Origin of the sequence: Aeromonas sp. R7-5, assembly GCF_040908015.1 — a bacterium.
Taxonomy (GTDB): Bacteria; Pseudomonadota; Gammaproteobacteria; order Enterobacterales; family Aeromonadaceae; genus Aeromonas; species Aeromonas caviae.
The window spans coordinates 159,756-217,426 of record NZ_JBFOCZ010000026.1 but is presented as its reverse complement, the minus strand read 5'-3'; the positions used below and the strand labels follow the sequence as shown (position 1 = coordinate 217,426).

Below are 57,671 nucleotides of genomic sequence, written 5' to 3'. Positions count from 1 at the left end.
CCACCAACAGCCTGGCGCTGCAAGGCACCCTCGCCCCTGGGGCCAGTCTGGTGCTAGCCAACCCCTCTGCAAATGCCGAGATCCTGGCCAAGACGACCCAGACCAGCGGCAACCTGGTGTTCAACGGTGACGACGCCCTGGTGCTCTATCGCGGCAGCGAGGTAATCGACAGCTTCGGCCAGGTAGGGATGGATCCGGGTACGGCCTGGGTCTCCGGCAACGTCTCGACCCTGGACATGACCCTGCGCCGCAAGGCCACCGTCACCATCGGCCGCACTGATGCAACCGCCCCCTTCGATCCGGCGCTCGAATATGTGGCGGCCCCGAAAGATGACGCCAGTGGTCTGGGGTGCAGTGGCGATGGCCCCTGCGATGGCACCCAGCCGCCCGCCTTCGTCTGTCCGGTGGACAGCCTGGTACCGGTGCCCGCTATTCAGGGCCCGGGCAGCAGCAGCCCGCTGGTGCCGGCTGGCAAGTTTGAATCGGAACAGGCTTATACCACTCGCGGTGTGGTAACCCAGGTGGTGAGCGGCCTCTACAAGGGCTTCTTCATTCAAGATGAGCAGGGAGACGGTGATCCGGCGACCTCCGACGGCCTCTTCGTCTACAGCACCAAGGCCAACGCTGCCGTCGTGCCGGGTGCCGAGGTGTGCGTCTTTGGCAAGGTGAAGGAGTATTTCAACCAGACCCAGATCAACGCCGACGAGATGGTGGTGACCCGGCCGCAAGGGGCTGTGCCGGCTGCGGTGGATCTGCTACCGGTGGCGGGCGAGAGCCTGAGCCAGCTGCTGGAGCGTCACGAGGGGATGCAGGTACGGCTGGTGCCCGGCTCCAGTCTGGTGGTGACCCGCAACTTCAGCTTCGATTACGACGGCAAGCGTAACAACCTGGTGCTCTCTTATGGTTCGCCGCTCATCAAGTCGACCCAGAAATTTGCCGCCATGAGCCAGGAGGCGAGCGACTGGGCCCTTCGCAACCAGCAGAACCAGCTGGTGGTGGAGACGGACGCCAAGGCGCCGGACGGTGTGCTGCCCTGGTTCCCCGGCTTCAACGCCGAGGACGGTTACCTTCGCATCGGCGACAAGCTCAACGGGCTGGAGGGGGCCCTTGGTTACTCCTACAACCTGTTCAGGCTGGTGGCCAGCAACCGCATCGACGCGAGCCAGATTGATCACAGTGGCTGGGATCGGGTGGAAACCCCCGAGCTCGCCGAGGCGGGGGATCTGCGGGTCGCGAGCTTCAACGTGCTCAACTTCTTCACCACGGTGGTGGGGGGCGATGCCAACCCCACCGGCAGCAACCGGGGCGCCCTGACGGTGGCGGAGTTCGAGTTGCAGCGCACCAAGATAGTCAGCGCCATCACCCGCCTCAATGCCGACGTGGTGGGGCTGATGGAGATCGAGAACAACGGCTATGGCGACAACTCCGCCATCGCCAACCTGGTGACGGCCCTCAACGCCGTCCAGCCGGACGAGGCGGATCACTACCGCTGGATTGCCTCGCCGGATGGCAAGCCCATTGGCACCGACGCCATCACGGTGGGGCTCATCTACCGACCCGCCAGCGTGAGCCCGCAAGGGGCCGCCAGCCTTATCGCGCTGCCGGTGCAGCAGGCCGAGGCGGTGGACGCTAGCGGCAAGCCGGTGACCATCAATCAGGGGATGCGCGAGTCGCTGGTGCAGCGCTTCAGCTCGCCCAAGGGGGATGCGCCCCTGACCCTGGTGGTCAACCACCTCAAGTCCAAGGGCTCCGCCTGCTTCGAGGATTACCCCGACTACGCCAGCGCCGATCCGCTGGATGGCCAGGGTCACTGCAACGCGCTGCGGGTCTCCGCCGTCAAGGTGTTGGGGGAACAGCTCAAGGATCTGGCCGGGGATCTGCTGCTCATCGGCGACATGAACGCCTATGGCATGGAGGATCCCATCCGGGTGCTGACCGACTATGATCCGGCCGCCCAGGCGCGCCAGATCATGAGCGCCTCCTTCACCACTCTGGCGGGTCAGCCCTTCGAGGAGAGCGGCAGCGCCCTTGGCAAGGGGTATGGTCTTATCAACCTCAATACCCGCTTCCATGGCACCGACACCTACTCCTACAGCTACGAAGGGGAGCTCGGCAACCTGGATCACGCCCTGGCAAACCCGAGTCTCGCGGCCAAGGTGATCGGCATCGAGGATTGGCACATCAACTCCGCCGAGAGCAACTTCTTCGAGTACGGCACTAAGTACAGCGGCCAGCTGGCGAAATCCGAAGGGCCCTTCAGCGCCTCGGATCACGATCCCGTGCTGGTGGCCATCCAGTATCCGCAGCCACCCGCCGGGGTATTGAGTCTCGAGAGCGCCGCTGCGAACGTGGAGGAGGGCAACACCCTGGCCTTGAGCGTGGCGCGCCGCGATGGCACCTATGGGGAGGCGAGCGTGAGTTATCGCATCGTCTACGGCAGCGCGGACGCAGGCGATGTGGCGCCCCTCACCGGCACCCTGTACTGGGCGGACGGGCAGAGCGAGCCCCAGACCATCAGCATTCCGGTGAAGAGCGACACCCTGCACGAGGGGGATGAGACCTTCACCCTGGAGCTGTTTGATGCGAGCGGCGCGACCCTGGGGGATCAGCACCAGACCCTGGTGACCATCAAGGACAAGCTGGCACCGTCCACCATCTCGCTGGCTCAGGCCAGTATCACGGTGAACGAGGGGCAGTGGTTTGCCGAGATCCCCCTGGTGCGCAGCGGCGATCTGAGCAAGCCGGCCCGGGCCCGGGTGGCCCTTGACGGGGTCACGGCGCGCTGGGGGCTGGATTTCCTGCCCTGGTTCGGTCAGTCGGTGAGCTGGGCCGCGGGCGAGGGGGGCAGCAAGTCGGTCAAGGTGCTGATCATCGATGACTGGTTCGTCGAGCCCACCGAGCAGTTCAGGGTGAGCCTCGATCGGGTGGAAGGGGGCCAGCCCGGCGCCCTGCAGCAGACCCGGGTCGACATCCAGGACAACGACAAGTCCTGGTGGCCCTTCGGTCGCCACTGAGAATGACTTCTCAATATAAAAAGGGGCCTGCGGGCCCCTTTCTGTTGAGAAAACGTTTGTTGGGAAGACCTGTTGCAGACAGGTTGGGTTGCGAAGATGAAAAAGGCCCACCGTCATGGTGGGCCTTCCTCATGGCAGGGCGCTCCTAACGGAGTATCAACCCTGCGCGTTGCTCAGTACCAGCTTGCCATCCTTGACCGGAATGGTGGGGCCGGGTTGCTTCTCCATGCGTACCACCCCTTCCTGGCCGGCGAGGCGGTAGGTGACGTCATAGCCGATGGTGCGGGTGCTGCTCTCCTGCACCGTCTTGCAGCGCTGCTCCGTGGTGGTGTAGGTATCACCCGCCTGCATGTTGCCCTGCACCTGATTTCCGGCATAACCCCCTGCCACGGCACCGGCGGCGGTGGCCACCTTCTTGCCGCTGCCACCGCCAAACTGGTGGCCGACCACGCCGCCCAGGGCTGCGCCAACCACGGTACCCAGGATCTTGTGCTCGTCCTGCACCGGCTTGCGGTGGGTCAGGGTGACGTTGCGGCACTCCTGACGTGGCGTCTTGATGGTCTCGGTCACCGGCTTGCTGGCCAGCACCTCGGCAAACTGGGGCTCTGATGAAAACAGGGATCCGCTGGCGACCGCCGACAATGCCAGCGCAGAGGCCACACCGATCCCGACACCTGCCAACATGGATTTGTTCATCACTCTTCTCCTCGTACTCATACCCGTTGAGGGCTTGGGATCATTCTTGGCATTTTGCGCCGCAGGCTCAAGGCAAGGGCCACGGGATCGCGACAGAGGCTGACTGCGCAAAAAGTGACCGCGCAAAAATAGCGTCGGCGATTGGCGACAGGGAGAGCAGGGCCGAGGGCCCCTAAGACGTTTCGCTAATACCTGGGATCTGGCCCCCTTGATACCCTTTCATCCGGTTCCAGCCGGCGTCCTGGTCCCGCATCAGGGCGCAATGCCGGTCGTGGTGAACCGCGAGAGCCACCCCGTTTTGTGCCCCTGTGAGGAAGGATCCGATGACAGAGCAGAACATGTACGACGCCGGCCTTGGCAAGACGCCCGCCAATTTCGAGGCGCTGACCCCCTTGAGCTTTCTGGGGCGGGTCGCCCGGGTCTATCCCGACTATCCGGCGCTGATCCACGGGCCCCTGCGCCAGAGCTGGGCCCAGACCGAACGCCGTTGCCGCCAGCTCGCCTCGGCCCTGCGCCGTCGCGGCATTGGCGAGGGGGACACCGTCTCCATCGTCGCCCCCAATGTGCCGGCCATGTTCGAGGCGCACTTCGGGGTGCCCATGAGCGGCGCCGTGCTCAACACCATCAACACCCGGCTCGATGCGGACGCCATGGCCTTCATCTTCCAGCACGCCCAGAGCAAGGTGGTGCTGGTGGACCGGGAGTTCGGCGCCCTGGTGCGAAAGGCGCTCTCTCTCATTGACAGCCAGCCCCTGGTGATCGCCATCGACGATCCCCTCTACCGGGAAGGGGAGCTGGTCGGCGAGCTCGACTACGAGGGGTTCATCGCCCTGGGGGACGGGGACGAACCCGGCTGGCTGCCGGCGGACGAGTGGCAGGCCATTTCCCTCAACTACACCTCCGGCACCACGGGGAACCCCAAGGGGGTGGTCTATCACCATCGCGGTGCCCACCTCAATGCGGTCAACAATGCCCTCTCCTGGGAGCTGCCCAAGCACCCCGTCTACCTCTGGACCCTGCCGATGTTTCACTGCAACGGCTGGTGCTTCCCCTGGACCCTGGCGGCCACCGCCGGGGTGAGCGTCTGTCTGCGCCACGTGCAGGCGGCGGCCATCTACGGGGCGCTGCGCGAACACAAGGTGAGCCATTTCTGCGCCGCCCCCATCGTGCTCAATATGCTGAACAATGCCGATCCGGCCCTCAAGCAGGGACTCGACCACCCCGTCAAGGCGATGACGGCGGGGGCAGCGCCGCCCGCCACCGTGATCGCCGGCATGGAGGCCATGGGGATCGCCGTGACCCATGTCTATGGCCTCACCGAAACCTATGGCCCCTGCGTGGTGTGCGAGCCGCAAAGACGCTGGCAGGGGCAGGATGCCACCACGCTCTCCCGTCTCAAGGCGCGCCAGGGGGTGGCCTCCCCCCTGCAAGGGGAGATGCGGGTCATCAACCCCGTCAGCGGCGAGCCGGTCCCCATGGATGGCAAGACCCTGGGAGAGATAGTGCTGCGGGGCAACATTGTCATGAAGGGCTACCTCAAGAACCCGGCGGCGAGCGAGGAGGCGATGGCACAGGGATGGTTTCGAAGCGGGGATCTCGCGGTCTGGCACCCGGACGGCTATGTGGAGATCAAGGACAGATCCAAGGACATCATCATCTCCGGCGGGGAGAACATCTCCAGCCTGGAGGTGGAGGATGTGCTCTATCGCCACCCCGATGTGGAAGAAGCCGCGGTGATCGCCATGCCGGACGAGACCTGGGGGGAGGTACCCTGCGCCTTCGTGAAGCTCAAGGAGGGGCGCGAGCTCACCCAGGCCGAGCTCATCGCGTTCTGCCGCGAGCAGATGGCCCACTTCAAGGCCCCCAAGCGCATCATCTTCACCCCGCTGCCCAAGACCTCCACCGGCAAGGTGCAAAAATTCATGCTGCGCAAGCAGTTGGCGTGACGACAAAGGCACCGCGCCATCAACGGGCCTGCGGGCCCGTTTTGTGTTGCGCGATGCAAAGAAACAGGGCCTCGCCGGTAGCGGTCGCCAGCCAACAAGACGTGCCTTTCGAGCCCGTCCCGGCTTACCATGGCCGCCATGTCCTGCCAGCCTGAGGATGCCTGTGAGAAAATCGGACCGACTGTTTCAACTGACCAACCTGTTGCGGGCCCATCAACCCCTGACCGCCCGGGATCTGGCGACGCGCCTGTGCGTGTCGGAGCGCACCATCTACCGCTATATCGACGATCTCTCTTTGGCGGGCATTCCGGTTTACGGGGAAGCCGGGCTGGGCTATCGGCTGAGCGAGGGGTTCGAAATGGCCCCGTTGCAACTGAGTGCGGCCGAGCTGGAGGCCCTCATCACCGGGGTGAACCTGGTGGCGGTGCTGACGGGCAAGGGGATGGCCGATCCGGCCCGCGCCCTGCTCGCCAAGATTGAGGCGGCCCTGCCCGCCAAGGAGGCTCGGGCACCTCGCGTCCCCGTGGTGCGGGTGCCGGACTATTCCACGGCGCAGCCGGCATACGCTCGCTGGGACAGGTTGCACGACGCCATCACGGCCGGTCACTGGCTGCACATTGGCTACCGGGATGCCAGCGCCAGCAGGACGGAACGCCAGCTCTTTCCCCTCGGGCTCTTCTACTGGGGCGGATGCTGGACGCTCGGCGCCTGGTGTGCGCTGCGCCGGGCCTACCGGGATTTCAGGGTTGATCGCATCGACACCCTGGCGTCGTGCCGACCGGGAGAAGGGGCACCATCTGGCGCGACCCTGGCCGATTACCTTGCCCTGCGCCAGTCGGACGCGTTTCCCCCTGGGCGCAGTGGCGCCGAAAAGGTCATTCAGGACTGACACAAGGCTGTCAGTAGCCCTTCGTTATGCTGGGTTCTCCAGACCATCCACAACGGAGAAAAAAGATGATCATCAAGGGCGACATGCAAGGGGTAGGGGGCGTCGAGTTTGCCACTTTCAGGCTCAGGGAAGGGGTGACGGAGGCTGATTTGCTCGCCCTGTCACGGCGGGTCGAGTCCGAGTTTCTTGTCCAGCAATCCGGGCTCATCATGCACTGCCTGCTGCGCGGCGCCGACGGCCTCTATGCGGACGTGGTGATGGCCCCCAGCCAGTCGCTGGTGGAAGCCTACTGCCAGCAGTGGCTGCACAACGACGTGGCAGGGGAGTACCTGACCCTGCTTGACCATCATTCGGTCAACATGAGCTTCTGGACCCGTATCGGCTGAGGGCGGCGCGGGGCATACCATCCCCCGGCGAGGGGGCAATCATGAAATGAAACGGGCCCACAGGGCCCGTTTTGTTGAACAGAATTCAATAATTATTTGGTGTGGCGCTCATGCAGGCGCTGCACCACATCCTTCAAACCCAAGCCTTCGTTTTGCAGCAAGACGGTCAGGTGGTAGAGCAGGTCAGCGGATTCGTTGATGAGCTCTTCTCTGTCTTTCGCCATGGCGGCCAGGGCCACTTCCACCCCCTCTTCACCCACCTTCTGGGCGATGCGCTTGGTGCCTTTGCCATAGAGGCTGGCGGTGTAGCTGGTGGCGGGATCTGCCCCTTTGCGTGATGCCAGGATCTGTTCGAGCTCGGCCAGGAAGCCGAGCGGCGGCACGGGGTGGCCGTCGAAGCAGGAGGGGTTGCCCAGATGGCAGGTGGGGCCGACCGGGTCGGCGGCAATGAGCAGGGAGTCCTGATCACAGTCGGTGGTGATGGCGACGAGCTTGAGCACATGGCCCGAGCTCTCGCCCTTGGTCCACAGGCGCTGCTTGCTGCGGCTGAAGAAGGTGACCTGGCCGGTGGTCTGGGTCTTTTCCAGCGCCTCGCGGGTCATGAAGCCCTGCATCAGCACTTCGCCGCTGAGGGAATGCTGAACGATGGCGGGGATCATGCCCTCACACTTGGCCCAGTCCAGGCGCTCGGCCAGCGGCAATGCATTGTCTACTGCTTGATTATTCACGGATGGCGACTCCTTCGTTTTTCAGCCAGCGTTTCAATTCGGGAATGGGAATGAGGCCCTTGTGGAACACGGAGGCGGCCAGCGCCCCGTCCACGTCGGCCAGGGTAAAGGCATCGCGAAAGTGCTCCATGGCCCCGGCGCCGCCGGAGGCGATGAGGGGCACCTTGCACACGGCGCGCACCAGCTTGAGCTGCTCAAGGTCGTACCCCTGACGCATGCCGTCCTGGTTCATCACGTTGAGCACTATCTCCCCCGCGCCCCGGCGCTGCACTTCCTGTACCCACTCCAGGGTGGTCCAGGTGGTGGTGCGGGTGCGGCTCTCGTCGCCGGTAAACTGTTTGACCTGATATTGACCGAGGGCGGCATCGAAGTAGGAATCGATACCCACCACCACGCACTGCACGCCGAAGCGCTCGGCGAGCCGGGTGATCAGGGTGGGATCGGCCAGGGCGGGGGAGTTGATGGAGACCTTGTCGGCACCGAATTCCAGGATCTGGCGGGCATCCTCCACGCTTTTGATACCGCCGGCGACGCAGAAGGGGATGTCGATGACTTCCGCCACCCGGCTTACCCAGCTCTTGTCCACTACCCGTTCGTCGCTCGAGGCGGTGATGTCATAGAAGACCAGCTCATCGGCGCCCTCGGCGGCGTAGCGGCGGGCGAGGTCGACAATGCCGCCCATCACCTCGTGGTTGCGAAACTGCACGCCCTTGACCACCACGCCATCTTTGACGTCGAGACAGGGGATAATACGCTTTGACAACATGCTCATTGCTCCATGTAAAGCACGGTTAAAGAAACGTCGTTCTGCCGCCGGCGTTGGCCCGGGCGGCGGACGGGAACAGGGTTGGCATGCCTTGAACGGGGGCCCATGACGGGGGAAACGACAGGCCCGGCAGGCCGTCTCGTCGCCTCTGGGCACCCCACTATATGCATGACTTTATTCAGTGATTCAACCCTTTGTCGCCCTTCACCTGCCCCGGATGGCAGGCTGGCGCCTCGGGGAGGCGGGCCCGATCGTCCGGGTGGGTCTCGTCCGTTGCCATATGCTGGCGCAGGGTGAGCAGGGCGGCATCAAAATCAAACGCCTTCAGTTGCCTGGTCAGGGTGTCGCTGCGAGACCCCAGCATGAGGCGAAGGGGACCGGCATACTGCTCGTAGAGGGGGATCACGGCAGTGTCGCTTTGCACCAGCAGGGCTTCCATCTGGGCCAGCAGTTGCTGGCGCCACTGATCTCCCAGGGGCACCAGATCGGTGGTCGGTGCGGCGAGATCGTCCCCGAGCAGAGCGCAAAGGGTGGCAATCTCCTCATCGATGGATGACATGAGTCCGGTGGGCTCAGTGTCGCCGCCCGCGATGGCCTGCTCCAGGGCGAGGCAGTGGCGCGACAGCTCACGCGCCCCCAGGGTGCTCGCCACGCCGCGCAGGCTGTGGGCCATGCGGGTTGCATCGCTGTGCTCCCCGGCCTGCAAGTGGCGGTGCAGCCGCGCCATGTCCTGGCCATGCTCATGGATGAAGTAGCGAAGCAGGGCCAGGTATTTCTCCTGATTGCCGTTGAGGGTCGCCAGCCCCTGGTCGAGATCCAGGCCCGGGTGTGCCTGCAGGCGGGCAAGGGGGCCTGTCACGGGATGGCGAGTGCTGTCGTCCGGGGCAAGCTCGGGGACCTTGCCCTGGGGCAGCCAGCGCTGCAGGGCTTCAAACAGCTTGGCGGGGGTGACGGGCTTGGCAATGAAATCGTTCATGCCGGCCGATGCGCTCGCCTTTCTGTCCTCCTCGAAGGCGCTGGCGGTGAGCGCCAGGATGGGCAGCCTGTCCATGCCGGGCAGGGCCCGGATGGCGCGGGTGGCGCTGTAGCCATCCATCACCGGCATCTGTATGTCCATCAGGATGAGGTCGAAGGGGTGCTGGCTGACGAGGGCCAGGGCCTCCTGGCCGTTGACGGCCGTCTCGATGACGAGGCCGCTGTGGCACAGGAGCTCGAGCACCACTTCCCGGTTGATGGCGTTGTCTTCCACCAGCAGGATCCGGGCGTGGCGAGGGAAGCTCAAGGCCTGTTGGTTCCCCTGCTCGGACGGGGTCCGGGAAGGGGCGTCCTCCTTTGCCTTGAACAGCCTGGCGGTAAACCAGAAGCAGCTTCCCTGGCCTGGCTCGCTGGTGACTCCGACCTCGCCCCCCATCAGGGCGGCGATCCGGCTGGTGATTGCAAGGCCAAGGCCAGTGCCGCCATATCTGCGAGTGGTGGAGACATCCGCCTGTTCGAACGCCTGGAACAGCTTCTCGCGCTGTGCAGGGGTGATGCCGATGCCGGTGTCTTCCACCTCGAAGCGCAGCAGGTAGCCGGTGGTGAGGGGGCGGGCCAGCCTGACGCGCAGGGTGACGGTTCCCTGCTCGGTGAACTTGATGGCGTTGGTCGCATAGTTGAGCAGGGCCTGGCGCAGGCGGGTGATGTCGCCGTGCACCCAGGCGGGGGTATCGCCGATGTCCGTCACTATGGTGAGCCCCTTGGCCCTGGCCTGGTCGTTCATCAGGGCGCGGACGTTGTCCAGCATGGCGGTGAGGGAGAAATCGGTCAGCTCCAGCGTCATCTTGCCCGCATCGATCTTGGAGAGATCCAGGATGTCGTTGAGGATGCTGAGCAGGTGCTGGGCGGCAGTGTCTATCTTGGTCAGCCGTTCGAGGTCGGTGGGATCCCGGGTGTCGCGCTTGAGCAGATAGGTGAGCCCCAGGATGGCGTTCATGGGGGTGCGGATCTCGTGGCTCATGTTGGCAAGGAAGGCGCTCTTGGCGTGGTTGGCGCTTTCGGCCCGCTGGTGGGCCTGGGCCAGCTGCCGGGTGCGCTCGTTGACCATCTCCTCCAGGTGGTAGCGATACTGGTCCAGCTCCTCGCCGAGCTGCTTCTTCTCGGTGATGTCGGCCTGGACCGTGACGTAGTGGGTGATTTCGCCGCTCTCCTGGCGGATCGGCGACACCGTGGCCAGTACCTGGTAGTGGGAGCCATCCTTGCGCTGGTTGATGAATTCGCCATGCCAGCGCTGGCCGTGGTTGATGGCATCCCACAGGGCGACATAGCTGGCATCCGGGGTGAGGCCAGAGCGCAGCAGGGACGGGGTCCGGCCTATCACCTCGTGCTGCTGGTAACCACTGGCGGCGAGGAAGGCGGGGTTGACGTACTCGATGCGCGCCCGGGTGTCGGTGATGAAGACGCCGTCAGGACTCTGTTCGAGGGCCAGGGACAACTGGCGCAACTGCTGCTCGGCCAGCTTGCTCTGGGTGATGTCCAGATGGATGCCAAGGAGGCGCACGGGCCGCTGCTGGGCGTCCCGATAGACGCTCCCTTTGCTCACCAGCCAGCGGATGCCGCCATCTGGCAGCAGGATCCTGAACTCCAGCTCGACGGGGGCGCCGCTGACCGCCTGCTCCGCCAGCAACTGCTCGATGCGGGGCCTGTCATCCGGATGCAGGCAGGCTTGCCAGGCGGCCAGCTCGCCGAGCGCCTCGGCACTGCGGCCATAGAGGCGGGCGCATTCCGGCGAGAAGAAGAGACGGTTGCTGACCATGTCCCATTCCCAGATGCCGACATGGGCCCCTTCCTGGGCCATCAGCAGGCGCTGTTCGCTCTCGCGCAGGGCGCTGCTGACGGTTTCGGCGCGCACCCGTGCACTGATGGCGTCGTCCATCAGGTTCAGAGCTGCGAGGCGAGCACGACGCTGGGTATCGAGCGCCATCTGCTGATTGTGTTGCAGGCGCTGCTCCGCGAGCTTGCGCTCCGTGATGTCCTGCACGGTGCCGTATAGCTCGAGTATGGTGCCATCCCTGTCCCTGAGCGCCGCCCCGCGGGCAATGACCCAGGCGGTCTCCCCCTGCTCCGTGATCACTTCGGCATCGCACTCGTAGGGCTGCCCGTCCATCCTGCAGCGCTCGACGGCCTGGGCCACCGTGTGCCACCCCTCCTGGGTGAAGTATTTTCTGACCTCGGGATAGACGGCGGGGGGGAGGGCCGGATCCCGGCCATAGATGCGATAGATCTCCGGTGACCAGAAGTGGCTGTCATCGGCCACGCGCCAGCGCCAGTTCCCTATCTTGGCGAGACGCTGGGACTCGCGCAGTATGGCTTCGTTGCGGCGCAGCGCCTCCTCGGTCTCCTTGTTCTGCCGGTTGTCCTCGATGATGGAGATGAAGTAGTCGGGATTGCCTTCGGCGTCGCGCACCAGGGCCACCGTCAGAGTGGTCCAGATGATCTCGCCCCCCTTATGCAGGTAGCGCTTTTCCAGGGTGTAGTGGGGGATAGTTCCCGCCAGCACCCGGGCCACATGGGCCTCATCGAGGTAGAGATCGTCCGGGTGGGTCAACTGCTGGAATGTCATCCCGGTGAGCTCGTCGGCCCGGTAGCCCAGGATGTGGCACAGCCGCTGATTGACACGCAGCCAGTGTCCATCGGGGGAGACCAGGGCGATGCCGACCGCTGCCTGTTCGAAGGTGACCTGGAAGCGGTTCTCGCTCTGCTGCAACTGGTTCTGGGTGTTCATCAGCTCCTGCCAGCGCAGGACCTCTCTGGCCCGGGCGCGATGAAAGGCGGCACTGAGCACGCTGATGAGCAGACCGTTGGCGATGAGCAGGCACCATTGCACCAGATCCTGGCCAGCCTCGACACTCAGTGAATAGATGGGGGGGAGCATGAAATAGCTGGTGACCAGGGCGGTGATCAGAGTGCAGAGCAGACCTGGCAACAAGCCCCCCAACAGGGCGCAAACGATGATGGGCAACATGAAGAGAACCAGCAGCGGTCGCTCGCCAAAGGCGATGGGCAGCTGGACCCGGATTTGCAACATCAGAACGGGCAGCAGCACGGCCAGCAGGGAGATCCCCCAGCGCTGGGTGGAGGGGCGCACATGCCACAGGGGTGACCAGCTCATCATGGGAGATCCTCCGGTGGCATGGGGGCCTGGGGATAGGGGGGCGGCACTCCGAGCTGACGGGAGAGCCCGTTGATCTGGTGCTTGAGGGCCAGCATGGCGAGCTCCCTGTCCACCATCACCTTGTTGAACCGCTCCAGCTCATGGTTCTGCTGGCGCAGCTCGCTGGCCTGGCGGGTCAGGGCCTGTTCAACCTGCTCCCGTTCGGTGACATCGAGCAGAATGCCGATGATGGCGGGCTGGCCGAGGTAGTCGACGCGCCGCCCGTACAGCTCGACCTCCAGGGATTCCCCGTGCTGATGCAGGGCACTGAAGCGGGTGTGGATATCGCGCGCGTCCTGCTCGCACGCGTGCACCAGCTCGGCGACCCTGGTGCTGTCCTTGGGAGCGGCAAGGGCGTGTAACTGGCCAACGGCGATCAGCGCCCCCGGGGTGTCATAGCCAAACAGTCGGGCAAAACAGGGGTTGATGTAGCAGAGCCGACCCTGCTGGATGATGTAGATCCCGGCAAGGGATTGCTCCACCAAGGCACGGAACAGTCCCTCGCGCTCTCGCAAGTCGGCCTCGGCCCGTTTGAAGTCCGTGATGTCCCGAGAGATGCCGAAGATCCCGATCACCTGCCCCTCGCTGTCTTGCAAGGGGCCTTTGGTTGCGAGAAACACATGCTCGCCATCGGGCAGGGTCAGGTACTCCTCCTCGGTCTGCACCCGGTTGCGCTCTATGACCTGGCGCCCGGATGCCATCAGCATCTGCGCCTGCTGCGGCGGGAAGAGCGTCAGATCATCCTGGCCCAGCACCTCGTCAACCGGCTTGCCGACAAACTGGCTGGCGGCCCGGTTGAAGAGGATGTATCTGCCCTCCTTGTTCTTGGCGAAGATGGCGTCTTCCGAGCTGTCGGCGATGGCGGAGAGCAGTTGCAACGCCTCCAGCCGCTGGGACTGGGAGTGCTGAAGCTGCTCGGCCATCTGCAGCCGGGTGTGCTGGCGCAGCAGGATGATGCCGGCGTTGGTGACAAAGAGCACCAGCAGGCCGATGAGACCGATCCAGACGCTCTCTTTAAAGGTGGCCTGATAGAGTTCTGCCTTGTCGATCTTGGCCAGTAGGTACCAGTCCGTGTTCATGACCGGATAGACAACCCCGAAGACCTCGCTGCCCCGGTAATCCTGGCCATAAAGCACCTGGGGCGTGCCGCGTTCGGCGAGCCGCAAATACTGGGCTGCCAGCAGGGTGGGGTGGGTGACGGGATAGTGCAGGGTGAGAGCCGGTTCCGGGCGATAGCGCAGGCTGCTCAGATAGTGGACCTGATCCCCCTGCTGGCGAAACAGAATGGCTTCTCCGCTGCTGTCTGGGACGGGCCAGGCCCCCAGGATCTGATCGAGCCAGCGATTTGCGCTTATCTGCATCACCAGCACGGGGGCAGGTCCTGCAGCAACCTCCAGATTGACCAGAAAGTCCAGCCTGGCATGACCGCGATCATCGAGATAGGGACCAAGACGCATGACGTTGCCCTGCTCGAGCCGTGGCAGGGCGTCACGCAACGTGGCATTCATGGTGTCGCCACCCGGGGTATGCCACAGGGGCTGTCCGGCAGGATTGAACACGGCCGCACCGTGAAATCCGCGTACCGAGATGAATTCGAGCAGCCTTGCCAGTGGTGGCGTGATCGCTTCGGGTGAGGATGGTGCTTGTCCTGGGCGATAGAAATCAGTACTGCCCAGACCCTTTATGAGCTGGTGAATATCCTGCTCGTGGGTTCCGAGCCACTCGGTGACGCGCTGGCTCTTGAGATCCGCGATGGCTTCGAGACGAGCCACCTCCTTGTTGCGTGCCAGTTCGATGTTGCGGGCGATGGCCATGGCGGTCAGGGCCAGAATGAGCCCGTTGAGCAACAGGAAGGGGATCCATTGACGCCTCGTAAAGACAGGTGTGCTGCCGGTGGTGTCAATGCGACGACGCAGCATGGCATAAAGCATGAGGGCCGTGATGAGGATGAAGAGCCAGCCCTTGATGGTGCTTGCCATGGCGAACTGGGCAGGGGTGCTGAACAGCCACTCCACCGCCTTGTCGGAGAGCAGGATCCACAGGCTTGCCACGGCGGCATAGGTGAGGACGACGTTGAGCACATGTGCCCGGGTCAGGGGAGCCTCAGCCATCCACGGCCTCGCTGCCATCCTGGTAGCGTTCGGCAATGGTGACGAAGGCGTCGAAATGGCGATCGAAGGCGGTCACGACATCGGGATCGAAATGGTGGCCACTGCCGGAGAGGATGAGGGCGCGAGCCTCGTCGTAGCTCATGGCCGGCTTGTAGACCCTGGCGCAGATGAGGGCGTCAAACACGTCTGCCAGCGCCATCAGGCGGGCCGAGAGGGGTATGGCGTCCCCTTGCAAGCCGTCCGGGTAGCCGCTGCCATCCCACTTCTCATGGTGCCAGTGGGCGATCTCCTTGGCCAGGGTGAGGAAGGCCAGGGGCTGCTCCATGTCCTGTTCGGCCTCCTCGATGGCATCGCTGCCGAGCTTGGCGTGGGTGCGCATGATCTGCCACTCCTCCGGGGTCAGCTTGCCCGGTTTGAGCAGGATGTGGTCGGGAATGCCCACCTTGCCGATATCATGAAGCGGTGCGGAGCGGCTCAGCAGATCGATGTAACCCGGGGTCAGGGTATCGGCGAAACGGGGGTGATCAGCCAGGGCGCTCGCCAGCAGACGCACATAGCCCTGGGTGCGCAGGATATGGTTGCCGGTTTCGGGGTCGCGGATCTCCGCCAGATGGGCGAGGGCGCGGATGGAGACCTGCTGGATCAGGTCGTTTTCCGCCATTCGCCGCGCGACCTCGGCTTCCAGCGCCGCATTCTGGTTTTGCAGACCGTCACGGGCCTGCTTGGCCTCCAGCTGGGTACGCACCCGGGCCTGAACGACCACCGGTTTGATGGGCTTGGTGATGTAATCAGCGGCGCCGAGGGAGAGGCCGAACTCCTCGCTCTGGGGGTCGGCGAGGGCGGTGAGCAGAACGACGGGAATACGGCTGCTGATCGGGGACTGACGCAATTGCCTGAGCACTTCATAACCATCCATGCCGGGCATCATCACATCCAGCAGGATGAGGTCAGGCTTTGGATCCGCACTGACGATGCGCAGGCATTTTTCCCCGCTCTGCGCAGCCAGCACGCGGTAATGAGGCGAAAGCAATTCGGTCAGTACCATCAGATTTTCGGGTGAGTCGTCGACGATCAGGATGGTGGCGTTGTGAGGTGTCAACATATGTCTTCCATGACGCTATCCCTGTGAGGTCGAGTATAGAGCCAATTGCTGCCAAATCATAAGGTTCGCCCCCATCGGGGAGAAAGAGGCCTGCCCGGATGGGCAGGCTGTCTGATGCCGGAAAGGGGCGCGTCATGCAGCGCGGCCGTCACCCCAGCAGCGAATGGCTTCTGCCACGTCAAACTTGCCCTCCAGCAGGGCACGGCCGAGGATGATCCCCTTGACGCCGGTTCCCTTGAGCGCCTCGATATCCGCCAGACCGCCGATACCGCCGGACGCCTGGAAGCCGACGCTCGGGTAGCGGGCGCAGAGATCCCGGTAGAGTTCGACGTTGGTGCCCGCCAGGGTACCGTCCCGGCTGATGTCGGTGCAGAGCACATGCCTGAGTCCTGCGGGGAGGAAGCGCTCGATCAGCGCCTCGATGGAGATGCCGCTGTTCTCCTGCCAGCCAGCCACTGCGATGTGGCGGTTGCCCTGTTCATCGATGTTGACATCCAGGGCCAGCACGATGCGCTCGGGGCCATATTTCTCCATCCAGCTGGCCACCAGATCCGGGGATTTGACGGCGGTGGAGCCGATCACCACCCGGCTGGCGCCGGCCGCCAGCAAGTCGGCCACATCCTGTTCGCTGCGCACGCCGCCGCCGACCTGCACCGGTGCCTCGGTGGCGGACAGCAGCTGGGCGATGAGGGCCAACTGGCGGGCCTTGGCATCCTTGGCGCCGTCCAGATCCACCAGGTGCAGCTGCGCCGCCCCCTGGCTGACATAGTCATCGAAGCGGGCCTGCGGGTTGTCGCTGTAGGCGGTTTTCTGGCCGTAGTCGCCCTGGTAGAGGCGCACGACCTGACCGTTGATAAGGTCGATTGCGGGAATAATCATGCCTGTCATAGCTCCAGAAAGTTTTGCAGTAGGCGGGCACCGGCCGGTCCGGATCGCTCCGGGTGGAATTGGGCGCCAAAGAAGTTGTCCCGCCCGACGATGGCGGTAAAGGGCAGGCCGTAGTCGCAGGTCGCCAGGGTCGCGTCGGTCACCTCCAGCGCATAGGAGTGGACAAAGTAGAAGTAGCTGCCGCTGGGAATGCCTTTGAGTAGCGGGTGGGTCTCGTCGTGCTCAATCTGGTTCCAGCCCATGTGGGGCAGGCGCAGGTTGCCCACCTCCATCAGGCGGATCCTGCCAGGCACGATGCCGAGGCAGTCGATGAGCGCTCCTTCGCTGCCATCGGCGCTCATGTTCTCTTCCGAGGCCTGTGCCAGCATCTGCATGCCGAGGCAAAAACCGAGCAGCGGCTGCTTGGCGGCGCGAATGAGGGGCACAAGTTCCCGCTCATTGAGGTTCTTCATGGCGGCGATGGCGGTGCCGACGCCGGGCAGGATCAGCTTGTCCGCCTGCTCGATGTCGGCGGCCTTGCAGCTCACCCTGGGCTGCACGCCGAGGCGCTCGAACGCCATGCGCACCGAGGCGAGGTTCGCGCAGCCGGTGTCGATGATGACCAGGTTCTGTTTCCCCATCACAGCACCCCCTTGCTGGAGGGAAGCTCGCTCCCTTCCACGCGAATGGCCTGGCGCAGGGCGCGGCCAAAGCCTTTGAACAGCGCCTCCACCTGATGGTGGGTGTTGCCGCTGCCCACCTTCATCTGCAAGGTGATGGCCATGGCGTCAGAGAGGGAGCGGAAGAAGTGGGGCACCATCTCGGTGGCCATCTCTCCCACGCTGTCGCGACCAAAGCCGCTCGGGCAGTCGAACACGAAGTAGGGACGGCCGCTCAGATCCAGCGCCGTGGCCACGTCCAGCTCGGTCAGCGAGGTGCTGTCAGCCTCCTGGCGGGGACGCCCGTCGATCACCGCTTGCACCTCGTCCATCGCCAGCACGAAGCCGAAGCGGCCGATGCCTCGCTTGTTGCCAAGGGCCTGGCGCAGGGCTTGACCCAGCGCCAATCCCACATCTTCCACCGTGTGGTGATCGTCGATGTGCAGATCGCCGCTCACTTTGAGCTTGAGGCGAAAGCCCGCGTGGGTCGCTATCTGATCCAGCATGTGATCGAAGAAGCCGATGCCGGTGGCGATCTGGTTGCCACCGCTCTTGTCGAGATCCACCGCCACCTGGATGCGGGTCTCCTTGGTGTAGCGCTCTACCTCGGCCACGCGCCCCTTGGAGAGCAGCTGATCACGAATGGCAGTCCAGCCGTGATCTTGCGGGTGGTAGCGTATGCCGCGGATGCCCATGTTCTCGGCAAGCTGGATGTCGGTCTGTCTGTCGCCAATCACGAAGGAGTTGGCAAAGTCGATGCGGCCCGAGGCGAGATACTCCTTCACCAGCCCAAGGTGAGGCTTGCGGCAGCTGCAACCGTCGGTGGGGAAGTGGGGACAGATCAGCACTTGCTCCCAGGTGACGCCCTGGGATTCGAAGAGGTGCATCATCAGGTCGTGAGGCGGCTGGAAGTGTTCAAGGGGCAGGCTGGCGGTGCCGAGCCCATCCTGGTTGGTCACCATCACCAGCACGTAGCCGGCGGCCTGGAGCTCACGCAGCACAGGTATCACCATGGGCTCGAAGCGCAGCTTCGCAAGACTGTCCACCTGCTTGTCGGTGACCGGCTCCTCGATCAGGGTGCCGTCACGGTCGATAAACAAAAACGGGGTTTTCATCGCTACATCCTTGCTTGTCTTACAGAGAGGGTGGGGGCAGGTCACGCAGCACGGCCAGCACGGCGTCCATTTCGCCCTGATAGCCGATGGTGATGCGGATGCTGTTGTCAAGGCCAGGCTTGCTGGAGAAATCACGCAAGATGATGCCGGCGGCCTTCATGGCGGCGAACACGGCTGCGCCATCTTTGAAGCGCACCAGCACGAAGTTGCCCTTGTCCTCGAACACTTCCTTGACGCAGGGCAGACGAAGCAGCTCCGCCTTGATGAGCGCCTTTTGCTTGTTGAGCTCCTGCACCCGCTCCTGCATCAGTTCCAGCCCCATGGGAGAGAGCGCCTGGGCGGCAATCTGGGCGATGGGGTCGGGAATGGGGTAGGGCGCGATCACCTTGGCCAGCATGGCAATCACCTCGGGATCCCCCAAAGTAAAGCCGCAGCGGATCCCCGCCAGCGCGAAGGCCTTGGAGAGGGTGCGGGTCACCACCAGGTTCGGGTATTGGGCCAGCAGGTCCACCACGGAGGCCTCCGGGCAGAACTCGATGTAGGCCTCGTCCACGACGATGATGGCGCGGTCCCGGGCCTTCTCCAGCAGGGCGACGAGTCCCTTGCGGCCCACCAGATCCCCGGTGGGATTGTTGGGGGAGCAGAGGAACACCAGCTTCACGTCAGAGAGGCGATCGGCGATGGCGGGCCAGTCCGGCTGACGGCTGGCGGTCAATGGCTGCTCGACAATCCCCACGCCACAGGTCTCGGCGCTGATGGCGTACATGCCGTAGGTGGGGGGGCAGATGAGGATCTGATCTTCCCCTGCCTCGCAGAAGGTGCGGATCAAGAGCTCGATGGCCTCGTCGGCACCGCGGCTCACCAGCACCTGATCCGGATTGATCCCGGCGTAGGCGGCATAGCCGTTCACCACCTCGGCCGGCTGGCACTCGGGATAGCGGTTGAGGCGGCTCCCCTCGACGGTGAAGGGGTAGGCCAGGGGGGCCTCGTTGGCATTGAGCCAGACGTGGCCCTGGCCGCCGATGCGGCGAGCGGACTGGTAGGGTGTGAGAGCCCGCACGACGCGACGGGCCAGATTGACGATGCTCATGACAAATCCTTCTGCTGTGCTGTTTGTTGGGGCTCGGCGGCCAGGGCGTTCAACCTGAGGGTGACGGCATGCTTGTGGGCATCGAGTCCCTCGGCCTGGGCGATGCGCTGGACGATGGGGCCAAGGCCGCGAATGCCGTCTGCAGTGAGCTCCTGTACCGTGTAGCGGCGCTGATAGTCGGCAAGCCCCAGGCTCGAGCAGGTGCGGGCATAGCCGTAGGTGGGCAGGGTGTGGTTGGTGCCGCTGGCGTAATCACCGACCGACTCCGGTGTCCATGCCCCGAGGAAGATGGAGCCCGCGTTCTCGAGCTTGTCCAGCAGATCCCGGGGGGCCCGGGTCTGCACGATGAGGTGTTCCGGGGCATAGGCGTTGGAGATGGCGCAGGCCTCCTCCAGGTTGTCGCAGAGGATCACCAGGCTTGCCTTCAGGGCTTGCTCGGCGATGTCGCGGCGGCTGAGCTCGGCGAGTTGCGCCTGGAGCTCGCTGCCGATGGCATCGGCCAGGGGAGCAGAGGTGGTCACCAGCACCACCTGACTGTCGGGGCCGTGCTCGGCCTGGGAGAGCAAATCCGATGCCACGAAGGCCGGGTTGGCGCTCTCGTCTGCGATCACCAGCACCTCGGAGGGGCCGGCTGGCATGTCGATGGCGGCGCCCCGCCAGTCACGGGAAACCTGGCCCTTGGCTTCGGTCACATAGGCGTTGCCCGGGCCGAAGATCTTGTCCACCTTGGGGATGGTCTGCGTGCCATAGGCCATGGCCGCGATGGCCTGGGCGCCGCCGATGGCGAACACCTGACGAACGCCACAGGCGCGGGCGGCAAACAGGATCTCGTCGCTCGCCGGAGACGGGGTGCAGAGCACCACCTCACGGCAACCGGCCAGGCTTGCCGGAATGGCCAGCATCATCACGGTGGAGGGGAGCGGCGCGCTGCCTCCCGGGACATAGAGACCGACCCGGCTGATGGGTTGGGTGCGCAGCTCGCACAGCACCCCGGGCTGGGTCTCGACGCGCACGACGGGCTGCACCTGGGCGGCGTGGAAGGTACGGATATTGGCGATGGCGGCCTCGATGGCGCCCTTGATGTCATCACCGAGTCGAGCGCAGGCGGCATCCACTTCCGCGTCGCTCACCCGAAGCTGTTCGCGGGGCGCGCGTTCGAAACGCTGGCTCAGCTCGCGCAGGGCCTCATCGCCCCGGCTGCGTACCGCGGCAATGATGTCTCGCACCACGGTACCGATGTCGGCTTCGTCGCCAAGGGCGGGCCGGGTCAGGACTTCGGCTTGCCGGGCGGGGGAGAGGGTCTTCCAGATCAGGGTCTGCATGATGTGTCTTCCTTATTCCATCATCTTTTCAATGGGCAGCACCAGGATGGAGCTGGCACCCAGGGCCTTGAGCTGTTCCATGGTCTCCCAGAACAGGGTTTCGCTGGAGACGACGTGCAGGGCTACCTGGTTGGTGTCACCGGCGAGCTGCATGATGGTGGGACGCTCCGCCCCCGGCAGCAGATCGGTGATGGCATCGAGCTTGTCTTTGGGGGCGTGCAGCATGATGTATTTGCTTTCGCGTGCCTGCTGCATCCCCTGGATGCGGGGCAGCAGCTTGTCGATGAGTTTCTGCTTGGCATCGTTCAGGGGGTTGGGGGCTTGCACCAGGACGGCCTTGGAGCGGTAGATCACCTCGACCTCTTTCAGGCCGTTGGCTTCCAGGGTTGCGCCGGTGGAGACCAGATCGCAGATGGCATCGGCCAGACCCGCGCGGGGGGCCACTTCCACCGAGCCGCCCAGCATCACGCTCTTGAAGCCCAGGCCCTTCTCGTCGAAGAAGCGCTTGAGCAGACCGGGATAGGAGGTGGCGATGCGTTTGCCGGCCAGGCTCTCGGGTCCTGTGTAGTTGACATCGTCCGGCACCGCCAGAGAGAGGCGGCAGCCGCCGAAGTCGAGCTGCTTGAGGGTCTTCACCGCAAAGGGCTGCCCCTGGGCTGCGCGGATGAGCTGCACCTCTTCGAGAACGTTCTCGCCGATGATGCCAAGATCGACCACCCCTTCCATCACCAGACCCGGGATGTCGTCATCACGCACCCGCAGAATGTCGATGGGCATGTTCTCGACATGGGCGATGAGGCGCTGTTCCCGCAGGTTGATCTTGAGGCCGCAGCTCTTGAAGAGGGCCTGGGAATCCTGGCTCAGACGACCGGATTTTTGCATGGCGATGCGCAGACGTTGTGTTTCCATTGCTCGATTTCCTTTTAGTCAAAAACGAAAAAACCCTCGGAAGTATGTGCTTCCGAGGGTTCATGAATCTTGCGGTCCTTTTGGAAGTCACCAGTTAAGTGTCTTCCAGCAGTCAACCTCCTGAAAGACTATTCGGGATGATGATGGTGATGATGAGTCTTCAGGTTGGTGAACTTCATGATGTAATCAATCCTTTACAAATCAGATGCCGTTGTTGACGCCCGATTTAAACTACCTGCCTTGACAGAAAATGCAACCGAAAAATGTGATCAGGACGATTAAAGTTGAGAAAACGGTTTTCTGGTCGATAACTAGACAATGAGATGCCAAAGGAGGCGACATCATGCCCAGCCAGGACCTGTTATTCCCCATCCTGCCCCGCGCACCCTCGACACCGAGCCCGGATGACATCAAGCGGGAGGTGACCCAGATCAGCCAGAAACATCAGCTGCGCAAGATAGGCACCGACAATGGCGGCGGTGGCCAGCATCACGAGCAGAGAGAGCAGCCGCCAAAGCCTGATCAACCAGCGGTGCAGGATGATGATCACAAACCGGATCCGGACCACCGGATTGATCTCTTCGTCTGAACGCATTATCAGTCCCGCTTTTTCCGCGCTTTTGGCATAATGCCCGCTTTTGCAGCGGGACATGCCTTTGACCATCATCCAGACCCTGTTCAAGCCAGACGGCCCCCTGGCCCGCCATATTGACGGCTTCAAGGCCCGTGCCCCGCAACTGGAGATGGCCGAGGCGGTGTCCCGTGCCATCAAGCAAGGTGGCCGCTTGCTGGTGGAGGCTGGAACGGGCACTGGCAAAACCTATGCCTATCTGGTGCCTGCGCTGGAATCCGGCAAGCGGGTGGTGATCAGCACCGGGTCCAAGAATCTGCAGGAGCAGCTCTTCTATCGGGATCTGCCCACCATCACGGGGGCGCTTCACTACACCCCGCCGGTGGCACTGCTCAAGGGGCGCAGCAATTACCTCTGCATCGAGCGGATGAACCGGCTGTTGAGTGAATCCCATCTGCAAAAGCCCGAGATCCTGAGCGATCTCGTGAAGGTCAAATCCTGGTCGACTGCCACCGACAACGGCGATGTGGGGGATATCCCGGGGCTACAGGAGAACGCCGAGATCCTTGCCCACGTCACCAGCACCAACGACAACTGCCTGGGTCGCGACTGCCCCTATTACGATGATTGTCACCTGGTCATCGCCCGGCGCCGTGCCATGGACGCCCAGGTGGTGGTGATCAACCACCACCTCTTTTTCGCTGACATGGCGGTCAAAGACACCGGCTTTGGCGAGCTGGTGCCCGAGGCGCAGGTCTATGTATTCGACGAGGCGCACCAGCTGCCCGAGATCGCCAGCCACTACTTCGGCAAGTCCGTGGGCAGCCGCACCATCCAGGATTTGGCGCAGGATATCCAGCTCGCCTACCGGGCAGAGGCTCATGACATGGCCCAGCTTGGCAAGGCGGCGGACAGGCTCGCCATTGCCAGTCAGGATCTGCGCCTTGCCTTCGGCGTGGAGGGGGGGCGCGGCAACACCCGGGATCTGCTGAGACAATCCCTCTGGGCACAGGCGCTGGCCCGCCTCAACGATGCCATCGGGCTCTGTTATGAAGTGCTGAAACTGGCGCTCGGGCGAGGGGAGCAGCTGGATCACTGTTTCGAGCGCATCAGCGAGCTGCGCACCCGCCTTGGGGAGGTGCTGGCGGTCAACCAGACCGGTTTCTCCTACTGGTATGACTGTTCGCGTCTGCACTTTACCCTCAATCTGACGCCGCTGTCGGTCGCCGAGCGCTTCGGTGCCGAGGTGCAGCGCCCCGAGGTGGCCTGGGTCTTCACCTCGGCCACCTTGACGGTGGACAATCGCTTCGCCCACTTCGTCGCCGAGATGGGGCTGGCCGGCAGCGCCGAACTCATTCTCGACAGTCCGTTCGATTACGCCGAGCAGGCGCGCCTGTGCGTACCCCGTTTCTTGCCAGAGCCCAATGCCTTCGGGCGCGGGGAGCAGCTGGCGACCCTGATGATCCCCCTCATCAACAAGACGCCAGGGGGGTGCTTCTTCCTCTGCACCAGCCATCAGGTGATGCGCCAGGTGGCCGAGGTGCTGCGCCGGGAAATCGGCCGCACCGTCCTGCTGCAAGGGGAAGACAACAAGCAGCGGCTGCTCAAGACCTTCGTGGAAAACGGTCGGGCCGTGCTGGTGGCCACCAGCAGTTTCTGGGAGGGGATAGACGTGCGGGGGGCGGCATTGTCCTGTGTTATCATCGACAAGCTGCCCTTTGCGAGCCCGGACGATCCCCAGCTCAAGGCACGGGTGGAGGATTGCAAGCTCAAGGGGGGAGATCCCTTTGCCGAGCTGCAGTTGCCCAAGGCGGTGATTGCCCTCAAGCAGGGGGTGGGGCGGCTCATCCGTGATCGCAGTGATCACGGCGTACTGGTTATTTGTGATCCCCGGGTGGTCAACAAGCCCTATGGCGCCACCTTCATCAAGAGCCTGCCTGCCATTCCACGGACCCGGGAGCTGGCGACCCTGGGCGAATTTTTCGGACCACGGGAGTGAGTCCGCCGCGCCGGGGCTGATTGCCCCCGGCCATGCATGACGGCAGGCCTTGGCCATGCTGACGATTTAACTGACTGATGTGAAGAGAATAAAAAGAATGGATGAGTTGAAGATCCTGGCCGTGGATACCGCCACCGAAGCCTGCTCCGCAGCCCTTATGGTGGGTGACACCCTCTTTTCCCGCTGGGAAGAGGCGCCCCGTGACCATACCCGCAAGATCCTGCCTATGGTTCAGGCTCTGTTGGATGAAGCCGATCTATCGTTGGATGAGCTCGACGCCATCGCCTTCGGTCGTGGGCCAGGCTCCTTCACCGGGGTACGGATCGGGATCAGCGTGGCCCAGGGGCTCGCCTTTGGTGCCCGCGTGCCGATGATCGGTGTCTCCACCCTGGCAGCCATGGCCCAGGGGGCTCATAAGCTGGAAGGGGCCGAGCAGGTGCTTGCCGCCATCGATGCGCGCATGGACGAGGTCTATTTCGGCCACTACGCCTTGGTGGACGGGGTGATGACGCTGGTGGGCGAGGAGGTGGTGAGCGAGCCAGCCGCACTGGTGCAGGCCCGTGACAAGCTGACTGGCGCGGTGAGCTGCGTTGGCACCGGTTTTGAAACCTATGGCGAGACTCTGGGCGGCCTGGCAGATGTGCTGATGCCAAGCCAGGTGCGTTTCCCGGCGGCCGCCGACATGCTGCCTCTGGCACGCCAGGCCTGGTTTGCGGGTGAGGCGGTGCCGGTAGAGCAGGCCACCCCTGTCTATCTGCGTGACAAGGTGACCTGGAAGAAACTGCCGGGTCGCGAATAGGCGGCAACAGCTGCCCCGGGCTGCTTTGTCGGACGATGAAGGAGAGACGAATGAGAAAATCCGTGATCATGCTGGGATTGGTGGGGCTGCTGCTGGGCGGTTGCAGCACGGTGCCCAAAGAGCTTGCCTATGAGCCTGCGGATCAGCTGGTGGCCTATCAACCCGCCCTGCAGGGGATGGAAGGCAAGCCGGCCCGCTGGAGCGGTGTCATCTCGGCGGTCCACAACAAGGCGGATCAGAGTGTCATCGAGGTGGTCTATCTGCCCCTCAAGTCCAACGGGGTGCCGGAGCAGACCGAACAGAGCCCCGGTCGTTTTCTCGCCATCATGCAGGGGTTTGTCGACCCGACCCTCTATGCCAAGGGTCGCAGCCTGACGGTGCTCGGCACCCTCGACAAGCCGGTGGACAGCCAGATTGGCGAGCACAAGTATCGCTTCTCGGTACTCAAGGTGACGGGGAGCAAGCTGTGGCCACCGGTGAAGGAGGTGGAGATCCGCTACATGGATCCCTACTTTTACGATCCTTTCTATGATCCCTTCTGGCCCAGACGGCCCCTGCGCCGCTGAGGAGCCCGGATGACGGCGACATTGCAGGAGCGCAGGCTGCGCCTGGCGGACGGGCGGCACATCGCCCTGCTGGACAATGGTCAGGAGGACAGACCGCTGCTGGTGGCCCTCCATGGCTGGCTCGACAACGGCGCCAGCTTTTTGCCTCTGGCCCCCTGGCTGGGGGCGTTTCATCTGGTCTGCGTCGATCTGCCGGGCCATGGTCACTCCGATCACAAGTCGACTCCCTATGTCTTCGTGGACTGGCTGGATGATCTCTACCAGATCACCCAGGCCGCGGGCTGGCAGCGTTTCATCCTGCTTGGTCACTCCCTGGGGGCGCTGATTGCCTCTGCCTATGCCGGCGTTTTTCCCGAGCAAATCGAGCGGCTCATTCTGCTGGAGGGGCTCGGCCCCTTGAGCCAGCCCGACGAGGAGGTACCGGGGCAGCTGCGCCGCGCCATCCTCAACCGCACTCGTACCCGTGAGCGTGCAACCAGTGGATTTGCCACCCTCGAGGAGGCGGTGGCTGCCCGCTGCAAGGTGGCGGACATCCCCCCGAGTGCGGCACGCCTTATCTGTGAGCGACAACTGGAGGCGCGGGCAGGGCGCTGGTATTGGCGCAGTGATCCCCGTCTTCGCGATCTCTCCCCCCTGCGCATGAGCGAGGGGCAGGCCCAGGCCCTGATCCGGGCCATCGTCTGTCCGGTGCTCTTTATCCGGGGAGAGCAGGGCTTCCCCGGGCTCCTGGCACAGTGGCAGTTGCGGGAGGCGGCCTTTGGCCACATTGAACGGGTAACAGTGGCAGGAGGCCATCATTTTCATATGGAAAATTCATCAGAAACCGCCGTTTATATCGAAAACTTCGCTTAAATCCGGTAGGATCGGCGGCTTTGAATCATGTCAGGTTTGCTTTCTCCCTCACATTTCCCGTTGTTAATTCACTGTTAATTGATGTTGCCTTATGTAAATATGTGCGGCATTAGAGCATGAACTTAAAACAATTGATTGAAATGGATGTGACAGGGACGGAGGCAACACAGTGAGCGCACAGGTGCGAGTTATGCAGGAGAAGTTCGTGGAAAGAGTCTGGCTGAAGCGTTATCCAGAAGGGGTGCCCGCCGAGATCAATCCAGACCAATACGGCTCTCTGGTCGAGATGTTTGAAGAGTCGGTGACCCAGTTCGCCGATCAGCCCGCCTTCGTCAACATGGGGCAGACCATTACCTACCGCCGGCTGGAGGAACAGTCCCGAGCCTTCGCCGCCTACCTGCAAAACGAGCTGAAGCTCGGCAAGGGGGACAGGGTGGCCGTGATGATGCCGAACCTGCTGCAATACCCCATCGCGGTATTCGGCATCCTGCGGGCCGGCATGACGGTGGTGAACGTCAACCCCCTCTATACCCCGCGCGAGCTGGAGCATCAGTTGAAAGACTCCGGCGCCAAGGCCATCGTCATCGTCTCCAACTTTGCCCACACCCTGGAAAAAGTAGTGTATGACACCCCGGTCAAGCACGTGATCCTGACCCGGATGGGGGACAACCTGGGGCTGGCCAAGGGGACCCTGGTCAACTTCGTGGTCAAATACGTCAAGAAGCTGGTGCCCAAGTACAACCTGCCCCATGCCAGCACCATGCGTCAGGCCCTCGCCAAGGGGCGCTACCTGCAGTACATCAAACCCGAGATCAGCAACCAGGACATCGCCTTCCTGCAATACACCGGCGGGACCACCGGCCTCTCCAAGGGCGCCATGCTGACTCATCGCAACATGATCGCCAACGTCGAGCAGTGCCTCGGTGTCTATGGCCCTGTGCTGGAGCGCGGCAAGGAGTTCGTGGTCACGGCGTTGCCGCTCTATCACGTCTTCGCCCTGACGGTGAACTGCCTGCTGTTCATGCGTCTGGGGGGCTACAACCTGCTCATCAGCAACCCCCGCGACATCCCGGGTTTTGTCAAAGAGATCAAGAAGTATCCTTTCACCTGCATCACCGGGGTGAACACCCTGTTCAACGCCCTGGTCAACAACGACGAGTTCAAGGGCATGGATTTTGCCAAGCTCAAGCTCACCATCGGTGGCGGCATGGCGGTGCAACGGGCGGTGGCCGAGCAGTGGAAGGGGCTGACCGGCACCCCGCTGCTGGAGGGCTATGGCCTGACCGAGTGCTCGCCCCTGGTGAGCGTCTGCCCCTATGATCTGGTGGATTACAACGGCTCCATCGGCCTGCCGGTCTGCTCCACCGAGATCCGTCTGGTGGATGACGAGGGGAACCAGGTCACCGAACGGGGTGCCCCCGGCGAGATGCAGGTGCGCGGTCCTCAGGTGATGACCGGCTACTGGCAGCGCCCGGAGGCGACCGCCGAGGTGATGCAGGATGGCTGGCTCTGCACCGGCGACATCGCGGTATGCGACGAGCAGGGTTTCTTCAAGATCGTCGATCGCAAGAAGGACATGATCCTGGTCTCCGGCTTCAACGTCTACCCGAACGAGATAGAAGACGTGGTGGCCCTGCATCCCAAGGTGCTGGAGGTGGCCGCCGTCGGCGTACCCAACCCGGTGTCCGGCGAGCAGGTGAAGATCTTCGTGGTCAAGAAAGATGCAAAGCTGGCGGAAGAGGAGATAATTGCCCACTGCCGCAAACATCTGACTGCCTATAAGGTGCCGAAACTGGTAGAATTTCGCGACGAACTTCCCAAGACCAACGTGGGCAAGATCCTGCGCCGCGTACTGCGCGACGAGGAGATTGCCAAGCAGTAACCGGCATGCACTGCTTTGCAGTCCAGCGCTGTCGTTATGCAAAACCGTGGGACATCCACGGTTTTTTCTTTCTGGATCCGACCAACGTGCAGGCAACGATGCAATATCAACTCATTTCACAGCAAGCCGAACTGGATCAGTATCTCGCTTCTCTGGCCGACGTTCCCCTGGCCATCGATACCGAATTCGTTCGCACCCGTACCTACTATCCCCAGCTCGGTCTGTTCCAGATCTACGATGGCAAGCAGCTTGCCCTGCTCGATCCCCTAACCCTGGATCTCTCCGGTTTGTGGCAGCGCCTCGGTCGGGCCGGACAGATTGCCATCCTGCACGCCTCCGGTGAGGATCTGGAACTCATCCAGCATCAGGCGGGTCACCTGCCCAACCAGATGCACGATACCCAGCTGGCGGCAGCCTTCCTGGGCCATGGCGTGTCGGTGGGGTTTGGCGCTCTGGTCAACGAATTCCTCGGGGTCGAGCTTGAGAAGGATCAGGCCCGTACCGACTGGCTGGCGCGCCCCCTTACCCCTCGTCAGCTGGAATATGCCGCAGCGGATGTCTTCTACCTCATGCCCCTCTACGAGAAGGTGATGGCCAGACTGCGCGAGAGCGGCAAGTTCCCCTGGTTCGAGCAGGAGTGCCAGAACCACTCCGCCCGCAAGACCCAGGGCAGCGATCCCCGTCAGGCCTACCTCGAGATCGTCAACGCCTGGCAACTGGGTTGCCGCGAGCTGGCCATCCTGCGCGAGCTGGCCGCCTGGCGCCAGCAGGAAGCGGTACGCCGGGATCTCGCCCTCAACTTCGTGGTCAAAGAGCTGCACCTGTTCAAGGTGGCGGAGCGTCGTCCCGCTTCCCTTCGGGATCTCAACGAACTGGGCCTCTCGCCCATCGAGATCAAGATCCACGGCAAGCGGATGCTGGACATCGTCGCCGCCGCCCAGCAGAGCGACCCTGCGAGCTGGCCCGATCCCATCCGCCGTCTGGTGGACTTCCCCCAGTACAAGGCCGAGCTCAAGCGCATCAAGGGCATGGTGGAGGAGAAGGCCAAGGCCAGCAACATTCCACCGGAGCTGGTGGCGAGCAAGAAGATCATCCACCAGTACTTCACCTGGAGCTGGCGCATGAGTGCCGAGGAGCGGGCCAGGGCGGACAAGCCCATGCTGCTGCAAGGGTGGCGTCATGAGCTGGTAGGCCACCTGCTGGCCCAGTGACGAGTACGCAGTACGAGAAGGGGAGTCCATGACTCCCCTTTTTCATGCCTGTGCGGCTGCCCCCGGGGTTGCCGGGATCGTCGCGCCAGGGGGTTGGTCATGATGGGAAGCGAGAAGGGGTGGAGGAGGAAAATGGCGGGCACAAAGGGTGTCCCCATCAGAGTTCGTGAGCGTGGAATCCCTTGCGGTAGCGGGCCTCGCAGCGCGGGCAGCGTTGCAGGGTCGGATCCTGTTCCAGCTGTTCAGGGAGCAGCGGCTCCTCACAATCGGAGCAGAAGCCATAGAGCCCCAGATCCATCTGGCAGAGCGCCGCGTCGAGCCGCTTGAGGCGTGCCACGCTGTGTTCCACCCCGGGCAGATCGAGACGGCTGGTCAGATCAACCAGTTGATCTCGCTCGCAGCGCTCCACCTTCTGTGCCCAGTCATCTTGTCGACAGGCCTTGAGCTGACGGATCAGCTCCTCTCTTGTTTGCGCCCAGTCGGTCAGAAGGCGCTGATGCCATTCGGCCAACCGGGCTTGCGTCACTTCACACACAGCAGCCCCCAAAAACGAGTGATAAAACTCGGCCAGTATAGGGAAACCCGCGGTTTATCAAGATGACATGAGTCAAGTTAACCGTGCTTTGACGGGTTTTTCCGGCAGGTGCTGCGGCTTGCCGGTGATGACGTAGAGCACTCCCGCCACCAGACAGACGACACCCACCAGGGTACTCATGGGGGGCATGATCCCGCGCAGCATAAAGGCGTACAAGAGCCCCGCCAGAGTCTCGAACACGATGAGCGGCCCGACCAGCACGGTCGGCAGGCGCTGGCTCGCTTCGTTCCAGCACAGGGTGCCGAGCCAGGAGCAGAGGAGCCCCACTGCCCCCATCAGCAGCACGAAGCGCAGGGGCGTCGGCCCGAAGGGCAGGGGAAAGTCCGGTGCGCTAAGGGCAAGATGGCCGAGGCTGCCGAGATAGGCTATGAGCGCCACCGGCAGGGTCACCAGCCCCTGGGCGGTGGCCCAGACGGCCGGACTGCGGCCCGGGTGCTCGCGCAGCCAGCGGGCGTTGCGCAGGGGATACCAGGTCCAGCACAGCACGGCGCCCATCGCCAGGGCGAGCCCAAGCAGTTGTTCGGTGCGCGCCTCGGTGTGCCAGGTGAGCTCGGCGCTGTTGACCAGATAGAGGCCGGCCCCCATCAGCACCAGGGACGGGTAGAGCCGGGTACGGGAGAGGCGACCGTCCCGTGCGCCATAGAGGCGGTTGGCAGCCAGGGCCGTCACCACCGGCAGGGTGCCGATAAACATGGCCGCCAGGGGCGAGCCGATGCGCAAGATGGCCCCCGACAGGCAGAAGTAGTAAAGGAGGTTCCCCACCAGAGTGAGGGCGAGGGCCTCTCGCCAGTCGCTGGCCGAGAGGGCCGCCAGGTGTTTGCGTGCCTGCCAGGCGAGCGGCAGTACGATGAGGCCGAAGGCGAGGTAGCGGCCGCTCGCGAGCAGGGCGGGGGGATAGCCGTCCACCAAGAGGGGGGCGACGAAGATGAGCCCCCACATCAGGCCGGCCAGCAGGGCAAACAGGACTCCGATCAACATGTTTCATATCCGGTAAAGAAGAAGGAGGCCAGCCTAGCAGGGGGGAAGGGGGGGCGTATTGAACCAGATTGCGCTTTAGCGGCCAGCCTGCACCTGTTTCTGGTAGCGGACCGGGGTGGTGCCATAGCGGCGCAGGAAGGCACGGTTGAGGTGGGATTGATCGGCCAGACCACAGGCGGCGGCCACCTCGGCTGCGGGCAGGCCGGAGGCCAGCCACCCCTTGGCGCGCTGCAGGCGGATGGCCATCAACATCTGCTGGGGGGTGACGTGAAAGCGGGCCTTGAAGCTGCGCTGGAAGTGGTAGGGGCTGAGGTTCACCGAACCGGCCAGCTCGGCCAGGGTAATGGGGCGGGCGAAACAGGCCTGCATATAGTCGATAGCGCGGCCCAGAGGGTGGGCCGCTTCGCGCGGGGCCGCCAGGGTCCGGGCATGGGGGCGCAGGGTCTCGCACACCCTTAGCAGCAGGCCGTCGGCGGCGAGCTCGCTGTCACAGTGCCAGAGGGCATCCAGGGCTGCCTGCAGGACGGGGGCAGTGCGCGGATCGCTTCGCACGGCATCGGTGAAATACCAGTCGCGCTCGCCGCTGATGGCCTCGAGCCGGTCGGCGGGCAGGTAGAGCATGCGATAGCGCCATCCCTGCTCGCAGGCTGACTCGCCCGTGTGCAGCTCATCGGGGTTCATCAGCACCAGGCTGCCGGGACCGGCCAGGAGCTGGCTGCCGCGATAGCGAAAGCGCTCGGCGCCGCACTCGATGACACCGAGGCCAAACCCCTCGTGACTATGGGGATCGAAGATGTGGTGCTGGATGTGGGCGCGATAGAGCTCGGTCGCAGGCTGCCCCGGCAGGGCGCGAAAATCGGCCCTGTCGTGCTGATGGGTAAAGTTGACCGGCACTCCCTGCATCCTGACCTCCTGTCAATGAGCCTTCATCATAGGGCGCCGCGGGGCGGCGGCCAAGTCTAGGCCTGTGAGGCGCACTCGCGCTCGAGGGCGGTGCGGATCTCCTCTGCGGTCTTGATGGTGCGGATGCGGCGAAACAGCTCGTCGGCCTGGGGGTATTCCCGCACTATGTAGGAGAACCACTGCTTGATGCGGCTCGGGTAGTAGTCGGCCTTGTCGCTCGCCAGATCCTGCTCGGTGTAGGTCACCATCAGTTGCAGTACCTCGGCCCAGCTCATGTGGGCACACCCCGTCTTCATCACGTTGGCCAGGTTGGGCAGGGAGATGGCACCCCGGCCCACCATGAGGGCATCGCAACCGGACACCCGGGCACAGGTCAGGGCATCGGCATGGTTCCAGATCTCGCCGTTGGCGGTGACGGGGATGGGCAGGGCGCGGCGGATGGCGTCCACGTACTCCCAGTGGGCTGGCGCCTTGTAGCCTTCGCGCTTGGTGCGGGCATGCACCGCCAGCTCGTTGGCGCCCCCCTGATAGACGGCCTGGGCGTTGTCCAGATAGAGATCCTTGTCATCGTATCCCAGGCGGATCTTGGCGCTCACCGGCAGGTGGGCAGGCACGGCCTCCCGCACCGCCTTGACGATGCGATAGACGGTCTCGGGTTCCTTGAGCAGCACGGCGCCCCCCTTGCTCTTGTTGACCGTGGGGGCAGGGCAGCCGAAGTTGAGATCGACCCCGGGAGAGCCGAGCTCGATGGCCCGGATGGCATTTTCTGCCAGCCACTCCGGATGCTGTCCCAGCAGTTGCACCCGTACCGGGGTTCCTGCACGGGTCTTGCCATCCTGTTTCAGCTCGGGGCAGAGGCGATGGAAGACCTTGGCGGGCAGCAGTTGATCGACCACCCGGATGAATTCACTGACGCAGAGGTCGTAATCATTGACGGAGGTGAGGACCTCCCGCATCAGGTGATCCAGCACCCCCTGCATGGGGGCCAAAATAACGCGCATAGCTGCTTCCGAAGACAAGGGGAGAAAAAAGAGCGCAGATTGTAGTGGCAATGGCCGGGATTGTCAGCCGTCTGCCCACTCGATGGCCCCCATCGACGGCCGCAGACTGGGCCAGGCTGTCAGCTTTCGGGCCAACTCTGTTAGGCTAAAGGCAGAGATACATGCAGAGGAGTACCCATGAAACGCTGGTGTCTGATGGCCCTGGGCTGGCTTGCCTTCGCCACCGGGATAGTCGGGATAGTCCTGCCCCTGTTGCCGACCACCCCCTTCATGTTGCTGGCGGCGGCGCTGTTTGCGCGCTCCTCCCCCCGCTTTCATGGCTGGTTGCTGGCGCATCCCTGGTTTGGCCCCCCCATCCTCGACTGGCAGCAGTATCGCGGCATTCGCCGTCATGCCAGACGCCGCGCCATCATCTTCATCCTGATCTCGTTTTCGGTATCGCTGCTGGTGGTGCCATTGCCCTGGGTGAGATGGCTGCTGGTTGTCATAATGGTGATCCTGCTCACCTGGTTGATGCGTCTGCCGGTGCTGGAGCCGGTTGCAATGAAGAAGTGAAATCCCTAAGCTATCGCGGCAATAATGCTATGGAGTTGGCTCGTCATTTTTGCGTGACGGGCCTTTTTATTGCCCCCAGGCGGAGACCCCGTGCGCCGCCATGGCAGGGCTCAAAAAATAAGCGGTCAAATAATGAATCCGGAAACCCTGAAGTTTATCGAAGCGAGCATCAAGACCATTCCCGACTATCCGAAGCCGGGCATTCTGTTTCGCGACATCACCAGCCTGATCGAGAATGCCGAGGCCTTCAAGGCCACCATCGATCTGCTGGCCGATCATTACCGTGATCAAGGCATCACCAAGATTGTCGGCACCGAGGCCCGTGGCTTCATCTTCGGCGCCCCGGTTGCCTACGCCATGGGGCTGGGGTTCGTGCCGGTGCGCAAGCCGGGCAAGCTGCCCCGCGCCGTCATCGAGGAGTCCTACGCACTGGAGTACGGCACTGACACCCTGCAACTGCACACCGATGCCATCGTGCCCGGTGACAAGGTGCTGGTGGTGGACGATCTGCTGGCCACCGGCGGCACCGTCGATGCCACCGTCAAGCTCATCCGCCGCGCCGGCGGTGAGGTAGCGGATGCCGCTTTCATCATCTCCCTGCCGTCCCTGGGCGGTGATGCCCGCCTGACCGCCGCCGGCGTCAAGGTGGTCTCACTGGTGGAACTCGCGGGGGCATAAATCGCCCCTTCGCGCGGCAGGCCTCGTTACCCTGCTTTCTGCCGCAAACCGGTGCCTGAACGGGCACCGGTTTGAAATTCAAGCGATCCCTCCCAAGGCGGCGCATCCCCCATACAGCCAGCCCTCCATTTGTGTTAGCATCCAGCCTCAATGCCTCGTTTCCCAGCATCGAGATCTATGAGCTATCAGGTTTTGGCGCGCAAATGGCGCCCCCATACGTTTGAACAAGTGGTCGGCCAGCAACATGTGCTGACTGCCCTGACCAATGCCCTGGATCAGGGGCGGCTTCACCATGCCTACCTGCTGAGCGGGACCCGCGGCGTGGGCAAAACCACTATCGCCCGCATTCTGGCCAAGAGCCTCAACTGCGAGCAGGGGATCAGCAGCCATCCGTGCGGTGTGTGCGATACCTGCCGCGAGATCGATCAGGGTAATTTCGTCGATCTGCTGGAAATCGATGCGGCGTCCCGCACCAAGGTGGAAGACACTCGCGAACTGCTCGACAACGTGCAGTACCGTCCGGCCCGTGGTCGTTTCAAGGTGTACCTCATCGATGAAGTGCACATGCTGTCGCGCCACAGCTTCAATGCGCTGCTCAAAACCCTGGAAGAGCCGCCCCCCTATGTGAAATTCCTGCTGGCCACCACAGATCCGCAGAAGCTCCCCATCACCATCCTCTCGCGCTGCCTGCAGTTTCATCTCAAGAGTCTGGATCAGACCCAGATCGCCAGGCAGCTCGAATGGGTGCTGGACCAGGAGGGTCAACCCTTCGAGCCTCGCGCCCTGCTGGCCCTGGCCAAGGCGGCCGACGGCAGCATGCGCGATGCCCTGAGCCTCACCGATCAGGCGTTGGCCCACGGCAACGGCAGCGTGCGCCTGGAGAGCGTGCTCGCCATGCTGGGGACCCTCGATCATCACCACCTGCACCAGTTGTTGGAGGCAGTGCTGCGCCAGGATGCCCCGGCCACCATGGCCAAGATCACCGAGATTGCTACCCTGGGGCCGGATTTCGACCAGCTTCACGCCGAGCTGGAAGCCTTGCTCCACCGGGTGGCCATGGCGCAACTGCTGCCTGCGAGCGTGCAGGAGCAGGGGGCGGATGCCGATGCCTTGCTGCAGCTTGCCGGAGCCATGAGCCCGGAAGAGGTGCAGCTCTGCTATCAAATCGTGCTGGGGGGGCGCAAGGATCTGCCCTGGGCCCCTGACGGGCGCACCGCACTGGAGATGACCTGTCTGCGGATGCTGGCCTTCTCTCCCCGGCGCGAGGTGGTCCATCCCGCCAACCTGGCGGCCCAACCTCTCATGACAGGGCACTCCGGCGTGATGGCGGCGGCGAGGGAAAGCGCGCCGCTCCTGCCGGGAAAGCCCCAGGGGGCTGAGCCGGCCCCGGCTGCCAGTGCAGCACCACAGGCTCCCGCCGCGCCAGCATCGGTCCTTGAGGCCGAGCACGTCGCCCCCTCACCCAAGGCGGAGGAGGGCGCAGTGCTGGATCCGCTCTTTGCCGAGCAGGATGAGCTGCTGCGTGAGGCCGAACGGATGGGCTACGAGGCCGTGGTGCCCGCCAGTCCGCCTGCAGCAGAGCTAGCCTCTGCGCCGTTGGCGGCGGATGACGCCGGGCAGACGCAGCAGGTTGAGGTCCAAGGGGAAGACGTCACCATCTCTTCGACCTCCAGCATGCAGAGCCTGCTTGGCAAGCGCAATCTGCTGCGAAGCCGCCTGCGTGGCGAGCAGAGTGCAAACGCCGCGCCCGCCCGGGTCACCCCCGTCAAACCCGTGGCCGCGACCAAACCGGCCCCTGCGATGCCTGCCGTCGCGACTTCGCCCCAGGCCGAGGTGCAACCAGCGGCGCGGCCCGAGATACCGGGGCAGGGATCTGCCATGCAAGCGGGGTATGACGACCTGCCCCCTCTGGATGCCTATGAAGAGGGGGCCAGTGACTACGAAGAGTATCTGAATCAGGGGTTTGACGAGGGGTTTGCCAGTGCCCCGTTGCCCACGCGGGCAGTGACTTCCGCCCAGCCAGCTCCCGCCACCATGGCATCTCCTTCGCAGGAAGATCTGCCGCCCTGGGATCTGGGCGCTGACGCCGGCAGCGCGGATGCGGCGGCACCTGCGGTTGTCGCTATGGTACCTGCCGCGCCTCCAGTGGTCGCCAGCGAGCCTCAGCCCGCCATTGCGTTGATGGAGACCATCGACTGGGATGCGCTGGAGAGCGACGAACAACCCGAGGAGGAGGGGGAGGTCGCCCGTCTGATCCCCTCGTCCTTGTTGGTCAATTGCGGGGACGCCTGGGCCGAGCTCATCGCCCGCACCGGGGTGGGGGGTCGGCTGCGTCAACTGGCCATCAACGCGGTGATGACCCGGGAAGGCAATCGGGTCTCCCTGCTGCTCAAACCCGAGCAGCGCCATCTGGTGAGCGACAAGGCCCGCGCCGATCTGGCCGAGATCATCGGTCCCGAGCTGGGCGGCCCGGTTCACATCGATGTGACCCTGGGCTCGGATCCCGCGCGGGAGACGCCGCTTGAGATAGAGCATCGTCTCTATCTCGGGGTGCGTGAACAGGTGAGCCGGGATCTGGCGGCGGATCCCAACGTACAATTCTTGCAGCAGCGTTTCGGCGCCGTGCTCCATCCCGAGAGCATCGAACCACTGAGTCGCTGAATTGCGGTGAAAAAACCGTGCCGGGGTTTGTCCCCGGTTGAAAAGACTTTTGGCTGCCCCCACTTAGGGCAGATGAACCCACAGCCCGGCGCTGGATGCCGGATTTCAAGACGAGAGACGATCTATGTTTGGTAAAGGTGGAATGGGTAACCTGATGAAACAGGCCCAACAGATGCAAGAGCGCATGCAGAAGATGCAAGAGCAGCTGGCCCAGATGGAAGTGGTCGGCGAGGCGGGCGCAGGCATGGTCAAGGTGACCATGGCCGGCAGCCACAGCGTGCGTCGTATCGAGATCGATCCCAGCCTGATGGAAGATGACAAGGAGATGCTGGAAGATCTGGTCGCCGCCGCCGTCAATGACGCCGTGCGCCGCGTGGAAGAGCAGAACAAGGCCAAGATGGGCGAGCTGACCGGCGGCATGCAACTGCCCCCGGGCTTCAAAATGCCCTTCTGAGGATCCTGCCCGTATCCGTTTCCCCTCCTCTGAGAAGGGGAAAAATGAAAAGGCCAGAGCCAAGCTCTGGCCTTTTGCATGTCGGCACCCCCGGGAACGGCCATGCACAGATCATGGCGGGGGCGGCGCACTTGCCTGCCCCAGGGGGGAGAAGCCCTCGACCAGATGATCGATGAGGGCGCGGATGGCAGGCAGCAGACCACGGCGTGAGGGGAAGACCGCGTGGATCACCTCCTGGCGCGGGGCCCAGTCGGGGAGCAAACGCACCAGCCGGCCATCGGCCAGGGGCTCATTCATCATCATGGTGGGCAGTTGCACGACCCCGAGCCCGTCGATCGCCCCCTGACGCAATGTCTGCATGTCGGTGGTGGCAAAGCGGGGGCTGTGGTGCTGTTTGACTCGGGCCCCATCGGGGCCCAGCAGGGTCCAGTGATGGCCTTCCAGGCTGGCACCGTGACCGAGGCTCGGCCATGACAGCAGATCTGCGGGGGCCCGGGGCATGCCGAGTGACGCGACAAGGGCCGGGCTTGCCACCAGACACTGGGTCGCATAACCCAGCACCCGCATGGCGAGATCGCTGTCCTCCAGGGGCAGTGGTCGCACCCTGAGCGCCATGTCCAACCCTTCCGCGACCAGATCCACCGCCCGGTTGACCCCGACGAGCTGCACCTTGACGCTGGGATGGGCCAGGGCGAAAGAGACCAGCATCCTCCCTACGTGGGCGTGCAGCAGATCGATGGGGCAGGCGATGCGAACCAGACCGCAAGGCTCGCTCTGGGTCGCGGCGATGAGATCCTGTGCCGCATCGGCTTCCACCAGCATGGCCCGGCAACGGGTGTAATAAGCCTGCCCGAGTTCGGTGACGGTGAAGCTACGGGTGGAACGCTGGATAAGGCGTACTCCGAGTCGCTCTTCCAGCATGGCGATGCGGCGGCTGAGCCGCGATTTGGGCATGCCGAGGGCCCTGCCGGCCTGGGCAAAGCCCCCGTGATCCACCACCTGGACATAGAAATAGAGGTCGTTGAGATCCTGTTGCATGGGGTTATCGTTCACAAAATAGGACGCTGATGGCAAATTTTACGTCTACCGGACGCAGCGTTCCAGACTCACAATGCGAGCAACGACACATCCCGTGACGATCACCCAGGAGAGCATCATGAAAAGAGTCATCGGTATTTACAGCGCCCCTCGACAACACTGGGTCGGCGACGGATTCCCGGTTCGCTCGCTGTTCTCGTATCAGACCCATGGCCGCGCCTTGAGCCCCTTCCTGCTGCTGGACAGGGCTGGCCCGGCACATTTCGAGCCCGCCGATCATGCCCGGGGCGTGGGGGAACACCCGCACCGTGGCTTCGAGACGGTCACCATCGTCTATGAAGGGGAGGTCGCCCATCGCGACTCGACCGGCCAGGGGGGGAGCATCGGTCCGGGAGACGTGCAGTGGATGACGGCCGCGGCCGGCATCATGCACGACGAATTCCACTCCCAGGGGTTCACCCGTCGTGGTGGTACCCTCGACATGGTGCAGCTCTGGGTCAACCTGCCCGCCAAACACAAGATGTCGACGCCCGGTTATCAGGGCATCACCAGCGACACCATCCCGCAACTGAGCCTCAAGGAGGGCGACGTGCGGGTGCGCATCATCGCCGGGAACGATGCCGGGTTGCAACAAGGCGAGGTAGAGGGGCCAGCCCGCACCTTCTCGCCCATGAACATCTGGGATTTGCGGCTCAAGGGCGGGGCCAGCGTGGTGCTGCCGGCGGTAGCGGGATGGAACAGTGCCTTGGTGGTACTCAAGGGCTCTCTCATTATCAACGGTCAGGAGCGCGCGGGCGAAGCACAACTGGTGCTGCTCGATCCCAACGGGGAGGAGTTCATGCTGGAGGCGGAGGGCGAGGCCAGCTTGTTGCTGCTTAGTGGCGAGCCCATCGATGAACCCATCGTGGGTTATGGCCCCTTTGTCATGAACAGCGAGGCAGAGATCCATCAGGCGATAGATGATTTCAACAGCGGCCGGTTCGCCGTCATCGCCCCCTGAGACAATCCCGATAAAAACAAAGCGCCTGATGGCGCTTTGTTTTTTTATGGGCCCTGGTCAACCGAGCCAGCCGAGGGCCAGCGCCAGCCTGCCGCACAAGGCGGCCAGCAGGATGCCAAGCAGGGTGCGCAGCAGCCAGATCACCACCAGCTGTCCCACGCTCACCGGGATCCGGGTGGCCATGATGCAGGGGATGGAGGCAGAGAAGAAGAGCACCGAGCTGACCGAAACCACGGCCGTGACATAGCGCACCAGCAGGTCGGCATCCTTGAGCAGGATGGCGGGCAGGAACATCTCGGCCAGACCGGCAGAGAGGGCCTTGGCGGTGGCGAGCGGCTCGCCGAGATCCAGCAGCCAGGTCAGTGGCCAGAGCAGCCAGCCCAGCAGATCGAACAGGGGGGTGTGCTTTGCCAGCAGCAGGCCCAGCAGACCGACGGACAGTATGGTGGGCACCACGGCAGCGGCCATGTGAAGACCGTCCCTGAGGTTGTCCTTCAATTGCCGCAGCAGGGGATCTGCCTGGTGGGACTGGGTCAGGCCGCAGGTGAGGGCCGCCTGCCAGCGGCTCATGCCAGCCGGTAGAGGCTCGTCGGTCTCCCCATGGTGAGCCAGGCGACTGATGGGAGGAACACGCGCCAGGATGGCGGTGATGACGAAAGTGATCACTAGGGTGGACCAGAAGTAGAAGTTCCAGTGTCCCATCAGGTTGAGGGTCTTGGCCACGATGATCATGAAGGCGGCCGAGACGGTGGAGAAGCCGGTGGCGATGATGACGGCTTCTCGCACCGTGTACTTGCCCGCGAGGAAGACCCGGTTGGTGATGAGCAGGCCCACCGAGTAGCTGCCGACGAAAGAGGCGACCGCATCGATGGCGGAGTGACCCGGCGTGCGCCACAGGGGGCGCATCACGGGTTGCATCAGCACCCCGATGAATTCCAGCAGGCCGAAACCGAGCAGGAAGGTCAGGGCCATGGCGCCGATAGGCACGATGAGACCCACAGACATGGCCAGTTTATCGAACAGGAAGGGGAGGCGATCCGGGGTCATCAACCAGGCAGGGCCCCAGTCTGTGACATACAAAATGGCCAGGGCCAGCCCGAGCAGCTTGAACAGGCTCAATACCCTGTCGATGGGACGGGCGCGCCAGCGGCCATCCAGCAAGGGGGTGATGGCGCCATAGGCGATGAGCAAGAGAATGAGGGTGAGGGCAAGGGGGCGCTGGGCAATCAGAAAGCCGGCCAGGTGATCCACCACTATGGTGCTGCGCCCGCCAAGCTCGAAGGGAACAAAAAATATGGCGATGCCAAGCAGGCTGGCCAACAGCAGCTTGATGCCGGCCCCTGATCCTGCCGGTGCAGTGAGCGTGTGTTCAGGTTCCATTTTCTCTCCTTGTGATCCGCATGGTTCAATTCCGTTGAGGGGATGAATTGTATATACAATATCGTCCGGTGCTCAAAATGGAAACACCAAAGTCACTAAAATGCAACATGTGAATCGGTGTGGATGCAGATGACCCCAAGACTGAAAAGCGTGATCTCGGGGGGAAGAGGGGCCGGGATGGCGAGTGGGTGGTGAGACATCAAGAGGTAAAACAGGGAGGTAAGCGACCAGCGCCAGGAAAAACATGAGCGGCTATTTACCCTTTTTGGCCATATTCATTCATGAGCCTATATTCATGACTATTTATGAATAAATCATAAACCCTTTGTTCATTTGACTACTTTTCGACTATCCCATTGCAGAGTAAGATGCCTCTTCAATAAAAATAAGAATTAGGAGTTCGGGTGTGAAGGCATTAGAGAAAGAAAGGATATCGCCCTATATCAGCCAGTTATACGAGTGCGGTATTAATGATTCTGACATTAAGCTCGTCGTGGACCAATTTCGCGCCGACGTTTCCTGTAGTTCATCCCTGTTTTTATTGCGGGATGATGACAAGAGCGACGGAATAAAGCTTTTTTCCAGCGGTCTGACCGAGGCCCAGCAGCAGTTTTACCTGCAACATCATCGCCAGGATGTGTGGTTCAACCACTACCTGGATAAAGGGTGCAAGGGGATCGTCAGCGCCAACAGCATTTCAAGCTCGGTGGGCCTGCTGGCAAGTTTCGGCGCCCAATTCGCCGCCGGAGGCGTCTGCCAGGTGAAAGGGAGGGGGCTGAGCAGCCTGTGCAGTTACCGTGGTGCAGCGCAAGATGATTTCAGCAGTCGCGACCTCACCTCGCTCTCGGAAATCTATTCCGGACTGGCGGCCTGGAGCCACCATTATTGGAACCTGCTGGCCCTGGAAACCCAGAACTATCAGTTGCAACAGCTGGTGAAAAACCATAATAAGCCCAGCGCCATCATAGACGACAAGGGGCATATTCATTATTCCAATGTGGCCTTCAACCGTATCGCCGATGAAAATGTGGAATTGCGGGCCATCAATGGCATTTTCTCTTTGCAGAATAAGGAGCAGCAACGCCAGCTCAAGGAGATCCTCAATGGCTTTGCCTATTTGCTGCCCGGCGCCAGCGCCTATATGTCCATTCCCCGTCAGCCTAACCTGCGCCCGCTGCTGGTCCAATGCACCCTGATGAGCGGACTCAGCCGCTTTGAACGCTATGTGGAAGTGGTGCTGCGTGACCCCGAGCACGCCTTCAACCCCGACATCGAAGCGCTGGCCAGCCTCTATCCCCTCACCATCGGCGAGAAGGAGCTGCTGGTGCTGATGAGCAAGGGTTACAGCAGCAACGACATCGCGGAGCTGCGCGGTGTCAAGGTGGAAACCGTGCGCTCCACCCTGAAAGGGGTGTTCAAGAAGACCGACTGCCACAGCCAGAACGAGCTCTTGCTCTTGCTGCAATCCATCTCCTGATCCATGCGGACTATGCTTGGAGTGAGCCGGACATAGTGCCCGGCTCTTGCCTCCCCTCGGGAGGCTCGTTGGGGGAAAGCGTCATGGAATCACTCAAGGCAAAGGACTACATGCAGACCAAGCCCATCACCTTCAGCGCAGAGATGATGGTACAGGCGGCGGTGGAAAAATTTCTCAACAGTCATCAGTTGGGCGGCCCCGTAGTGGACAGCCAGGGACATTTGATTGGCTGGGTCTCCGAGCAGGATTGCATTGCCGTCATGTTGAAAGAGGCCTACCACTGTGAGCAGGTGGCTCAGGTCAGGGATGTGATGCGCAAGGAGGTGCTGGCAGTCGGCCCCGACACCAGCATCCTGGATCTGGCGGAGATGATGATGGGTCAAAAGCCCAAGATCTATCCTGTGGTGGAGGAGGGGCGCCTGCTTGGGGTCATCAACCGCCACAATGTGATGCAGGCCATCCACGCCCAGCTTGGCACCTGTTTCGTGCATCAGGCCAGAGTCTGAGCGGTGTTGTCTGGTTGTTTTCAAAGAGCAGGCTCCGGCCTGCTCTTTTCATCCGTGACGGTCATGACGCCTCCGGCTTGATGTGCTGGCGCGGCGCTTTAAGGCTTGCACCGCCCAGCCTCGCTCTTTAGGATCTCCCCCAGCTATCGATATGGCCCTTGATGGGCACTCTTTTAAGGAATTCGTACCTTGTCTCTCTCTATCGAGGCGCTGCGCCGCCGTCTTACCGCTTGCATGAATCTCGACGCCCGCCGTCTCTCCAGTCGACTGCACGGGGTCAAGAAGCTGCCGGAAGCCAAGCAGGCTGCCGTGCTCGAGACCATCGCCGCTGACCTGGATGTGGCACAGGCGCGCTACCAGTCCCGTCTGGCGGGCGTGCCCAAGGTCACCTATCCGGACAATCTGCCGGTCAGCCAGAAGCAGGGGGAGATCGCCAAAGCCATTGAAGAGCACCAAGTGGTTATCATCGCCGGTGAAACCGGTTCGGGCAAAACCACCCAGATCCCCAAGATCTGTCTGGCGCTCGGGCGCGGGATCAAGGGCTTCATCGGCCACACCCAGCCGCGCCGTCTGGCGGCCCGTACCGTCGCGGCCCGTATTGCCGAGGAGATGGAGTCCGAGCTTGGCCACTACGTGGGTTACAAGGTGCGCTTTACCGATCAGGTGAGCGAGCAGACCCACATCAAGCTGATGACCGACGGTATCCTGCTGGCCGAGATCCAGAACGACCGGATGCTGACCCAGTACGACACCATCATCATCGATGAGGCCCACGAGCGCAGCCTCAACATCGACTTCATTCTGGGTTATCTCAAACAGCTGCTGCCAAAGCGCCCCGATCTCAAGGTGATCATCACCTCGGCCACCATTGACCCCCAGCGTTTCTCCCGCCATTTCAGCAAGGCGCCGGTGATCGAGGTCTCCGGTCGCACCTATCCGGTGGAGGTGCGTTACCGCCCACTGTTTGTTGATAAAAAAAGCAGTGACAAGAGCGAAGGGCTGGAGGAGCGCGACGAGCTGCAGGGGATCTTCGATGCGGTGGAAGAACTGGCTCGCGAGGGGCTCGGGGACATCCTCATCTTCATGAACGGCGAGCGGGAGATCCGCGATACCGCCGATGCCTTGCGCAAACTCAATCTGCGCGATACCGAGGTGCTGCCGCTCTACGCCCGCCTCTCCAACGCCGAGCAGAACAAGGTGTTCCAGCAACATGCCGGACGGCGCATCGTACTGGCCACCAACGTGGCGGAGACCTCGCTGACGGTGCCGGGCATTCGTTACGTCATCGATCCGGGCACCGCCCGCATCAGCCGCTACTCCTGGCGTACCAAGGTGCAGCGCCTGCCCATCGAGCCGGTCTCCCAGGCCAGTGCCAACCAGCGTAAAGGGCGCTGCGGCCGGGTGGCGGACGGTATCTGTATCCGCCTCTACTCCGAGGAGGATTTCAACGGCCGTCCCGCCTTTACCGACCCCGAGATCCTGCGCACCAACCTGGCATCGGTCATCCTGCAGATGCTGGCGCTTGGCCTTGGCAATATGGAGGCTTTCCCGTTCGTCGAGCCACCCGAGTCACGCCATATCAAGGACGGTCTGACCCTCTTGAAAGAGCTGGAGGCGGTGCGCGAGCTGCCCGCCACCGGCGATCGCGAAGCCAAGCTGCAGCTGACCGAGACCGGTCGCCAGCTCTCGCGTATCCCCCTTGATCCACGTCTGGCGAAGATGGTGATCAGCGCAGCGCAAACTGGCTGTCTGAGCGAGGTGATGGTGATCACCGCCGCCCTCAGCATTCAGGATCCCCGCGAGCGGCCCATGGAGAAAAAGCAGGCCGCCGACGAGCAGCACAGACGCTTTGAAGACAAGGATTCCGACTTCCTCGCTTTTGTTAACCTGTGGAATTACCTGAAAGAGCAGCAGGATACCCTTGGCAGCAATCCATTCCGCCGCATGTGCCAGAAGGAGTTTCTCTCCTACCTGCGGGTGCGCGAGTGGCAGGACATTCACTTCCAACTGCGCCAGACGGTCAAAGAGCTGGGCTTCAAGGCCAACCAGGAACCGGCAGACTTCAAGACGGTGCACTGTGCGCTCTTGACCGGCCTCTTGAGCCATATCGGCAACAAGGATCTGGAAAAGCCCGAATTCCTCGGGGCCCGCAATGGCCGTTTCCACCTGTTCCCGGCCTCGGGTCTGTTCAAGAAGCCGCCCAAGTGGGTGATGGCCGCAGAATTGGTGGAGACCTCGCGCCTCTACGCTCGCATCAATGCCAAGATTGAGCCCGAGTGGGTGGAGCCGCTGGCAGGCCACCTCATCAAGCTGCACCACAGCGACCCACATTGGTCGAAGAAAAACGGCGCCGTGATGGCCAAGGAGAAGGTAACCCTTTATGGCCTGACCTTGGTCAACGAGCGCACCATCAACTTCAGCCGTATCGATCCGGCCCTGTGCCGCGAGTTGTTTATCCGGCGCGCCCTGGTGGAGGGGGATTTCGAGACCCGCCACCGTTTCTTCAGCGATAACCGCAAGCTCCTGGCCGAGGTGGAGGCGCTGGAGCACAAGTCCCGTCGGCGCGACATCCTGGTGGATGATGAGGACTTGTTCCGCTTCTACGATGCCCGCTTGCCAGAGGAAGTGATCTCCGCTCGCCATTTCGACAAGTGGTGGAAAGAGGCGCAAAAGCAGGACGCCGAGCTGCTCAACTTCGAGAAAGAGATGTTGATGAAGGGGGATGCGGCCCACATCAGCGATCTCGACTACCCCAACTTCTGGCAGCAGGGGCGCCTCAAGCTCAAGCTGACCTATCAGTTCGAGCCGGGGGAGGCGGCGGATGGCGTGACCCTGCATATCCCGCTGCCGCTCCTGAATCAGGTGGAGGTGAAGGGGTTCGAGTGGTTGATCCCGGGGCTGCGTCATGAGCTGCTCGTCGCTCTTATCAAGTCGATGCCAAAGCCGATGCGCAAGAACTTCGTGCCAGCGCCGAACTATGCCGATGCGCTGCTCGCCAGCATCAACCCCGAGCAGGGGCCGCTGTTGGACGAGATGGAGCGTCAGCTGCGCCGCATGACCGGCGTGACCGTGCCCCGTGAATCCTGGGATTGGGCTGCGGTGCCCGATCACCTGAAACTCACCTTCCGGGTGGTGGACGACAAGCACAAGAAGGTGGCGGAAGGCAAGGATCTGGAGGCATTGAAAGAGTCCCTGCGCGGCAAGGTGCAGGAGACTCTGTCGCAAGTGGCGGACGATGATATCGAGCAGTCTGGCCTCACCCTGTGGAGCTTTGGCGAACTGCCGCAAGAGTACAGTCAGAAGCGCGGTGGGTTCGAGGTGAAGGCCTATCCGGCGTTGGTAGACGAGAAGGATTCGGTCGCCATCCAGCTGGTGGAGAGTCCAGTGGTGCAGCAGCAGCTGATGTGGGCAGGCCAACGCCGGCTGGTGCTGCTCAACGTGCCATCTCCCATCAAGTATCTGCAGGAGAAGTTGCCCAACAAGGCCAAGCTGGGGCTCTATTTCAACCCGTTTGGCAAGGTGGCCGAGCTGATTGACGACTGCATCGCCTGCGGCTGCGACAAGCTGATTGAGCAGCACGGCGGCATGGCTTGGGACGAGGCCGGTTTCGAGGCGCTCAAGGAGTATGTCCGCGCCGAGCTCAACGATGCGGTGGTGGAGGTGGCCAAACAGGTGGAAGCCGTGCTGACCCTCTCCCATGAGATCAAGAAACGGCTCAAGGGCAAGATGCAGCTCGACACCGCCTTTGCCATGTCGGACATCCAGCAGCAGTTGGGTAACCTCATTCACAAGGGCTTTGTCACCGAGACCGGCTGGCAGCGGCTGCCTGACTTGCTGCGCTATCTGCGCGCCATCGAGCGGCGGCTCGAGAAGCTCGCCATCGATCCCAACCGGGATCGGGTCTACATGCTCAAGGTGCACAGCGTGGAGTCGGAGTACAAGGCACTGCTCGCCAAGATCCCCAAATCCCAGCTGATCCCGGCCGAGGTGGCCAATATCCGCTGGATGATCGAGGAGCTGCGAGTTTCCTTCTTCGCCCAGCAACTGGGGACGCCATACCCCATCTCGGATAAACGGGTGCAGAGCGCCATTGCCCAGTGCTAAGCTGCTATCTATCTGTTTTCTGAGCCATAGTGTGAAAGCAACGAGACGCCAAAGGGAAGGGAGGCCGTCATATGCTGGGGATCTGGTTGGGGGTGGCACTGGTCAACATCAGCGGGTATCAACCCATTGCGGAACAAACCTGGGTGCAGCTCAACCCGGAGTTCTATCCGGTGCTGCGCCCCGTGCCGCCCATTTTTGCGGCCTGGCGGGGCAATCAGTTTCCCCCACTTGAACAGAGAAAGAAGAATGGCCGCTGGCAGATCCTCTTTCCTGCCCGGCTGGTGCCCCCCTTCGATCTGTTCGAAGGGGAGGCCCAGCTCTCCAAGGCTTACCTGGCCAGGCTAAAGCGCATCGATGAGATGGCCTATGGCATGGCGCCCCACCAATCAGTACTGCAAGCCGCCTCCTCGGCCCCCTCGTTCGAAGTCCCGGGCGCTGTCGCCTTTGTCGCCGAGTTCTCCCTGCCCCGGGAGAGGAAGGCGCGGATGCCCCTGGGGGAGCCCTTGCTCGCACGGCTTGGGGGGCAGGTCCCCACACAGGTCTTGGCAAGACAGGGAGATGCACAGCCCATGGCCACCGCAGATTCTGCCCCTGAGCAGGCGACCCTGACTCTTTCCGCCACGGCGGCAGGAGAGGCATTGCGGGTTTGTCATCAGGTGGCGGCGGGAGAAACCCTGTGGCGTATTGCAAGCCAGCTTCAGTCAAAGGAGGCCGGCGGCTCGGATACTTACAGTTATCTGCTGGCGCTGGTGCAGGAAAATCGTGACAGGATGGCCAAAGGAATCCAGGTGCAGGCCGGGCAGCGCCTCTATTGCCCGAAAGCGCAGACTCTGGCGCAATTCGATGCCCTGAGCCCGGCCCAGCGACAGCAGCAGTTTGCCCGTCTGGAGCAGGGGCGTTAGGAGATGGCGAGAGGCGTGGTGGAGTGCCTTTTTGCCTAGAGAGGAGTGCCGCGGGTTCTTTCCTTGTATCCCCTTCGGGCCCGTGCTAGTATTCGCGCTCGTTTTGCGAGGTGCTGACCGGTCGCAGTCAACACCATACATTCATCTTAAAAGAGATAATCACTATGTCTTTCGTATTCCAAGCTGAAGTCCGTTCTGACCTGGGGAAAGGTGCGAGCCGCCGCCTGCGTCATGCTGACCTGGTTCCTGCCATCGTTTACGGTGCAGGCAAAGAAGCCGTGTCCGTTACCCTGGACCACAAGAAGCTGATCCTGGCCCAAGAGAAGCCGGAGTTCTACTCCTCCGAGCTGACCCTGGTCATCAACGGTGAAGAAGTCAAAGTGAACGTGAAGGCTATCCAGCGTCACCCGGTTCGCTACAAGCTGGTTCACCTGGATTTCGTTCGCGTCTAATCGACAACGAACTTTCCTGTGAAGAGGCCACCCAATCGGGTGGCCTCTTTGTTTTTACAGCATTTTTTCCGGGAAAATAAAATACTCAAACAGCACTATTGGTCTTTACTTGAAGGCATGATTGACAGCAGGACACGTGTTGTGGTGCTCTGATGTTCAAACAGTACTCGGGCAAGTCCATTTTTCGGGGCGATGTTGACCGTTATGAAAGGAATCGTACGGACATATATCCTGCTGTTTTCACCTATTCTGCTGTTGGTCCTGGCGGGTGGCTATCTTCTGGGCAATGCACTGATCGAGCGCGAGCTCTATCGCGTTCGCAGCGATGAGAGCACCTTCCTGGCGCTTGCCAGCGGCCGCCTTGACGGCGAGCTGGCGGTGCCGCTGCGCCATGTGCGCAGCATGTCGGAAGAACCCATCCTGCTCGAAGCGGCGGCTCGCAATGACCGTGACACCTTGGCCGTCCAGTTCACCATCCTGCTGAACCGCAATCCCGACTATGCCCAGGTGCGTTGGCTTGCCCCGGATGGCATGGAGCGGGTGCGCATCGATCGCCAGGGCCAGCGTCTGTGGCGTGTGACGGACGACCAGTTGCAGAACAAGGGGGAGCGTTACTACTTTCGCGATGCCATGGCGCTGCCCTGGGAGCGGGTCTACGTCTCGCCGCTCGATCTCAACGTTGAACACGGGGTGATCGATCGCCCCTTCAACCCCATGATCCGCATTGCCAAGCGTCTGCGCTTTGGGGGACGTGATCTTGGTCTGCTGCTAATCAACGTTCAGGCTGCCCGTATGCTCAAGGAGTTTGCCGACAACCGCGGCAAGGCAGCCGATCACATTATGCTGTTCAACCAGGATGGATATTGGCTGCGCAGCCCCGACCCATCCCGGGAGTGGGGCTTCATGCTCGAGCGCCCGGATCTGACTCTGAAGCAGACTTCTCCCCAGGCCTGGCAGGCGTTCTGGGACGCATCAAACGGCCAGATGGAGTCTGCCGACGGACTCTGGAGCTGGACCACCCTGTACCCGGCACAGAATCATGATCAGCTGATCTGGAAAGCCGCGTCCCTGGTGCCGCACAGCGAGCTGCAGGCCATTCGCACTCATATCTGGGGGATCATCTTGGCCGCCAGCGCCGTGCTGCTGCTGTTGTTTGGTGCCGGTGTGGCTGCACTGGTGCGCAGCAGGCACAAGGAGCAACTAGCCCAGCAGGAAGCGGCCAGGTTGGCACAGGTCAAAGGTGATTTCATCGCCAACATGAGCCACGAGATCCGCACCCCCATGAACGCCATCATGGGGCTGACCTACCTGCTCGAACAGGGAGGGCTCGACGATGGTCAACATGCCCTGGTGCGCAAAATCCACCAGGCCGGGCAGGCGCTGCTCGGGATCATCAACGACATCCTTGATTTCTCCAAGATTGAGTCGGGTCGGCTCGAGCTTGAACGGGTGCCATTCAGTCTCGAAGAGGTGCTCGATCACGTGGCGGCCATCATGTCCACCTGCGTTGGCCAGAAGCACCTCGAACTGGTGGTGAGCAGTGCCCCCGAGCCGGTTTCCCATCTGATTGGGGACGCCCTGCGCCTCGAGCAGGTGCTGCTCAACCTGACCGGCAATGCCATCAAGTTTACCGAACGCGGCGAGGTGGAGGTCAAGGTTGTGCTGGAATCAGAGCAAGACGGCATGGCCACCTTGCTGTTTCGGGTGCGCGACACCGGGATCGGCATTCCCCCCGAGCAGCAGGCCAACATTTTCAATGCATTCTCCCAGGCAGACTCCTCCACCAGTCGCCGCTTCGGGGGCACCGGGCTTGGTCTGACCATCAGTCGCCGCCTGGTGAATCTGATGGGGGGGGACATCGGCGTCACCAGCGAGCTTGGCAAGGGGAGCGAATTCTGGTTCCGCGTCCGGCTGGAGCAGGTGGAGCGGCCCGAGGCCTTGAACGAGCGCCTGCAGCACATCTCGCTGCTCATCGCCGACGACAATCAGGTGACCCGCGACGCCCTGTCGATGACGGTGGGTTCCCTCGGATGGCAGTCGCGGGTGGTGGAGTCCGGTGAGCAGGCGCTGCACCATCTGCTGCGCCAGGGGGAGCGTTTCGACGTGATCCTGCTGGACTGGATCATGCCGGGCATGGACGGGCTCGAGACCTGCCTGGCCATTCGCCGCGCCTTCGAGCAGCAGGAGCGTTCACCCATCATCATCATGGCGACCGCCTATTCCCAGGATGAACTGATGCACCGCCCCGGCTCTGATCAGGTGGATCTGGTGCTGCACAAACCGGTCACCGGCTCCAGTCTTTACAATGCGGTGGCGCGTCTCATCCACGAGAAGCGCGAGCATGTGGAGCCCATTGAGAGTGGTCAGCGCCGTCTGCGCCTGCCAGGCGTGCACATACTGCTGGTGGATGACAGCGACATCAACCTGGAGGTGGCGACCCGCTTGCTGCAACGGGAGGGGGCCGAGGTGATCACCGCCATCGACGGGGAGCGAGCCCTGGCCTGCCTGGCAGATCCGGCCCGGCGCATCGATCTGGTGCTCATGGATGTGCAGATGCCGGTGATGGATGGCTACGAGGCGACCCGTCGCCTGCGCCTGCTGCCGGGGCGGGAGGAGACTCCCGTGCTGGCACTCACCGCAGGGGTATTCAAGGATCAGCGGGAGGCGGCATTGGCCTCTGGCATGAACGACTTTATCGCCAAGCCGCTCGATGTGGAGCAGCTCATCGCGACCTTGCTGCGTTATCTGCCGGACGTTGTCCTGCCGCTCACCGTGAACGACGAGCTACTCCCCCACGAGCCGGTGGCCGGCATCGATATCGATACCGGGCTGCGCAACTGGGGTGAAGCCTCGGTCTATCTTAAATACCTGCGGCGTTTTCGCGATGACTACATGACGGTCGGTACCGTATTGCCGGGTTACATCGCCCAGCACGAGACCGATGCGGCCGCGAGCCTGACCCACAAGCTCAAGGGGGTGGCGGGCAGCCTGTCACTCACCGATGTGGCGCGTATCAGTGCCGAGTTGAACGAGGCCATCGAGCAGGGGAGCGATACCAGCCAGCTTATCGCACCCTTCCTCGAGGCCCTGGAGCGGGCACAACACTCCATCGATACCTATGCCGGGCGCGAGCCGGGCGCGGTCAGCTCCCCGCTGGCCCAGGGGGAAGCGCGGGAGGTCTGCCTGCACGCCCTGCATCAGGCCCTGGTGAGCGAGGATCTGGATCTGATTGAGCCGGCGCTGAGCCAGGCAAGGAGTCACTTGCCTTGCGAGCTGGTGAGCGAAATAAGTGCAGCCCTGGAGCTGTTCGATATCCCGTTCGCCACCCGCAAGCTGGAGGATTATCTGGAGGATCGGGAGGAACCTGCGCCATGAGTCGACCGCGCGTGTTGATCATCGACGACGAGCCGAGCAACCTTGGGTTGCTGCGGCAAATCCTCAAGGAGGAGTACAACCTCTTCTTTGCCAAAGGGGGAGAGGAGGGGTTGGCCGCCGTGGGGCGTCACGAGCCGGCACTTATCCTGCTGGACGTGCGCATGCCCGACATGGATGGTTACGAAGTGTGCCGCCGGCTCAAGGCCGATCCGGCTCACGCCGGGATCCCGGTGCTCTTTATCACCGCGAGCGACAACGCAGACAGCGAGAGCCAGGGGTTCGAGGCGGGCGGAGTGGATTATATCTACAAGCCGGTCTGTCCGAGCACGGTGCGTGCCCGGGTGCGCAATCATCTCTCCCTGGTGCGCCTCGATCAGCTCGAGTGCAGCTATCGCACCGCCATCGTCATGCTGAGCGAGGCGGGCCACTACAACGACACCGACACCGGGGTGCATATCTGGCGCATGGCCGCCTATGCCCGAGCCCTGGCTGATGCGGCGGGCTGGAGCCCGGAGCAGTCGGATCTGCTGGAGCTGGCAGCCCCCATGCACGACATGGGCAAGATTGGTATCCCTGACCACATCCTCAAGAAGCCCGGTCCCCTCACCGAGGAGGAGTGGATCATCATGCGAAGTCACCCGCGCATCGGTTACGAGATCTTGAGGCGATCCGATGCCCCCATCTTTCGCATGGCGGCGGAGATTGCCCTGCACCACCACGAGAAATGGGACGGCTCCGGCTATCCCGCCGGCGAGATCGGCGAGGGGATCCCCGAGGCGTCGCGGATCGTGGCCATCGCCGACGTCTTTGACGCCCTGAGCGTACGTCGCCCCTACAAAGAGCCCTGGCCCCTGGACCGGGTGTTGGCCACCATGCGCGATGGTGCAGGCCAGCACTTCGATCCCCGGCTGCTCTCCCGTTTTCTCGAGATCATGCCGGAGATCTTGCGCCTCAAGGCGCAATGGGATGCCCGCGAGGAGCGGGGGGATTACCAGATGGGCTGGGTCAGATAGGGATTGTGGGCCCGTTCGTGACCAAAGGTTGAGCTCGGGCCATGGCCCGGAATAAAGACGATCTCATCCCCGAGCGGCAGCAGGGTCTCGGTGATCGACTTGATCAGCGTCCCGTGATCCCCGCGCGGGAAATCGGTGCGGCCTATGCTGCCGGCAAAGAGCACATCCCCCACCCAGGCGAGGCGTTCTGCCTGGCAGAGCAGTACGATGTGGCCCGGAGTGTGGCCCGGGCAGAAATAGACCTCCAGCTCGCATTTGCCAACCTGTACCTTGTCACCCTGTTCGAGCCAGCTATCCGGTGTAAAGGCCGGAGTATGGGCAAAGCCGAACATCTGGCTCTGCTGGGGCAGGATATCGAGCCAGAAGGCATCCTCCTTGTGGGGGCCGGTAATGGCGATACCGGTTCTCTCGCGCAGATCGGCGGCAGCGCCCACGTGATCCAGATGGCCGTGGGTCAGCAGGATATGGGTGAGGGTCAGCCCCCGTTTGGCAATGGCGGCCAGCAGCTTGTCCGCCTCGCCGCCGGGATCGACGAGGGCAGCCTGGCGGGTCTCGTCACACCAGATAAGGGAACAATTCTGGGCGAACTGGGTGACCGGGATCACCTCGAACTTCAACATGTGGGACTCTCCTGAGGGGTCTGAAGGGGGGAGCGTTTGGCGAAGAAGGCGAGGCAGGCCTCCTTGTCACCACGAAACAGGATCCGCTCGCGCTTGTTGTCCAGCTGATAGCGGTACATGGGGTCATAGTAGCGAGTCAGCAGCAGTCTGATCCAGACCAGATGGGCGCGGGTGTCCCCGCTCTGGGCCTGTTCCCTGAGGGCGGCCTGCAACAGCCCATCGAGTTCGCGATAATCCTTGTCACCGAGTCGGCGCTTGAGCCTGGCCATGGCGTCGGTGAGGTAGCCGGCAAAGAGGGGCCAGCCTGCATCTGGCCCATGGAACTCCAGATAGCGCAGCCAGAGATCCTGCACGTAATCGGTGCGGATCTGCTCGGCCCGTGCCTCCTGCGGCACCACCACCACCACCAGAGGAGCCCGGCACATGGCCTCATAAAGGTTGAGTGGCAGGGCGCAGCGACCGATGAGACGGCTCTCGTCTTCCAGCACAAACTGTGATTCCCCCCGGTTGCGACGCTGAAGCAGCTCGATGGCAAGCCGGTTTTCGAAGTCGATGTTGCCGGGTTGCCCACCCGGCAGCTGGCCAAACGACGACCCCCTGTGACGGGCGTGCCCTTCCAGATCCACCGCCTGGGTGATGTGCGCCAGCATGTGGGTCTTGCCGGAGCCGGTCATGCCGGTCAGCACGGTCCAGTCGCACTCTGCACTGGCCTTCGCCTGGGTGTCGATGAGAAAGTGGCGCAGCGCCTTGTAGCCGCCCGCGACCCGGGGGCAGGTGACGCCGGCCTCGGCCAGCCACTGTTGTACGGTTTGCGAGCGCAGGCCGCCGCGAAAACAGTAGAGCAGGGCGTCGGGTTGCTGGCGCAACCTGGCCAGCCAGCCTTCCATGCGCGCGGCGCGCACCGCGCCACCTACCAGTTGATGGCCCAGGGTGATGGCTGCGGCCTGTCCCTCCTGCTTGTAACAGGTACCGACCCGGGCGCGTTCCTCGTCAGTCATCAGCGGCAGGCTGACGGCGGTGGGAAAGGCCCCTTCCTTGAACTCGACGGGGGCACGCAGATCGATGAGTGGAACCTCATCCAGAAAGATCCGGGCGTAATCCGTGGCCAGTGGCAGGGCACTCATTGGACAACCTCGATGAACTGGTTGCCTGTGCGGGCCTGCAACTGGCCGATGGGAGAGAGGGTCAGCCCTGCCTGTGCGGCAATGGCAAGGAGCTCGGCTTCACTTTCTTTACCGACGGCTACCAGCAGGCCGCCGCTGGTCTGCGGGTCGCACAGGATGTTGCGGGTGCGATCATCCATGGCACCCAGCTTGTCACCATAGGAGTCGAAGTTGCGCAGGGTACCGCCCGGTACGCAGCCCTCACTCAGGTAGTAATCCACCTCGTCAAGCAGCGGCAGCGCCTTGAAGTCCAGGCGGGCACTGACGCCGGAACCTTCGCACATCTCCAACAGGTGGCCTGCCAGTCCAAAACCGGTCACGTCGGTCATGGCGTGCACGCCGGGTAAGGCGGCGAAGCGCTGGCCAATCTTGTTGAGGGTGCACATGGCATCCGGGGCCAGTTGCTCATGCTCGGGCTTGAGCTTGCCCTTCTTCTGGGCGGTAGTGAGGATGCCGATGCCAAGGGGCTTGGTCAGATAGAGGGTGTCGCCCACCTGGGCTGTGTCGTTCTGCTTGATGGCGTCGAGTGGCACGATACCGGTCACCGCCAGGCCGAAGATGGGCTCGGGGGCGTCGATGCTGTGACCGCCTGCCAGAGAAATGCCCGCCTCGTGACACACCTGGCGGCCGCCGTCGATCACCTGCTGGGCCACTTCCGGCGCCAGCGTGTTGATGGGCCAGCCGAGGATGGCGATGGCGACGATGGGCTTGCCGCCCATGGCATAGATGTCGCTGATGGCATTGGTGGCGGCGATGCGACCGAAGGTGAAGGGATCGTCGACGATGGGCATGAAGAAGTCGGTGGTAGAGACGATGCCCTGACCGTTGCCGATGTCCACCACGGCGGCGTCATCTTTGCTGCTGTTGCCGACCACCAGGGTGGGGTCGTCAAAGCCCGGGATCTGGCTCTTCAAGATGGTGTCGAGCACCTTGGGGGAGATTTTGCAACCGCAGCCAGCGCCGTGGCTGTATTGGGTCAGACGAATGGAAGACATGCTTTCCCCTTGTGTGGGCAGACTTGCGTGTGCCAATAACTGCTGTGGCACCGTCAAATGTGCGCGCAAAAATAGGGTGGCCCTGGCGGCCTGTGAACACAGTGATGTCAGGCTGCCTGGCAGGACGGGAGGAGGGCAAGGATGCGCCGGCGAAGCCCCGCCGAGGACCACAGGACGGGCCATTATGCCACAGACGGCCCTCTTGATTCGAACTGGATTTCACACAAAGCGCAGGGGATTGTCGGGTTCAAAAAGAGCCGTACTCTTCGCCTTGCTCAGGCTAGTCCCACTGTGAGCCGCCCCGACGGCGTGCCGGTCTTGCATCGGGGCAGCATGTGGCGACGGAAACTAGCCAGCTTGCTCCATCACTGGTTGGGGAGCCTTGCCTAGCCGGCGCAGGCGCCGTTGCAGCGGCCGCTCCAGCAGGGTGTAGCTCAGCGCCGAGAGCCCGATCAGTACCGCCTGCATCAACAAGGTGGCCAACACCCCCAGCAAAGGGTTGGTTTGGGCGTACCACCACGCAGTGAGCCCCGGCGCCAGAGAGTGGACAAGCTCGCAGCCGGTGAGCAACACCAGGGCGTGGAGCAGGTAGATGGAGTAGGAGAGATCCCCTAGCCAGTTGGTGAAGCGGTTGTCCAGGAGACGCAGCAGCGGGCTCTGGCGATCACCCTGGGCTGCGGCAATCCAGATCAGCAACACGTAGGCGCTGATCAGTTGCAGGGTCAACAACGGCGTCATGGTGAACTGCATCAGTGCGAAGGGGAGCAGAAAGGCGAGCAGCAGCGGCAGATCTTGCTGCATCATGGGCCACTGGCGGGCAGCTTTCACCTTTGGCAGCAGCCAGAGGCCGAGCACGAATTCACTCACCCCGCGCCCGATGGCCAGCGCTCCGCTGGTGACATCCAGGGTACCCCGGCTGTGCACGATAAAGGCCAGCACCGTCAGGGCCAGCAAGGGGGCGAGGTTGCTCCAGCGGCTGCGGGTGACGGCGAGCGGAATGAGCAGCGGAAACAGCAGATAGCTAATCCACTCCACGCTGAGCGACCAGGCGGCGAAGTTCCAGGTCAATCCGTGATCGGTCACCACCTGCAGCAGCAACAGGCTGCTTGGCAGCGCCTCGGCCGGGGTAAAGGGTGAGCCGAACGGAGGCATTCCTTCCCACTCCCACATCTTGAACAGGGGGCCGGCGTAGAAGCCAATCCCGTGGTGGGCCTTGTAGAGCTCCCAGCCTACCAGCAGCAGCAGGGTCACCAGGTAGAGGGGATACACCCGGGTCAGCCGCAGCCAGAGGAAGCGGCCATAACTTATGGTGCGGGGCGTGCGGGCGAAAGCCTCCCCGTAGACATGGGCCAGCACCAGCCCGCTCAAGATAAAGAAGAGATCGACCCAGAGGTAGCCGTTCTCGATGAGTTGGGTGTGGCCGGCGATCGACTCCATCCACTGGGGGAAGAGCAGCAAGCGGGCGTGGAACAGCACCACCATCAGGGCAGCGATGCCCCGCAGCGGCGTCAACAGCGGCAATGATTGATTCATGACGGGATCCTTGATGATGTTCAGCTTGGCCTGACATCGATTTTTGTTGTGGTGCCGCTCATCAACCCTGATGAGTCGGCTGCCCCGGCTTGGCGGCCACAGGCGGGATCACCCTACCTAAAAGAGAGTCATACGAGTGTGATTGCCGTCATGAATGGGCGTTTATCATCCCAAAACCAGCATGGGATAGGGACGCATCGAAAATAGAGAGGGGATCTAGACTAGGGAAGTCATCCCTCTGAGCGTCAGGAACATCCTCATGAAACTCTATGCCCACCCCTTTTCGTCCTACAGCCAGAAAGTGCTGATCGCTCTCTACGAGAATGCCACCCTGTTCGAATACCGGAACCTCGAAGAGCCGGCGGCCAGCGCCGAACTTGCCGCCCTTTGGCCACTCAAGCGCTTCCCGGTGTTGCTGGATGATGGTCGCTGCATCCTCGAGAGCAGCACCATCGTCGCCCATCTGCAGGCGCACCATCCGGGCCCCGTCAGCCTGATCCCGCCCGGCGATGCGGGTCTGGAGGTGCATATGCTGGATCGCGTCTTCGACAACTATGTGATGACGCCGATGCAAAAAGTGGTGCTGGATGCGCTGCGCCCGGTCGCGGATCGCGACCGG

The 57,671-nt window shown here is 62.8% G+C and carries 46 protein-coding genes and 1 other annotated feature (1 of these 47 only partly in view); of the genes, 24 read left to right on the top strand and 22 right to left on the bottom strand.

What is annotated here, in order from left to right:
- On the top strand, positions 1–3,014 hold the 3' portion of the coding sequence (locus AB5Y53_RS09575) for an ExeM/NucH family extracellular endonuclease (RefSeq protein ID WP_368181831.1). 205 nt of this gene lie to the left of the window's left edge; the window shows 3,014 of its 3,219 coding nt (coding positions 206–3,219); its start codon lies beyond the left edge, outside the window; the stop codon is at positions 3,012–3,014.
- Positions 3,015–3,170: 156 nt separating this feature from the next.
- Here the strand turns inward: AB5Y53_RS09575 and AB5Y53_RS09570 are convergent, their stop codons facing one another.
- Entirely contained in the window at positions 3,171–3,710 is a 540-nt protein-coding gene (locus AB5Y53_RS09570; protein WP_010674678.1) for a glycine zipper 2TM domain-containing protein, read from the bottom strand.
- A gap of 323 nt (positions 3,711–4,033) precedes the next feature.
- Between AB5Y53_RS09570 and AB5Y53_RS09565 the strand changes: the two genes are divergently transcribed.
- The 3 genes from AB5Y53_RS09565 to AB5Y53_RS09555 all read left to right on the top strand — a co-directional run bounded on the left by AB5Y53_RS09565 (position 4,034) and on the right by AB5Y53_RS09555 (position 6,931).
- Entirely contained in the window at positions 4,034–5,656 is a 1,623-nt protein-coding gene (locus AB5Y53_RS09565; RefSeq protein WP_368181829.1) for an acyl-CoA synthetase, read from the top strand.
- Positions 5,657–5,846: 190 nt separating this feature from the next.
- On the top strand, positions 5,847–6,545 hold the full coding sequence (locus AB5Y53_RS09560) for a helix-turn-helix transcriptional regulator (RefSeq protein WP_368182011.1): 699 nt from the start codon (positions 5,847–5,849) through the stop codon (positions 6,543–6,545).
- Between the two features lie 65 nt (positions 6,546–6,610).
- Positions 6,611–6,931, top strand: coding sequence for a hypothetical protein (locus tag AB5Y53_RS09555; protein ID WP_202042500.1), 321 nt, complete (start codon positions 6,611–6,613; stop codon positions 6,929–6,931).
- Positions 6,932–7,023: 92 nt separating this feature from the next.
- Here AB5Y53_RS09555 and hisIE read toward each other — a convergent pair whose 3' ends face one another.
- The 11 genes from hisIE to hisG form a co-directional block, all read right to left on the bottom strand.
- Positions 7,024–7,659, bottom strand: coding sequence for a bifunctional phosphoribosyl-AMP cyclohydrolase/phosphoribosyl-ATP diphosphatase HisIE (hisIE, locus tag AB5Y53_RS09550; protein WP_029314506.1), 636 nt, complete (start codon positions 7,657–7,659; stop codon positions 7,024–7,026).
- Complete coding sequence (hisF, locus tag AB5Y53_RS09545) at positions 7,652–8,425, bottom strand: imidazole glycerol phosphate synthase subunit HisF (protein ID WP_042881382.1); 774 nt, start codon at positions 8,423–8,425, stop codon at positions 7,652–7,654. The genes hisIE and hisF overlap by 8 nt, the downstream gene beginning before the upstream one ends.
- Before the next feature lie 178 nt (positions 8,426–8,603).
- A complete protein-coding gene (locus AB5Y53_RS09540; RefSeq protein ID WP_368181827.1) occupies positions 8,604–12,575 on the bottom strand; it encodes a PAS domain S-box protein in 3,972 nt (1,323 codons plus the stop codon).
- Positions 12,572–14,725 carry a PAS domain S-box protein gene (locus AB5Y53_RS09535; protein ID WP_368181825.1) on the bottom strand — a complete coding sequence of 718 codons (2,154 nt, stop codon included), beginning with the start codon at positions 14,723–14,725 and terminating at the stop codon, positions 12,572–12,574. The genes AB5Y53_RS09540 and AB5Y53_RS09535 overlap by 4 nt, the downstream gene beginning before the upstream one ends.
- Complete coding sequence (locus AB5Y53_RS09530; protein ID WP_010674688.1) at positions 14,718–15,827, bottom strand: two-component system response regulator; 1,110 nt, start codon at positions 15,825–15,827, stop codon at positions 14,718–14,720. Before AB5Y53_RS09530 ends, AB5Y53_RS09535 begins: the two co-directional genes overlap by 8 nt.
- Before the next feature lie 132 nt (positions 15,828–15,959).
- The gene (gene hisA / locus AB5Y53_RS09525) at positions 15,960–16,706 is read right to left on the bottom strand and encodes a 1-(5-phosphoribosyl)-5-[(5-phosphoribosylamino)methylideneamino]imidazole-4-carboxamide isomerase (RefSeq protein ID WP_010674689.1); all 747 of its coding nucleotides are present in this window, start codon (positions 16,704–16,706) and stop codon (positions 15,960–15,962) included.
- A 5-nt stretch (positions 16,707–16,711) separates the two neighbouring features.
- Positions 16,712–17,335, bottom strand: a complete 624-nt coding sequence (hisH, locus tag AB5Y53_RS09520; protein WP_039039129.1) for an imidazole glycerol phosphate synthase subunit HisH — start codon at positions 17,333–17,335, stop codon at positions 16,712–16,714.
- A complete protein-coding gene (hisB, locus tag AB5Y53_RS09515) occupies positions 17,335–18,468 on the bottom strand; it encodes a bifunctional histidinol-phosphatase/imidazoleglycerol-phosphate dehydratase HisB (RefSeq protein ID WP_182958656.1) in 1,134 nt (377 codons plus the stop codon). The genes hisH and hisB overlap by 1 nt, the downstream gene beginning before the upstream one ends.
- A 19-nt stretch (positions 18,469–18,487) precedes the next feature.
- Positions 18,488–19,558: a histidinol-phosphate transaminase gene (gene hisC, locus AB5Y53_RS09510; protein ID WP_045524837.1), complete on the bottom strand. Its 1,071-nt coding sequence runs from the start codon at positions 19,556–19,558 to the stop codon at positions 18,488–18,490.
- A complete protein-coding gene (hisD, locus tag AB5Y53_RS09505) occupies positions 19,555–20,880 on the bottom strand; it encodes a histidinol dehydrogenase (RefSeq protein WP_102983876.1) in 1,326 nt (441 codons plus the stop codon). Before hisD ends, hisC begins: the two co-directional genes overlap by 4 nt.
- A gap of 12 nt (positions 20,881–20,892) precedes the next feature.
- The gene (gene hisG / locus AB5Y53_RS09500; protein ID WP_010674694.1) at positions 20,893–21,789 is read right to left on the bottom strand and encodes an ATP phosphoribosyltransferase; all 897 of its coding nucleotides are present in this window, start codon (positions 21,787–21,789) and stop codon (positions 20,893–20,895) included.
- 28 nt (positions 21,790–21,817) lie between these two features.
- Positions 21,818–21,942: a sequence feature (His leader region), on the bottom strand.
- A gap of 190 nt (positions 21,943–22,132) precedes the next feature.
- On the opposite strand from hisG, the gene AB5Y53_RS09495 reads away from it, so the two are divergent.
- From AB5Y53_RS09495 to rnd, 7 genes are all read left to right on the top strand, one after another.
- The gene (locus AB5Y53_RS09495) at positions 22,133–22,378 is read left to right on the top strand and encodes a hypothetical protein (RefSeq protein ID WP_368181822.1); all 246 of its coding nucleotides are present in this window, start codon (positions 22,133–22,135) and stop codon (positions 22,376–22,378) included.
- 61 nt (positions 22,379–22,439) lie between these two features.
- Positions 22,440–24,359: an ATP-dependent DNA helicase gene (locus AB5Y53_RS09490; protein ID WP_042017607.1), complete on the top strand. Its 1,920-nt coding sequence runs from the start codon at positions 22,440–22,442 to the stop codon at positions 24,357–24,359.
- 97 nt (positions 24,360–24,456) lie between these two features.
- Complete coding sequence (gene tsaB / locus AB5Y53_RS09485; protein ID WP_368181819.1) at positions 24,457–25,158, top strand: tRNA (adenosine(37)-N6)-threonylcarbamoyltransferase complex dimerization subunit type 1 TsaB; 702 nt, start codon at positions 24,457–24,459, stop codon at positions 25,156–25,158.
- A gap of 50 nt (positions 25,159–25,208) precedes the next feature.
- Entirely contained in the window at positions 25,209–25,724 is a 516-nt protein-coding gene (locus AB5Y53_RS09480; protein WP_039039136.1) for a Slp family lipoprotein, read from the top strand.
- A 9-nt stretch (positions 25,725–25,733) separates the two neighbouring features.
- A complete protein-coding gene (locus AB5Y53_RS09475; RefSeq protein WP_368181816.1) occupies positions 25,734–26,576 on the top strand; it encodes an alpha/beta fold hydrolase in 843 nt (280 codons plus the stop codon).
- A 205-nt stretch (positions 26,577–26,781) separates the two neighbouring features.
- A complete protein-coding gene (gene fadD, locus AB5Y53_RS09470; RefSeq protein ID WP_201888715.1) occupies positions 26,782–28,458 on the top strand; it encodes a long-chain-fatty-acid--CoA ligase FadD in 1,677 nt (558 codons plus the stop codon).
- A gap of 98 nt (positions 28,459–28,556) precedes the next feature.
- Positions 28,557–29,669 (top strand): ribonuclease D, encoded by a 1,113-nt coding sequence (gene rnd, locus AB5Y53_RS09465; RefSeq protein WP_368181814.1) that lies wholly within the window; start codon positions 28,557–28,559, stop codon positions 29,667–29,669.
- 157 nt (positions 29,670–29,826) lie between these two features.
- On the opposite strand, the gene AB5Y53_RS09460 is transcribed toward rnd, so the two are convergent.
- The 4 genes from AB5Y53_RS09460 to dusC all read right to left on the bottom strand — a co-directional run bounded on the left by AB5Y53_RS09460 (position 29,827) and on the right by dusC (position 33,146).
- Positions 29,827–30,195, bottom strand: a complete 369-nt coding sequence (locus AB5Y53_RS09460) for a TraR/DksA C4-type zinc finger protein (RefSeq protein WP_039039175.1) — start codon at positions 30,193–30,195, stop codon at positions 29,827–29,829.
- Between the two features lie 81 nt (positions 30,196–30,276).
- Positions 30,277–31,242 (bottom strand): DMT family transporter, encoded by a 966-nt coding sequence (locus AB5Y53_RS09455; protein ID WP_368181811.1) that lies wholly within the window; start codon positions 31,240–31,242, stop codon positions 30,277–30,279.
- Between the two features lie 75 nt (positions 31,243–31,317).
- Positions 31,318–32,145: an AraC family ligand binding domain-containing protein gene (locus tag AB5Y53_RS09450; protein ID WP_368181809.1), complete on the bottom strand. Its 828-nt coding sequence runs from the start codon at positions 32,143–32,145 to the stop codon at positions 31,318–31,320.
- 56 nt (positions 32,146–32,201) lie between these two features.
- Positions 32,202–33,146, bottom strand: a complete 945-nt coding sequence (gene dusC, locus AB5Y53_RS09445) for a tRNA dihydrouridine(16) synthase DusC (RefSeq protein WP_103243143.1) — start codon at positions 33,144–33,146, stop codon at positions 32,202–32,204.
- Positions 33,147–33,323: 177 nt separating this feature from the next.
- Between dusC and AB5Y53_RS09440 the strand changes: the two genes are divergently transcribed.
- The 4 genes from AB5Y53_RS09440 to AB5Y53_RS09425 all read left to right on the top strand — a co-directional run bounded on the left by AB5Y53_RS09440 (position 33,324) and on the right by AB5Y53_RS09425 (position 37,494).
- The gene (locus AB5Y53_RS09440; RefSeq protein WP_039039141.1) at positions 33,324–33,701 is read left to right on the top strand and encodes a YbaN family protein; all 378 of its coding nucleotides are present in this window, start codon (positions 33,324–33,326) and stop codon (positions 33,699–33,701) included.
- A 132-nt stretch (positions 33,702–33,833) separates the two neighbouring features.
- Positions 33,834–34,379 carry an adenine phosphoribosyltransferase gene (gene apt, locus AB5Y53_RS09435; RefSeq protein WP_010674707.1) on the top strand — a complete coding sequence of 182 codons (546 nt, stop codon included), beginning with the start codon at positions 33,834–33,836 and terminating at the stop codon, positions 34,377–34,379.
- A gap of 177 nt (positions 34,380–34,556) precedes the next feature.
- Positions 34,557–37,040, top strand: a complete 2,484-nt coding sequence (dnaX, locus tag AB5Y53_RS09430; protein ID WP_368181806.1) for a DNA polymerase III subunit gamma/tau — start codon at positions 34,557–34,559, stop codon at positions 37,038–37,040.
- 124 nt (positions 37,041–37,164) lie between these two features.
- A complete protein-coding gene (locus tag AB5Y53_RS09425; RefSeq protein ID WP_005301028.1) occupies positions 37,165–37,494 on the top strand; it encodes a YbaB/EbfC family nucleoid-associated protein in 330 nt (109 codons plus the stop codon).
- Positions 37,495–37,605: 111 nt separating this feature from the next.
- On the opposite strand, the gene AB5Y53_RS09420 is transcribed toward AB5Y53_RS09425, so the two are convergent.
- Complete coding sequence (locus tag AB5Y53_RS09420) at positions 37,606–38,532, bottom strand: LysR family transcriptional regulator (protein WP_042863849.1); 927 nt, start codon at positions 38,530–38,532, stop codon at positions 37,606–37,608.
- A 118-nt stretch (positions 38,533–38,650) separates the two neighbouring features.
- Between AB5Y53_RS09420 and AB5Y53_RS09415 the strand changes: the two genes are divergently transcribed.
- Positions 38,651–39,532: a pirin family protein gene (locus AB5Y53_RS09415; RefSeq protein ID WP_368181803.1), complete on the top strand. Its 882-nt coding sequence runs from the start codon at positions 38,651–38,653 to the stop codon at positions 39,530–39,532.
- Positions 39,533–39,589: 57 nt separating this feature from the next.
- Here the strand turns inward: AB5Y53_RS09415 and AB5Y53_RS09410 are convergent, their stop codons facing one another.
- On the bottom strand, positions 39,590–40,912 hold the full coding sequence (locus tag AB5Y53_RS09410; protein ID WP_368181799.1) for a YjiH family protein: 1,323 nt from the start codon (positions 40,910–40,912) through the stop codon (positions 39,590–39,592).
- 406 nt (positions 40,913–41,318) lie between these two features.
- On the opposite strand from AB5Y53_RS09410, the gene AB5Y53_RS09405 reads away from it, so the two are divergent.
- From AB5Y53_RS09405 to AB5Y53_RS09375, 7 genes are all read left to right on the top strand, one after another.
- Complete coding sequence (locus AB5Y53_RS09405; protein WP_041215183.1) at positions 41,319–42,389, top strand: transcriptional regulator; 1,071 nt, start codon at positions 41,319–41,321, stop codon at positions 42,387–42,389.
- A gap of 83 nt (positions 42,390–42,472) precedes the next feature.
- The gene (locus tag AB5Y53_RS09400; protein ID WP_010674714.1) at positions 42,473–42,895 is read left to right on the top strand and encodes a CBS domain-containing protein; all 423 of its coding nucleotides are present in this window, start codon (positions 42,473–42,475) and stop codon (positions 42,893–42,895) included.
- 189 nt (positions 42,896–43,084) lie between these two features.
- The gene (gene hrpA / locus AB5Y53_RS09395) at positions 43,085–46,999 is read left to right on the top strand and encodes an ATP-dependent RNA helicase HrpA (protein WP_368181797.1); all 3,915 of its coding nucleotides are present in this window, start codon (positions 43,085–43,087) and stop codon (positions 46,997–46,999) included.
- A 71-nt stretch (positions 47,000–47,070) separates the two neighbouring features.
- Complete coding sequence (locus tag AB5Y53_RS09390) at positions 47,071–47,901, top strand: hypothetical protein (RefSeq protein WP_368181794.1); 831 nt, start codon at positions 47,071–47,073, stop codon at positions 47,899–47,901.
- 164 nt (positions 47,902–48,065) lie between these two features.
- Entirely contained in the window at positions 48,066–48,353 is a 288-nt protein-coding gene (gene rplY, locus AB5Y53_RS09385; protein WP_010674717.1) for a 50S ribosomal protein L25, read from the top strand.
- A 204-nt stretch (positions 48,354–48,557) separates the two neighbouring features.
- Positions 48,558–51,728 carry a response regulator gene (locus AB5Y53_RS09380; protein WP_368181791.1) on the top strand — a complete coding sequence of 1,057 codons (3,171 nt, stop codon included), beginning with the start codon at positions 48,558–48,560 and terminating at the stop codon, positions 51,726–51,728.
- Positions 51,725–52,741 (top strand): HD domain-containing phosphohydrolase, encoded by a 1,017-nt coding sequence (locus tag AB5Y53_RS09375; protein WP_368181788.1) that lies wholly within the window; start codon positions 51,725–51,727, stop codon positions 52,739–52,741. Before AB5Y53_RS09380 ends, AB5Y53_RS09375 begins: the two co-directional genes overlap by 4 nt.
- Here AB5Y53_RS09375 and AB5Y53_RS09370 read toward each other — a convergent pair.
- The 4 genes from AB5Y53_RS09370 to AB5Y53_RS09355 form a co-directional block, all read right to left on the bottom strand.
- Positions 52,717–53,361, bottom strand: coding sequence for an MBL fold metallo-hydrolase (locus AB5Y53_RS09370; protein WP_368181785.1), 645 nt, complete (start codon positions 53,359–53,361; stop codon positions 52,717–52,719). The genes AB5Y53_RS09375 and AB5Y53_RS09370 overlap by 25 nt on opposite strands.
- On the bottom strand, positions 53,355–54,485 hold the full coding sequence (gene mnmH, locus AB5Y53_RS09365; protein ID WP_368181783.1) for a tRNA 2-selenouridine(34) synthase MnmH: 1,131 nt from the start codon (positions 54,483–54,485) through the stop codon (positions 53,355–53,357). The genes AB5Y53_RS09370 and mnmH overlap by 7 nt, the downstream gene beginning before the upstream one ends.
- The gene (gene selD, locus AB5Y53_RS09360) at positions 54,482–55,519 is read right to left on the bottom strand and encodes a selenide, water dikinase SelD (RefSeq protein ID WP_045524852.1); all 1,038 of its coding nucleotides are present in this window, start codon (positions 55,517–55,519) and stop codon (positions 54,482–54,484) included. Before selD ends, mnmH begins: the two co-directional genes overlap by 4 nt.
- Positions 55,520–55,867: 348 nt before the next feature.
- Positions 55,868–57,052, bottom strand: a complete 1,185-nt coding sequence (locus AB5Y53_RS09355) for an acyltransferase family protein (protein WP_368181782.1) — start codon at positions 57,050–57,052, stop codon at positions 55,868–55,870.
- A gap of 259 nt (positions 57,053–57,311) precedes the next feature.
- On the opposite strand from AB5Y53_RS09355, the gene AB5Y53_RS09350 reads away from it, so the two are divergent.
- On the top strand, positions 57,312–57,671 hold a 360-nt coding region (locus tag AB5Y53_RS09350), incomplete at its 3' end, for a glutathione S-transferase family protein (RefSeq protein WP_368181780.1).

Excerpts from the sequence above, each read along its gene's own strand:
- AB5Y53_RS09570 (WP_010674678.1), bottom strand. The coding sequence starts at position 3,710 with ATGAACAAATCCATGTTGGCAGGTGTCGGGATCGGTGTGGCCTCTGCG.
- AB5Y53_RS09565 (WP_368181829.1), top strand. The coding sequence starts at position 4,034 with ATGACAGAGCAGAACATGTACGACGCCGGCCTTGGCAAGACGCCCGCC.
- AB5Y53_RS09555 (WP_202042500.1), top strand. The coding sequence starts at position 6,611 with ATGATCATCAAGGGCGACATGCAAGGGGTAGGGGGCGTCGAGTTTGCC.
- hisF (WP_042881382.1), bottom strand. The coding sequence starts at position 8,425 with ATGTTGTCAAAGCGTATTATCCCCTGTCTCGACGTCAAAGATGGCGTG.
- AB5Y53_RS09540 (WP_368181827.1), bottom strand. The coding sequence starts at position 12,575 with ATGATGAGCTGGTCACCCCTGTGGCATGTGCGCCCCTCCACCCAGCGC.
- AB5Y53_RS09535 (WP_368181825.1), bottom strand. The coding sequence starts at position 14,725 with ATGGCTGAGGCTCCCCTGACCCGGGCACATGTGCTCAACGTCGTCCTC.
- AB5Y53_RS09530 (WP_010674688.1), bottom strand. The coding sequence starts at position 15,827 with ATGTTGACACCTCACAACGCCACCATCCTGATCGTCGACGACTCACCC.
- hisA (WP_010674689.1), bottom strand. The coding sequence starts at position 16,706 with ATGATTATTCCCGCAATCGACCTTATCAACGGTCAGGTCGTGCGCCTC.
- hisH (WP_039039129.1), bottom strand. The coding sequence starts at position 17,335 with ATGGGGAAACAGAACCTGGTCATCATCGACACCGGCTGCGCGAACCTC.
- hisB (WP_182958656.1), bottom strand. The coding sequence starts at position 18,468 with ATGAAAACCCCGTTTTTGTTTATCGACCGTGACGGCACCCTGATCGAG.
- hisC (WP_045524837.1), bottom strand. The coding sequence starts at position 19,558 with ATGAGCATCGTCAATCTGGCCCGTCGCGTCGTGCGGGCTCTCACACCC.
- hisD (WP_102983876.1), bottom strand. The coding sequence starts at position 20,880 with ATGCAGACCCTGATCTGGAAGACCCTCTCCCCCGCCCGGCAAGCCGAA.
- hisG (WP_010674694.1), bottom strand. The coding sequence starts at position 21,789 with ATGGAAACACAACGTCTGCGCATCGCCATGCAAAAATCCGGTCGTCTG.
- AB5Y53_RS09495 (WP_368181822.1), top strand. The coding sequence starts at position 22,133 with ATGCCCAGCCAGGACCTGTTATTCCCCATCCTGCCCCGCGCACCCTCG.
- AB5Y53_RS09490 (WP_042017607.1), top strand. The coding sequence starts at position 22,440 with ATGCCTTTGACCATCATCCAGACCCTGTTCAAGCCAGACGGCCCCCTG.
- tsaB (WP_368181819.1), top strand. The coding sequence starts at position 24,457 with ATGGATGAGTTGAAGATCCTGGCCGTGGATACCGCCACCGAAGCCTGC.
- AB5Y53_RS09480 (WP_039039136.1), top strand. The coding sequence starts at position 25,209 with ATGAGAAAATCCGTGATCATGCTGGGATTGGTGGGGCTGCTGCTGGGC.
- AB5Y53_RS09475 (WP_368181816.1), top strand. The coding sequence starts at position 25,734 with ATGACGGCGACATTGCAGGAGCGCAGGCTGCGCCTGGCGGACGGGCGG.
- rnd (WP_368181814.1), top strand. The coding sequence starts at position 28,557 with ATGCAATATCAACTCATTTCACAGCAAGCCGAACTGGATCAGTATCTC.
- AB5Y53_RS09455 (WP_368181811.1), bottom strand. The coding sequence starts at position 31,242 with ATGTTGATCGGAGTCCTGTTTGCCCTGCTGGCCGGCCTGATGTGGGGG.
- AB5Y53_RS09450 (WP_368181809.1), bottom strand. The coding sequence starts at position 32,145 with ATGCAGGGAGTGCCGGTCAACTTTACCCATCAGCACGACAGGGCCGAT.
- dusC (WP_103243143.1), bottom strand. The coding sequence starts at position 33,146 with ATGCGCGTTATTTTGGCCCCCATGCAGGGGGTGCTGGATCACCTGATG.
- AB5Y53_RS09440 (WP_039039141.1), top strand. The coding sequence starts at position 33,324 with ATGAAACGCTGGTGTCTGATGGCCCTGGGCTGGCTTGCCTTCGCCACC.
- apt (WP_010674707.1), top strand. The coding sequence starts at position 33,834 with ATGAATCCGGAAACCCTGAAGTTTATCGAAGCGAGCATCAAGACCATT.
- dnaX (WP_368181806.1), top strand. The coding sequence starts at position 34,557 with ATGAGCTATCAGGTTTTGGCGCGCAAATGGCGCCCCCATACGTTTGAA.
- AB5Y53_RS09425 (WP_005301028.1), top strand. The coding sequence starts at position 37,165 with ATGTTTGGTAAAGGTGGAATGGGTAACCTGATGAAACAGGCCCAACAG.
- AB5Y53_RS09420 (WP_042863849.1), bottom strand. The coding sequence starts at position 38,532 with ATGCAACAGGATCTCAACGACCTCTATTTCTATGTCCAGGTGGTGGAT.
- AB5Y53_RS09415 (WP_368181803.1), top strand. The coding sequence starts at position 38,651 with ATGAAAAGAGTCATCGGTATTTACAGCGCCCCTCGACAACACTGGGTC.
- AB5Y53_RS09410 (WP_368181799.1), bottom strand. The coding sequence starts at position 40,912 with ATGGAACCTGAACACACGCTCACTGCACCGGCAGGATCAGGGGCCGGC.
- AB5Y53_RS09400 (WP_010674714.1), top strand. The coding sequence starts at position 42,473 with ATGGAATCACTCAAGGCAAAGGACTACATGCAGACCAAGCCCATCACC.
- AB5Y53_RS09390 (WP_368181794.1), top strand. The coding sequence starts at position 47,071 with ATGCTGGGGATCTGGTTGGGGGTGGCACTGGTCAACATCAGCGGGTAT.
- rplY (WP_010674717.1), top strand. The coding sequence starts at position 48,066 with ATGTCTTTCGTATTCCAAGCTGAAGTCCGTTCTGACCTGGGGAAAGGT.
- AB5Y53_RS09380 (WP_368181791.1), top strand. The coding sequence starts at position 48,558 with ATGAAAGGAATCGTACGGACATATATCCTGCTGTTTTCACCTATTCTG.
- AB5Y53_RS09375 (WP_368181788.1), top strand. The coding sequence starts at position 51,725 with ATGAGTCGACCGCGCGTGTTGATCATCGACGACGAGCCGAGCAACCTT.
- AB5Y53_RS09370 (WP_368181785.1), bottom strand. The coding sequence starts at position 53,361 with ATGTTGAAGTTCGAGGTGATCCCGGTCACCCAGTTCGCCCAGAATTGT.
- mnmH (WP_368181783.1), bottom strand. The coding sequence starts at position 54,485 with ATGAGTGCCCTGCCACTGGCCACGGATTACGCCCGGATCTTTCTGGAT.
- selD (WP_045524852.1), bottom strand. The coding sequence starts at position 55,519 with ATGTCTTCCATTCGTCTGACCCAATACAGCCACGGCGCTGGCTGCGGT.
- AB5Y53_RS09355 (WP_368181782.1), bottom strand. The coding sequence starts at position 57,052 with ATGAATCAATCATTGCCGCTGTTGACGCCGCTGCGGGGCATCGCTGCC.